This window comes from Streptomyces sp. DSM 15324 (genome assembly GCF_001514285.1).
Taxonomy (GTDB): Bacteria; Actinomycetota; Actinomycetes; order Streptomycetales; family Streptomycetaceae; genus Streptomyces.
In genome coordinates, this window is record NZ_KQ949024.1 from 427,977 (window position 1) to 484,321 (window position 56,345).

Below are 56,345 nucleotides of genomic sequence, written 5' to 3' on the forward strand. Positions count from 1 at the left end.
GTCGTCCCGGCCCGGCCGGATCGCGCGCGAATGGGTGGTCGACATTCCCCAGCCGCGCCGTATCGAGGACGCCCCCGTGGCGGAACTGTCCCTGGAAATCACCGATGTCCTGCGTGGGGAGATCCGCCGTCATGGCCAGCACTGAGACCAAGTCCGCCGACTCCGGGAGCGTCGAGGCCGGTCTCGACGCGCTGGACGGGGTCACCGCCGCCGGCCGGACGCCGTTCGCGCGGACCTTCGTGGACAAGATCCTGCCGCCGATCCTGGCGACCGTGCTGCTGCTGGTCGTCTGGCAGATCGCGTTCAAGGTGGTCGACGATCCGACCAAGCTGGTGGCGCCCGGGGACGTCTGGCAGACGCTCAAGACGGCCTGGCTCGAGGGCAAGCTGCTCGGCTACATCTGGACCAGCGTCTCGCGCGGCCTGCTCGGCTTCCTCTTCGCGCTCGCCATCGGCACCCCGCTCGGGCTGCTGGTGGCGCGGGTGAAGTTCGTCCGGGCGGCGATCGGCCCGATCCTGTCCGGGCTCCAGTCCCTGCCGTCGGTGGCGTGGGTGCCGCCGGCCGTGCTGTGGCTGGGGCTGAACAACTCGATGATGTACGCGGTGATCCTGCTCGGCGCGGTCCCCTCGATCGCCAACGGGCTGGTGTCCGGCGTCGACCAGGTGCCGCCGCTCTTCCTGCGGGCCGGCCGCACCATGGGCGCGACGGGCGTGAAGGGCACGCTGTACATCACGCTGCCGGCCGCGCTGCCGGGCTATGTGGCCGGTCTGAAGCAGGGCTGGGCGTTCTCGTGGCGGTCGCTGATGGCTGCGGAGATCATCGCCTCCTTCCCCGACCTCGGCGTGGGCCTCGGCCAGCTCCTGGAGAACGGCCGCAACGCCAGCGACATGGGGATGGTGTTCGAGGCGATCCTGCTCATCCTGTTCGTCGGCATCGCCATCGACCTGCTGATCTTCAGTCCGCTGGAGCGGTGGGTGCTGCGCAGCCGCGGTCTGCTGGTGAAGGGCTGATCCGCCGGATGCGCACCGAGCCGGTCCTCCTCGTCGTCGCCCACGGCAGCCGCGATCCGCGGCACGCCGCGACCGTGCACGCCCTCGTCCGACGGGTGCGGTCGCTGCGGCCGGGGCTGCGCGTGGAGACCGGCTTCCTGGACTTCACCCTGCCGTCCGTGCACGGGGTGCTGGAGTCCCTGGCGGCCGAGGGCGTCCGGGAGGTCGTCGCCCTCCCGCTGCTGCTCACCCGCGCCTTCCACGCGAAGGCGGACATCCCGGCGGTCCTGCGCGACGCGCCGCCGCAGCTGCGGATCCGGCAGGCCGAGGTGCTCGGCCCGTCGCCCCTGCTGCTGCGGGCGCTGGAGCGACGGCTGTACGAGGCGGGCCTGACGCCCGCCGACAAGCCCTCGACCGGGGTCGTCCTGGCCTCGGCGGGGTCCACGGACCCGGAGGCGATCGCGGTGATCGCAGCAATCGCGCGGGAGTGGCGGCACACCGGTTGGTGCGCCGTGCGGCCCGCGTTCGCCTCCGCGTCCCTGCCGCGCACCGAGGACGCGGTGCGTGACCTGCGGGCGCTCGGCTGCGAGCGGGTCGCCGTCGCCCCCTACGTCCTGGCACCGGGGTTCCTGCCCGACCGCATCGCGCGGGGCGCGGCGCAGGCGGACGTCCTGGCCGAGGTGCTGGGCCCGGCCCCGGAGGTGGCGCGGGTGCTGCTGCAGCGGTACGACGCGGCCCGGACGCCGGCGCTGGCTGCGGTCGGAGCCTGAAAGCCCCGCCCCGCCGCCGGCCGCAGGTCAGCGGTGGGGTGTCTCCGCCTCGTCGGCCAGTCGTGTCAACTCGGCCACCGGCAGTGTTCCCGGCGCCCTTCCCGCCCGGGCGAACTCGTTCGCCAGCCGCTGGAGGAGTTCGTTCAGCGGGGTCGGGACGCCGTGCTGCCGGCCGAGGAGGACGATCTCACCGTCGAGGTAGTCGGCCTCTATGGTGCCGGCGCCGCGGCTCAGGGACTGCCAGGAGGAGCCGCCGCCACGCGGGACGCCGTCCAAGGGGACGAGGGTGACCTTGTCGCCGCGTACGGCGCGCTGTTCGTCGGGGCTCGCGTGGGCGATGCCCGCCGCGTCGAGGACGGCCGCGCCCTCTGCCCGGACCCGGGCGAACAGCGCCTCGGCCCGCGGGTCGCCGACCGGATTGCCGGCCACCGCCTCCAGGGCGTTGCCCAGGTTGGACAGCAGCTTGGCGTACTGCCAGCGGGCCACGTCCTCGACGACCGGGGCCTCGAAGTGCGCCTTCTCCAGGTCGGCGGCGATGTGGCGGGCCGTGTCGTCGGTGCCGTGCGGGTGCCGGCCGAGGTGGAGGATGCCGGTGAGCGGGCTGCCGGCGGCGGAGACGACACCGGGTTCGACATGGGTGGAGGGCAGCCGGACGCAGACGCCGTACACCCGCCGGAAGCGGCGCATGGCCAGGCGCTGGCTCTCGACGCCGTTCTGCGCGCAGACCAGCGCCAGCTTCCCCCACTCTCGGCTACGCTCGAGCGGGAGGTACCCCCATGGCGGCCGTGCCGCCGCCCTCGACGGGGGCCGGGCCCCAAGTGCCGAGGGCCGCCTCGCTGTCCTGGGTCTTCACGGCGAGGACGAGGACGTCGTCGGCGCGCAGCACGCCCAGTTCCCTCGGTCCGCCGACGACGGGCAGCCGCCGGGTCAGCTCGCCCTGCGGCACCCTCAGCCGCAGCCCGCCCTCCCGCAGCGCCGCCGCGTGGGCGCCCCGGGCGACCAGGACGACTTCCTGTCCGGCCTCCGCCAGCCGTCCGCCGACGGTGCCGCCGACCGCCCCTGCCCCGATGATGATGTAGCGCATGGGACGAGCCTACGGCTGCGTCATCTCGACCAGTTTGACGACGGTGTTCCAGTTCCGGCTGGTCGCCACCAGCCCCTTGGTGAAGCGGGGCCGCGACAGCAGCTCGGCGAGCTTGGAGCGGCCGAGGCCGTCGGGGGCGTACAGGTAGAGGGCGCGGTCGCCGAGGCGGAACTCCTCGGGCAGGTGGGCGGCCTGGTCGATCTCGGCGAAGCGCTCGGCGTCGACGGGCGCGGAGAAGTAGGTGATGTGGAGCTGCTTGGGCTGGAGGTCGGCGGCGGGGAACGGGCAGGCCTCGGCGACCGTCTTCAGGTATGCGTGGTCGCGGACGAGGACGTCGACGTCGAAGCCGCACTCCTGCGCGATCGTCGCGGCCAGTTCGGCGGCGAGGCTCTGCTCGTCGCCGTGGGCCGAGGAGAAGACCGCCTGGCCGCTCTGGAGGTAGGTGCGGACGTCGCCGTACCCGAGCCCCTGCATGAGGGTGCGCAGGTCGGCCATCGGGAGCTTTCTGGCTCCGCCCACGTTGATCCCGCGGAGCAGGGCGGCATACGTCGTCTTCATGCCCTCACCCTAGGCGTTCGGGGGCGGAGGCCGCGGAGCCGAACCCTGGTGCCCGTCCCTCAGACCGGAAGATAGATGTAGGGGGCCACCTCCTTCCCAGTGGTGAGCCGGTCCGCTCCGAGGGGAGGACCCCGCGCGCCCGTACTTCACCGGGGAGCACGACGAGAAGGCCTTATCCAGCCCATACCTTCGAATCGGAAGGTGGCGGCAGGGGGCTGTCACCGCTCACGAGGGGGCAGGCCCGTCATGGCACATGGAGATACGCGGGTACGGGGCCTGGCGGCCCGGGCCGGCGGCTGGAGTGCACGCCACCGATGGGCCGCCGTCGGCATCTGGGTGCTGTTCGTCGTCCTGGCGATGGGCATCGGGTCGGCCATGGGCAGGGTCGACGTCCAGGACAGCGACCAGTTGAAGGGCGAGACGCACACCGCGGCGCGGATCGTCGAGGACGCGGGGATCGAGGAGCCGGCCGGCGAGACCGTGCTCGTCCAGGCGAAGGACGGCTCGCTCAAGGCCACCGACCCCGAGTTCCGCTCCGCGGTCGCCGCGATCGTCAGGGCGGTGGAGGGGACCGGCAAGGTCACCGACGTGTCCTCGCCGTACGACACGCACACGATCTCGAAGGACGGGCGCAGCGCGCTCGTGCGGTTCGACATGCGCGGTGACTCCGACACGGCCGGCGAGCGGGTCGAGCCGGTGCTGAAGGCGGTCGCCGGGGTGCAGAAGGAGCACTCCTCGCTGCGGATCGAGGAGATCGGCGGCGCGAGCATGAGGAAGACGTTCGACGACGCGTTCGGCGACGACTTCCAGCAGGCCGAGTACTCGGCGGTGCCGGTGGCGCTGGGCATCCTGCTGATCGCGTTCGGCGCGCTGGTGGCCGCGCTGCTGCCGGTGGCGCTGGCGCTCACCGCGATCATGGCGACGACCGGTCTGATGGCGATCGTCAGCCACGTCCACCCGATGGACGACACCGCCAGCTCGGTGATGCTGCTGGTGGGTCTGGCCGTGGGGGTCGACTACTGCCTGTTCTATCTGCGCCGGGAGCGCGAGGAACGGGCCGCGGGGCGGGACGCGGGGACCGCACTCAGGATCGCCGCGGCGACCAGCGGCCGGGCCGTGATCGTCTCCGGTGTCACGGTGTGTGTGGCGATGGCGGGCATGCTGTTCACGGGTCTCGTCGGGTTCGAGGCGATGGGCCTGGCCTCGCTGATGGTGGTGGCGGTGGCGATGGTCGGTTCGGTGACCGTGCTGCCCGCGCTGCTGTCGCTGCTCGGCGAGCGGGTGGAGAAGGGCCGTCTGCCGTTCCTGAAGCGGCGCCGCGTGAGCGCGGTCAACGAGGGCAGCCGGTTCTGGTCGGCCGTCCTGAAGGGGGTGCTCGCCAAGCCCGTCGTCTCGGTGGTGGTCGCGGCCGGCGCGCTGCTGGCCGTCACGGCTCCGGCGCTCGGCATGAAGACGCAGAACCTCACCCTGGACCAGGAGTTCGGCGACTCGCTGCCGATCGTGCAGACGTACAACCGGGTCAACGAGGCCTTCCCGGGCGGTTCCGAGCCGGCCACGGTCGTCGTCAAGGCGGACGACATCAACTCCGCCGCGGTGAAGGACGCGCTGGCCCGGTTCAAGGAGCAGGCGGTCTCCTCGGGTGCCTCGCGCGGCCCGGTCGAGATCAAGCTGCACGACGCGCAGAACGTCGCGTTCGTCTACGTCCCGCTGGTCGGCGGCTCCGACCAGGACAAGGCGGGGGCGAGCCTGGACATCCTGCGCGACAAGGTACGGCCGGCCACGCTCGGCAAGGTCGACGGGGTCGAGGCACCGATCACCGGTCAGGTCGCGGGCAACCAGGACTTCAACGACCAGCTGATCGGCTCGGTCGTCCCGGTCTTCGCGTTCGTGGTGGTCTTCGCCTTCCTGCTGATGCTGCTGTCGTTCCGCTCGCTGACGGTCGCGATCACCTCGATCGCGCTCAACCTGCTGTCGGTGGGGGCCGCCTACGGCATCCTCGTCGCCGTCTTCCAGCACGGCTGGGGTGCCTCGCTGGTGGGTGCGGAGGGCGTCGGCGCGATCATCACCTGGCTGCCGCTGTTCCTCTTCGTGATCCTGTTCGGTCTGTCGATGGACTACCACGTGTTCGTCGTCTCCCGGATCCGTGAGGCGCGGATGCGGGGCCGCAGCACGAACGAGGCCATCCAGCACGGTGTGGTCACCACGGCGGGGGTCGTGACCAGCGCCGCCGTCATCATGGTCGCCGTGTTCGCGATCTTCGGGACGCTGTCCATGCAGTCCATGAAGCAGATGGGTGTGGGCCTGGCGGCGGCCGTGCTGATCGACGCGACGATCATCCGGGGTGTGCTGCTCCCGGCGGTGATGGCGCTGCTCGGCGAGCGCAACTGGTACCTGCCCGCCTGGCTGGGCTGGCTGCCGGACATGACGCACGACGAGTCGCCGGAGGCCGTCGCGGGCGGCGGCGCGCGCGACGACGAGGGCGAACGGCTGCCCGTCTGATCCCGGCCGCGTGATCCGGGGGCCCGTCGGTCGCAGGGGAACCGACGGGCCCTCGGTGTGGGTCGGCGCGGACCACCGGCGCCGGGCGGCCAGTTCGGCCTCGATGAGGTCGGCCGCCCGCCGGGGGCCGCCCTCCTCGGCCGTCTCCGCCCGGATCCGCCGGAGCCGGCCGGCGACCTCGGGGTCGTCGACGAGGACGAGGGCGGCACTGGGCGAGACGGAACGTCCTGCCTCATCCATTACGGCGGTCCCGCACCTGCCGGTCGATGCGAGACTGGCCGGAATCGACCGAGGCGACGGAGGCGGATGGTGGACGAGGCAAGGGCGCGGGACGTACTGGCCGCGGCGGGGGTGCTGCGCGGTCCGGCGGGGGACGCCCGGCTCCTCGCCCTGGGGGAGAACGCGGTGTTCGCCGCCGGTGACCTGGTGGTCAAGGTGGGCCGGGACGCCGAACTCCTGGGCCGGGCGCGCCGCGAGCTGGACGTCGCCGGCTGGCTGGCGCAGGCCGGTGTCCCGGCCGTACGGGCGGCCGAGGCCGAGCCACTGCTCGTGGCGGGGCATCCGGTGACGGTGTGGCACCGGCTGCCCGACGCCGTACGGCCGGCCGGGCCGCGGGATCTGGCCGCACTGCTGCGGACACTGCACGCTCTGCCCGTCCCCTCCTTCGGGCTGCCGCCCCGGGATCTGCTGTCCGGGGTGGAGCGCTGGCTGCGGCTCGCCGGCGACGCGATCGACCCGGCGGACGCGGCGTATCTGCGCGAGCGCCGCGACGGCTTCGCGGCGGCCGCGGCCGCGCTGGTCCCCCGGCTGCCACCGGGCCCGATCCACGGCGACGCGCTGCCGCGCAATGTGCACGTGGGTCCCGACGGCCCGGTCCTGGTCGACCTGGAGACGGTCTCGTCGGATCTGCGCGAGCACGACCTGGTGGTGATGGCGCTCTCCCGCGACCGCTACGGGCTGCCCGCCGACGCCTATGACTCCTTCACCGCGGCCTACGGCTGGGACGTACGGGAGTGGGAGGGCTGTGCGGTCCTGCGCGGGGCGCGGGAGACGGCGAGCTGTGCCTGGGTCGCCCAGCACGCACCCGCCAACCCCAAGGCGTTGAGGGAGTTCGAGCGGAGGGTGGCGTCACTGCGGGACGGGGACGCGGCCGTGCGCTGGTATCCCTTCTGAACCCGTCCTACATGACGCCGCTGTCCGCCGGTTCGCGGACCGGCCAGGAGCCGTCCACCACCGCGTCCGTCTCGCCCTTGCGGCGCAGGAAGTTCTGGAAGTCCGCCGCCCAGTCCGCGTACCACTCGATCTGGCGGCGGTGCAGCTCCGCCGGGCCGAGGGCGCCGACCTTGGGGTGGCGGACGGCTATCGCGCGGGCCAGCCGGGCGGCGGCGAGGGCGTCGGCGGAGGCGTCGTGGGCGGAGTCGAGGGTGACGCCGTACTCGGCGCAGACCGCTTCGAGGTTGCGCTTGCCGCGGCGGTAGCGGTCGGCCCAGCGGTCGATGGTGTACGGGTCGACGACCGGTGCCGGGTCGAGTCCGCCGAGTCGCTCACGCAGGGACGGCAGACCGTGGCGGCGCAGTTCGGCGGAGAGCAGGGTCAGGTCGAAGGTGGCGTTGTAGGCGACGACCGGGACGCCGGTGCGCCAGTAGCCGGTGAGGACGTCCGCGATCGCGTCCGCCACCCGGTCGGCGGGAGCACCCTCGGCGGCGGCCCGCTCATTGCTGATCCCGTGCACGGCGACCGCGTCGGCCGGGATCTCCACCCCCGGGTCCGCCAGCCACTCCTTGCGCCCGAGGACCTGTCCGTCCCCGACCTCGATCACGGCGCCCGTGACGATGCGCGCCTCGCGCGGATCCGTCCCGGTCGTCTCCAGGTCGAAGCCGACGAGCAGCTCCTGGTACCAGGCCATGGCGGCCCCCCTTCTCGGTGGTGCTTTCCCCCTTGTGGTCCCCACCTTCGCACGGGGCACTGACAATCAGGGGACCGCGTCACCCCCACGACCGCGAGGAGAGGGCCGAGGAGACGGCCGAGGAGGCCTCCGAGGGGACGGACACGGCGGGCGACACCTAGGGATGAATCAGGACACAGGGCGCGAATCCACCCAGGCCAGCTCGAACTCCTCGCGGTAGGCCGCGAACAGACCCCCTTCGTCCACCTCGCCCGGCTTCACCACCCGGTTGCCGCCGCGCAACACCAGCACCGGCGCCTCCATGCCGCGCATGCGCCGCAGATAGGACTGGACGACCGCGACGCCGTCGGTGCCGTCGCCGTCCACGAGGTAGGCGGTGAAGCGGGGCGTCTCGTCGTACACCTGGATCTGGAAGGCGCCCGGGTCGCGCAGCCGGGAGCGGACGCGCCGCATGTGGAGGATGTTCATCTCCACCGAGCGGCTGAGTTCGCCCCGTTTCATCCCGAGTTCGCGCTCACGGCGCTTGACCGCGCTGGAGGCCGGGTTGAGGAAGAGCAGCCGGACCCGGGCGCCCGCCTCGGCGAGGCGGACCAGACGGCGGCCGGAGAAGTTCTGCACCAGCAGGTTGAGGCCGATACCGATGGCGTCGATGCGGCGCGAGCCGTCGAAGATGTCCTCGGCGGGGAACTGGCGCAGCAGCCGGACCCGGTCGGCGTGCACGGCGACCACGTCCGCGTACCGGTCGCCGACGAGGTCCTCGACGGCGTCCACGGGCAGCCGGCGCGCGGACGGCACGTCGCCGCCGGTGCCGAGCATCTCCAGCAGGCGGGCCGAGGCCCGCTCGGCCTGGCCCAGGACGGCCTCGGAGAGCGCCCGGTTGCGGGAGACGACGTTGCGGGTCACCTCCAGCTCGTCCAGCGCGAGTTCGACGTCCCGGCGGTCGTCGAGGTACGGCTCGAAGCACGGCCAGTGCTGCACCATCAGCTCGCGCAGCTGGGGCAACGTCAGGAAGGAGATGACGTTGTCGTCGGCCGGGTCGAGCAAGTAGCCCTTGCGTCGGCTGACTTCGCGGACCGCGACCGCGCGCTGCACCCATTCCTGGCCGGCCGGCCCGGCCGCGGCGACCACCCATTCGTCGCCGTGGACGGGTTCGTAGATGGGCCGCAGCACGGCGGCCACCACGGCGCGCAGCCGCTGTTCGACCAGGTTCAGCCATATGTAGGCCCGGCCGGCCCGCTGGGCGCGGGTGCGCACCTCGCGCCACGCGTCGGCGTCCCAGTCCAGCTCCGGGCCGATGGCGTTGGTCTCCATCGGCCGGGCCAGGGACACCGTTCCGGGCGGGACGTCTGTGGAGTTCCCCTCGTGACCCTCGTCACCAGGGGGCAGCTCCAGCCCTCCCGAGCCCACCCAAGCACCGCCTTCCGCTCCCCCGAGCTCTCCCCGTCTCAACGATCAAGGAAGGGTACTCCGGGACCGGTCGGCGGTGCAGCCGGATGGGCAGGTCGTTTCTCAACCGCCGTTGCGCGGGATGCCGTTCTGGTCCTTGAGCGCGGACGGTGTGAGCGGATTCATGGCCGTGACGTCCCGGGGGGCGATGGAGAAGCCCTGCCAGTGGACCGGCATGGGCTGCTGGTCCTCGTCACGGGCGATGTGGTGGAAGCCCACGTTCACCCAGACCACGGGGTGCTTGAGGGTCTGACCGTTGACCCACCCGTCGACGCTCTTCGGGTGACCCGTACCGCAGTTGAGGGGGTTGTTGCTGGCGTACATCTCGCACTTGTTGTACTCGGTGAAGTAGACGTCGTGCTGGGTGAAGCTGCGTCCGGAGTACTTGGTGGTGGCGCCGGGGACGAGTTCGTAGCTGCGCGCGTGCCCGTCCTTGTTCTTGCCGGTGGCGCTGACCACGCGCCACCAGCGCATGTTCTTGGCGTCGCCGGCGAGTTCCTTGGTGACGGCGGTGCGGGTGGTCTTGTTGGTCGGGCCCTGCTGGCCGCTCGCGGGGGCGCTGACCTTCGAGTCGTACTGCTCGACCCGGCCCGCGGAGGAGCCGTCGAGACCGAAGTCCAGCCGCCAGAAGACGTTGTGGCTGTGGCTGGTGGCCTTGGCCTGGGAGCCGTTGCCTATCGGCCAGCCGCGGCCGTCACCGGCGTCGTAGTCGAAGGGCGAGAGGCTGCCGGTGGCGCCGACGTTCATGTTGACGGTGCCGTCGTCGGAGAAGCGCCACTCGGTCATGTACTCGTACCAGCCGACCTTGTTGACCGTGTAGATCAGCAGGTCCTTGCCCTGGGCCTGGTAGACCTTGTTGTTGTCGGCCTGCATGCGGTAGGCGTGGCCGCGCGACCGGGTCGTGGTGCACATGCCCTTGACGTTCGAGTCGGCCGGGGCGGTCTCGGGGACCTTGATGGTCTTGATCGTGCCGCCGGGACACTCGGCGGGCTTCAGATTGACCAGCCCGGCGCCGAAGTTGTAGTCGGTGACGTCGTTGTATTCGTTCTTGCCGTCGTCGTAGGGCACGTGGATCTGGGCGATCTTGGCGCTGTTGAGGACGCGGATCGGCTTGGGCTCGCCGGGCGGCTGGTAGGAGACCTTCTCCAGGACGAGGCCGGACTTGGCCTCGTAGCGCCAGCACATGCGCCAGGTGGTGCCGGTGGAGAGCTTCTGTTCGATGCGGTAGGCGGCGCTGCAGTCGGCGGCGGCCGCGGCCACGGGCGCGGCCTTCGACTGGGCGACGGCGGGGCCGGCCCCGGCGGTCGCGCCGGCGGCCAGCGCGGCCAGGGACAGGCCGAAGGCCGCCCCCTTCTGGGTACGGCTCATTCTGGTGACGCGCATGAGGACATGACTCCCTGACAGGAGGTGGCGGGTGGGAAGAGTGGAGATGCGGGGCCGTGTCAGCCGTTGAGCTTCGTGACCTTGCCGGCGCTGAGGTCGATCACCAGGGACCGGGAGTCGATCCAGGGACCGTTCTTCACCTTCGGCAGCAGCCGGACACAGCGGTGCGCACCGCAGGTGTCGAGTGCGGCCGGCTGGGCGCCCGGCACCGAGTGGTAGATCATGCTGGACAGCTCCAGCTGGTCCGGGGAGGTGAGCTCCTTGCCGGTGGCGTCCTTGTAGTCGGCCTTCAGGCCCGCGCCGAGCGGGTCGGCGATGAGCACCCGCGCCGCCTCGTTCTGCTCGTCGGCGCTCAGCGGCGGCTGGACGCCGCGCTGGGTGCCGGTGTTCTCCACCTTGCCGGTGTCGAGGTTGACCGTCTTGGTGACGACCGTGTCGGTCTTGTAGTCGTAGAACGTGACGTCGGCGCGCCGGGGCGCGTCCGGGTCGTCGAGTTCGCCGGCGTCGGGCGCGGCGAGCTCCACGCCGAGGCGCTGCGGGCCGCGCTCGCCCTCGACGTTCTGTGCGGCGTTGAACGCCTGCCTGCTGAGCGCGACGCTCTCGGCCCGCTTCATCTCGTCGTCCGTGAGCGGGTCGCTGCCCTTGCCCTTCTCGCCCTCGTCGGGCGCGGCCTGGACGACGCCCGGCGGCACCGCGGCGCTGGCGCCGGCGGCGGCCGCCTGCCCGGCGCTTTGGGCGGTCCCGCCCTGCCCTGTCGTGTCGTCCGCCCCCGCCGTGCCCGGCAGGGTGATCGCGACCATCACGGCTGTCGAAGCCACTGCGATGGCCGTACCCGCCACCACCTTGCCCAGGTGGCGGCGCACTGTCGTGCGCACAATTGCCCCCTACTCCCCCTGCTGCCGGGAGTACGTCTGTCTGCCCCACTGAATGCGGCACGCGCCGGATGCCCGGCGTATGCACTGGTCGACAGGTAAGAGGGCAGTAAGTCGAAGGCGGTTCCATCAGTTTCCGCGAGACTCGGGCGCCAAGGCGCCCCCGGGTCGGCGGCACACCTGAAAGAGTCGGTTCATGCAGGTCTGGCCAGGAGAGGCGTACCCCCTCGGTGCCACGTACGACGGCGCCGGCACGAATTTCGCGGTCTTCACGGAGGCCGCGGACCGAGTAGAGCTGTGTCTGCTGCACGACGACGGCTCGGAGACGGCGGTGGAACTGCGGGAGAGCGACGCGTTCGTCCGGCACGCGTACCTGCCGGGCGTGATGCCCGGCCAGCGCTACGGCTTCCGGGTGCACGGTCCGTACGACCCCGCGCGCGGGCTGCGGTGCAACTCGGCGAAGCTGCTGCTCGACCCGTACGCGAAGGCGGTCGCCGGCGCGGTCCGCTGGGGCGAGGAGGTGTACGGATATCCCTTCGGCTCACCCGAGAGGCGCAACGACCTCGACTCCGCGCCGCACACCATGGCGTCGGTGGTGGTCAACCCGTACTTCGACTGGGGCGACGACCGGCCGCCGCGCACCGAGTACCACCGCACGGTGATCTACGAGGCCCATGTGAAGGGCCTGACGATGCTCCATCCGGGGCTGCCGGAGGAGCTGCGGGGCACCTACGCGGGCCTCGCGCACCCGGCGCTGATCGAGCATCTGACGGGGCTCGGGGTGACGGCGCTGGAGCTGATGCCGGTGCACCAGTTCGTCAACGACCACCGGCTGGTCGACATGGGCCTGAACAACTACTGGGGCTACAACACGATCGGCTTCTTCGCCCCGCACAACGCGTACGCCTCCTGGGGCGACCGGGGCCAGCAGGTGCTGGAGTTCAAGTCGGCGGTGCGGGCGCTGCACGAGGCGGGCATCGAGGTCATCCTCGACGTGGTCTACAACCACACCGCCGAGGGCAACCATCTGGGCCCGACGCTGTCCTTCCGGGGCATCGACAACCAGAAGTACTACCGGCTGGCCGAGGACGCCCGCTACTACACGGACACGACCGGCACGGGGAACTCGCTGCTGATGCGGTCGCCGCACGTCCTCCAGATGATCATGGACTCGCTGCGGTACTGGGTGACCGAGATGCATGTGGACGGCTTCCGCTTCGACCTCGCGGCGACGCTCGCCCGGCAGTTCCACGAGGTGGACCGGCTGTCCTCGTTCTTCGACCTGGTGCAGCAGGACCCGGTGGTCTCCCAGGTGAAGCTGATCGCTGAGCCCTGGGACGTGGGCGAGGGCGGCTACCAGGTGGGCAACTTCCCGCCGCTGTGGACGGAGTGGAACGGCAAGTACCGGGACACCGTGCGCGATCTGTGGCGGGGCGAGCAGCGCACCCTCGCGGAGTTCGCCTCCCGGCTGACCGGCTCCTCCGACCTCTACCAGGACGACGGCCGCCGTCCGCTGGCCTCGATCAACTTCGTGACCTGCCACGACGGGTTCACCCTGCACGACCTGGTGGCGTACAACGACAAGCACAACGAGGCGAACGGGGAGGACAACCGGGACGGCGAGAGCCACAACCGGTCCTGGAACTGCGGGGCGGAGGGCGAGACCGACGACGCGCGGGTCCTTCAGCTGCGGGCGCGGCAGATGCGCAACTTCGTCGCCACGCTGCTGCTGTCCCAGGGAGTGCCGATGATCAGCCACGGGGACGAGTTCGGGCGGACCCAGCGGGGCAACAACAACGCCTACTGCCAGGACAGCGAGCTGGCGTGGGTGCACTGGCCCGCGGAGGGCAGCGGGCTGCTGGACTTCACCCGCGCCCTCACCCGGCTGCGCCGCGAGCACCCCGTCTTCCGGCGGCGGCGCTTCTTCCACGGGCGGCCGGTGGAGGGCACCCACGACGAGCTGTCGGACATCGCCTGGTTCACCCCGGAGGGCGAGGAGATGACCCAGCGGGACTGGGAGCGGGCGCAGGCCTCGGCGCTGTCGGTGTTCCTCAACGGCAACGCGATCTCGGAGCCGGGTTCGCGCGGGGAGCGGATCACCGACGACTCGTTCCTGTTGCTGTTCAACGCCTCCCCCAAGGAGCTGGAGTTCGTGGTGCCGGTCGACCACGGGCGCCAGTGGCAGGTCGTCGTGGACACCGCCGACCCGGAGCCGGTGGCGCCGGGCGCGGGCCGCAAGGTGCAGGCCGGGGACCGGCTGACCCTGACGGACCGGAGCATGACGGTCCTGCAGCGGCCGGCCTGAGCCCACCCGGTGACCGGTGACAGGAAAGCGGGCGGGGCGGGTACGTAGGTCTCCATGACCCCTGCGCGCCCCGCTCCCGTCACGCCCACGGCCACCTACCGGCTCCAGCTCCAGCCCGCGTTCCCGTTCGCCGCCGCGGCGGCCGCCGTGCCGTACCTGGCCTCGCTCGGTGTGTCGCATCTGCACCTCTCGCCGGTCCTGGAGGCCGTCCCGGGCTCCCCGCACGGCTATGACGTGGTGGACCACGCGCGCGTGCGCGAGGAGCTCGGCGGCGAGGAGGGGCTGCGGGCGCTGGCGGCCACCGCGCGCGAGCACGGGCTCGGGCTGGTCGCGGACCTCGTGCCGAACCACATGGCGATGAGCCCGCGCCACAACCGCGCCCTGTGGGAGGTGCTGCGGGAGGGTCCGGGGTCGCCGTACGCGCGCTGGTTCGACATCGACTGGGAGGCGGGCGGCGGACGGCTGCTGCTCCCGGTCCTCGGGCACCCGGTCGGCGCGGAACTGGAGCGGCTGCGGGTCGACGGCGGGGTGCTGCGTTACTACGACCACGTCCTGCCGCTCCGCGAGGGCACCGCGGAGCTTCCGCTGCCGCAGCTGCTGGACGCCCAGTGGTACCGGCCGGTGTGGTGGCGGCTGGCCCGCACCGAGCTGAACTACCGGCGGTTCTTCAGCATCTCCGAGCTGATCGGGGTGCGGGTGGAGGACCCGGAGGTCTTCGAGGCCACCCACGGCACGGTCCTGCGACTGCTGCACGAGGGCGTCCTCGACGGGCTGCGGATCGACCACCCGGACGGCCTCGCCGACCCCGACGGCTATCTGGAGCGGCTGCACGAGGCCACCGGCGGCCGCTGGACGGTGGTGGAGAAGATCCTCGCGGACGGGGAGCGGCTGCCGCGCTCCTGGCCGGTCGCCGGCACCACCGGCTACGACGCCCTGCGCCACGTCGACGGGCTGTTCACGGACCCCGCGGGCGCCCGGGAGCTGCTGGGCCTCTACCGGCGTTCCGCGGCCCCGCAGGCGGACCGCGGCGGCGACTGGGCGGCGACCGCGCGGCGGGCGGCGTACGAGGTCCTGGGGCACGAGCTGGCGGCGGAAAGGGACCGGCTGACGCGGCTCGCCTCGCGGATCTGCGCGGACGCCCCGGAACCGGTCCTGCGCGACCGGGCGCCCTGGGCGCTGCGCACGGCGCTGGAGGAGCTGCTGGTCCGGATGGAGGTCTACCGGCCGTACGCCTCGGGCGACGCCGCCGCCGTGGTCACGGAGGAGGCGGCCGAGGAGGCCCGAGCGGCGTTCAGGGTGGCGGAGGAGGCCGGCGCCGTCGACGCGGTGCGGGCGCTGGTGCTCGGCGGCCGGGGGCCGCTGCGCGCGGAGTTCCGGGCCCGGTTCGCGCAGACGGCGTCCGCGCTGCGCGCCAAGTCCGTGGAGGACACCGCGTTCTACCGGTACGTGCCGCTGCTCGCGGCGAACGAGGTGGGCGGCGAACCGGGCCGCCCCGGGGTGTCCCCGGCGGAGTTCCACGCGTACTGCGCGCGCGTGCAGCGCGACTGGCCGGCGAGCGGCACGGTCGTGTCCACGCACGACACCAAGCGCAGCGCCGACGTACGGGCCGCGCTGGCCGTGCTCACCGAGTGCCCGGAGCGCTGGGCGGAGGTCCTGGAGCAGGTCGCGCGCGCGGAGGCGAAGACGCCGGACGGTCAGCTCGCGTGGGCGGCGTGGCAGACGGTGTTCGGGCTCGGCCCGGCGGACGGGGAGCGCGTCCGGGAGGCGCTGCTGAAGCATGTGCGCGAGGCGGGCCTGTACACGAGCTGGACCGAGCAGGAGCCGCCGTACGAGGAGGCGGTGGCCGCGTTCGTCGCGGCGGGCCCGTGCGGGGCGCCCGGGGAGCGGGTGGCGGCGCTGCGCCGGGTGCTGGAGCCGCACATCGGGGCCAATGTGCTCGGTACGGCGCTGGTGCATCTGACGATGCCGGGGGTGCCGGACGTCTATCAGGGCACCGAGGACGAGTGCCGCGCCCTGGTGGATCCGGACAACCGGCGTCCCGTGCGGTTCCCGCCCGAGGAGAGCGGTCCCAAGGCGGCGGTGACCCGGGCGGCGCTGCGGCTGCGCCGGCGCCGTCCGGCCGCCTTCGGGACGGCGGCGGCGTACGAGCCGCTGGCCGCCGAGGGTCCGGCCGGGGAGCACTGCCTGGCCTTCGCCCGCTCGGGGGAGACGGTCACGGCGGTGACCCGGCTGTCGTTGCGGCTGGCGGCGGCGGGCGGCTGGCGGGAGACCCGGCTGCCGCTGCCGCCGGGACGGTGGGCCGACGTCCTGGTGCCGGGGCGGGTGTTCGAGGGGTACGCGCGCGTGGCGGATCTCTTCGCGGAGCTGCCGGTGGCGCTGCTGGAACGCGCGGACTGAGCGGGACCGCCGAGCCGTCGCCGGGCCCGGCGGCACGTGCTTCCGGGCGCCCCCCGGAGGCTCCCCTTCGTGTTCTTGACAGTTCACCAAGTCCGTGGGGTACTGCGAAGAGCGAAGCCGGTCGGACATGACGGGGGTGAGTCTCCTGCCGGTGCTGCGCTACCCCACGGTGACCGAACTGACGGCCGGCGTCCGGGCCCTGGCGGCGCGGCATCCCGGACTGTGCGCCCTGCGCCAGGTGGGGCTCTCCCGTGCGGGCCGTCCGCTGCATCTGCTGTCCGTCGGGCGCGCCCGGCGGGCGGTGCTGGTCGTCGCGGGTGCCCACGCCAACGAGCCCACCGGTGGCCCGACCCTGCTGTCCCTGGCCGAACGGGTGCTGGACGAGAGGGAGTTGCGCAACGGCACCTCCTGGCACTTCCTGCTGTGCGCGGATCCGGACGGCGCGAGTCTGCATGTCACGCCCGCGCCGCGCAGCCTGCTGGAGTACCACCTGGGGTTCTTCCGGCCGGCGGGGCCCGAGCAGCCGGAGTGGTCGCCCGCCGTGCTGCCGCCGGACCGGCTGCCGCCCGAGACCCGTGCGCTGACCCGGGTCATCGACGAACTGCGGCCCTACCTCCAGGTGACGCTGCACGGCACCGATCTGGGCGGCAGCTGGGTGCAGCTGACGAAGGACATCCCGGGCCTCGCCGAGCCGTTCGCGAAGTCCGCGGCGCAGCTCCACATCCCGGTGGAGACGGGCGCCTCGGACGCGGCGGGCTGGCGGGCCTCCGGACCGGGGGTGCGGGTGATGCCGGACGCCGACGCGGGCCCGGCGTACCCGAGCATGCCGGACGACGCCCGGCACAGCACCTGGTACCACGCCCATCGCTACGGTGGTCTGACGGCGGTGGTGGAGGTGCCGATGTGGGCGAGCGACCTGGTGGACGACTCCGCGCCGCACCCGGAGCCGGCCGCGGCGATCCGGCGGCTGGCGGAGCGGCTGCTGCGGGACGCACGGGAGGTGGAGGAGGTGCTCGCCGAGGCGCTGCCGCGGCTGGAGGGCGTGGACGGGCCGCTGCTGCGGGCGGCGCGGTGGGGGCTGGAGCTGGTGCCGGGCCTGGCCTCGGACTGGACCCACACCCCGCCCGCCGACACGACGATGGCGTACGTCGGCAGTGTGGACGCCTTCGCCCGGAGGCTGCCGCTGAGGGCGGCGGCGATGCTGTGGCGGGTGCTCCAGGAGAGCGACGACCACGCCGCGCCGCGGCTGGAGCAGCTCGTCGGGACGTGGAGCGACGCGTTCGCCGTGCGCTTCGGCGCGCGCTGGGTGCCGCTGGAGCACCAGGTGGAGCACCAGAGCCGTACCGTCGTGGCGGCGGCCCTGCACGCGCGCGAGGGGGCGGCGTAGGGCACGTGGGCCCCGCGCCGCCCCTCCGGCGTGGCGCGGTCAGGCTCCGGGTGCGTCGGCGGCGGTGTCGTCCAGGGCGAACACCGCGCCGGTGCGGGCCGCCATCTCGCAGGCGTTGGAGAAGGTCTGGCTGTACGCGACGGCCCGGCCGTTCCACTGTCCGCTCGCGTGGGCCGTCACCGGCGCGTAGACGAGGGTGCAGACGGTGTCCTGGGCGGCCGGGAGGGCCGCGAGGTCGCCGTTCACCGCGTTGAGCTGGTCGCAGGCCTCGGCGGCGCGCCGGTGGCCCTGGGGCGGGCCGCACAGCAGCAGGGTGGCGCGGGTGCCGTCGGAGGGGGCGGTGTCGCGGGTGACCGAGAGCTGGAGCCAGTTGGCGGGCTGGGGGTCCTGGGCGGCGGCCCGGGCGGGTGCGGCACCGGTGGCGAGGAGGAGGGCGGCCGCGGCCGGCAGCAGGGCGCGCCGCAGGGGCACCGGGGCGAGGGAGTGCGAGTGTCTCATTCCCGGTGCATCGGCACGGCGGCCTGGGTTCCCCAGTCCGGCTCACCCGAACGCGTGGGCCGAGGGGGCCGGCCGGCCAGTTCGAACGCGGCGAGCACCACCCGCGCCTGGTACTCCACCTGGCGGGCGACGGGGATCCAGCGGGCCTGGCAGTCGTCCCGGAAGGCGGCGCACCAGCGGTCGATGAGCGCGTCCAGCTCCGGCAGGGCACCCGCGGGGTCCTGCCCGGCGCCGGTGACGAGCTGGTGCAGCAGGCCCGCCGTGCGGACGGCGATGCGCCGGCCCGCGATGCGCAGGGCCGTCAGATGGGCGGTGGTGAGCGGCGGAAGGGGCCGCCCGGGGTCGGCGGTGTCGGGGTCCCAGGCGTCGGCGAGCCCGGGGCAGACCAGGAGGTAGTCGTCGACGGGCGCGAGCAGCCGGTCGGCCTCGGGGGTGCCGGGCAGCCGGGGCCGCACCCGGGCGAGCAGGTCCTCCAGCAGCCGGGTCTCCTCGCGCAGGGTGCCGCTCACCGCGCGCAGCGCCGCGTCCCGGTCGGCGGGCGGGGAGCCGTCCCCGACGGCGGCCACGCCCCACATGGGCGCCTCGACGACCGCGGTGAGCGTGCCGTGGCGGTGCGGGTGGTACCAGGTCGACTCGACGGCGGCCTCGGTGATGGCGGCGGCGAGGCCGCGCCGGCGCGGGGGCGGGATGCGGTAGACGGCGGGTCCCAGCACGGGCCAGTGGAGGGCGTCGTACGCGCCGAGTTCGCGCGGGATGCCGAGCCGGGCGGCGGCGTAGGCCATGCGGCGGTCGAGGCCGGGCAGGTCGCGGGTGAGTTCGACGAAGCCGCCGCCGACGTCGACGCCGTGCAGCGAGCACTGGAAGAAAGGTTTCAGTTCGTCCTGGAGGCGGAGCAGCGCCCGGGTCTCCGGGAGCGCGGCGGCGGCCGCCCCGTCGGGCAGCCACTCGGGCTGTTCCAGGAAGCCGGGCCGGAAGAAGTGCCGGAAGTGACGGCCGAGGCTGTACGGGCCGGTCAGCCAGCCCTCGTTGCGGCGCAGGCCGTCGGGGTCGAGGCAGAGCAGCAGGTTCCAGGTGGCGTCGGCGCCCTCGGTGAGCCGGGGGTCGGCGAGGGCCCGGTCGGCCAGTCTGAGGGCGGTGGCGCCGCCCACGGGCTCGTTGGCGTGCGGTCCGGCGACGACGAGGACCTGCCGGGTGCCCCGGCCGACGGAGAGCAGCCACAGCGGGGTGCCCGCGCGGGAGAGCCCGACGCGGCGCAGCCGGGCGTCCCGGGGGTGGCGGGCGGCGATGGCGGCGGCGCGGGCCGCGAGTTCGTCCACGGTCGGGTAACGGAGGAGTGGCGGCAGGGCACACCTCCATGACGGCGCCGTCGCTTCACCGGGCGTATCCGGTGTACGCACCCTGAGTCATGGCGCGGGGGTACGTCAACACCGCCGTACCCGCTGTTACCCGGGCAAGCCGGTCGAGCGGGTGCGGGGGGGGGGGAGAGAACTCCGGCGGCGGGCGGGTTCAGTTCACGGAGAGGCGGAACGCGATGTTCCCGAAGGAGACCTGGTCGCCCTCGCGGACGACGGCCGCGCCGATGACCCGGCGGCCGTTGACGGTGGTGCCGTTGGTGGAGCCGAGGTCGCGCAGCACCCACATGCCGCCCTGGCGGGTGAGTTCGGCGTGCACCCGCGAGACGCTCTCGTGGGTCAGCCGCAGCCCGTTGACGGGGTCGCGGCCGATCCGCAGCGCCTGTTCGGTGCCGGGGTGCGGCAGCAGCAGCTTGGGCAGCCGCTCGGCCTGCCAGGCCCGGCGCAGCCGCACGGTGAACCCGGAGACGGCCTCGACGGAACCGAAGACCACGCGGGAGAGCCGGTTCTCCTTGGGCAGGTCGGCGGTGAGCGCGACCAGTTCGTCGGAGCGGCGGGCGGCGAGCGCGAGTTCCATGCGCCGGATGAAGGTGTCGTGCGACAGCCGGCCCATGGCGACGCCGTCACGCAGCACCTTCAGCGCCCTGTCGCGCTCCGCGTCGGACAGCCGCGCGGGGTACGGGTTCACCTCGAAGGACGACGTCACGCTGGTGATTGTCGGTCAGGGAACCCCGGGTGTCCAGAAAACGGGTGAACACCTGCCCGCGCGCGTGGCCGAAGACACCCCCCGCGACGGGGGTGTTGACCTGCTCGACGGATGCCGTATGCCGCACGATGGACCCGGCTACATCACGGTGAGCAGACGTAAGGGGAACCGTCCGTGCAGTTCGAGGTGTGGGCACCACAGGCAGGCCGGGTGACGCTGCGGTGCGACGGCGTCACGCGCGCGCTGCGGCCGGATCCGGAGCGGGCCGGCTGGTGGACGGGTGAGGCGCAGGCCGCGGACGGCTCGCGGTACGGCTTCGCGGTGGACGACGGCCCGGTCCGCCCGGACCCGCGCTCGCGCCGCCAGCCGGACGGCCCGGACGGGCTGAGCGCGGTCGTCGACCACGGCCGCTACGACTGGCGCGTCCCGTGGTCGGGGCGCCCGCTGCCGGGGGCGGTCCTCTACGAGCTGCACGTGGGCACGTTCACCGCCGAGGGGACCCTGGACGCGGCCGCCGGACGCCTGGAACATCTGGCCGAGCTCGGTGTCACCCACGTCGAGTTGATGCCGCTGTGCCCGTTCCCGGGGCGGCACGGCTGGGGCTACGACGGGGTCGCGCCCTGGGCGGTGCACGAGCCGTACGGCGGTCCCGAGGGGCTGAAGCGGTTCGTCGACCGGGCGCACGGACTCGGCCTGGGCGTGGTCCTGGACGTCGTGCACAACCACCTGGGCCCGTCCGGCAACTACCTGCCCGAGTTCGGCCCGTACTTCACCGAGCGCCACCACACGCCCTGGGGGGCCGCCGTCAACCTGGACGCTCCCGGCTCGGACGAGGTGCGGGCGTATCTGCTGGGCAGCGCGCTGGCCTGGCTGCGGGACTACCGGCTGGACGGGCTGCGGCTGGACGCGGTGCACGCGCTCGTCGACACCCGCGCGTACCCCTTCCTGGAGGAGCTGTCGGCGGCCGTGGACGCGCTCGCCGCGGAGACGGGCCGGCCGCTGTTCCTGATCGCCGAGTCCGACCTGAACGACCCGCGTCTGATCACGCCCCGCCACGAGGGCGGACTGGGGCTGCACGCCCAGTGGAACGACGACTTCCACCACGCCCTGCACACCGCGCTCACCGGGGAGTCCCAGGGCTACTACGCCGACTTCGCGCGCGATCCGTTCGCCGCGCTCTCCCGGACCCTCACCGGCGGGTACTTCCACGACGGCGGGTACTCCGGCTTCCGGGAGCGGCACCACGGGCGACCGCTGGACCGCTCCCGCGTCGCCGCGCACCGGCTGCTGGGCTACTCCCAGACCCACGACCAGGTCGGCAACCGGGCGCAGGGCGACCGGCTCGCGGCGGCCCTGTCGCCGGGGCTGCTCGCCTGCGCGGCGGCGCTGACGCTGACCGCGCCGTTCACACCGATGCTGTTCATGGGCGAGGAGTGGGCGGCGGGCACGCCCTGGCAGTACTTCACCGATCACACCGATCCCGGGCTGGCCGAGGCGGTACGGCGGGGCAGGCGCCGGGAGTTCGCGGCGCACGGCTGGGCCGAGGCGGACGTACCGGATCCGCAGGACCCGGCGACCCGGGACCGCTCCTGTCTGGACTGGTCCGAGCCGCGGCGCGAGCCCCACGCGCGCGTGCTGGCCTGGTACCGCGAGCTGATCGCCCTGCGGCACGCCCAGCCGGACCTCACCGATCCCGACCTCGCGGACACCAAGGTGGCCGTGGACGCCGGGGTCCGCTGGCTCGCCTTCCGGCGCGGGGACGTGCGGGTGGCGGTGAACCTGGGCGGGACGCCCGCGGCGATTCCGCTGGGGCCGCGGCCGGCGCGGGTGCTCGCGGCGTGGGAGCCGGTTTCCGTGCCGGGGGCGGACGGGCTGTTGGAGGTGCCCGCGGAGTCGTGCGTGGTGCTGTTGCAGGAGTGAGGGGTGCGGGGTCCGGGGTGGTGCGATCTGTCCGGCTGCCGGGTGCGGGTACGGGTACGTCGTGGCCGGTCGCGCCCCTGGCGGGGCGCCTGCGGGCGCCCTAGTCGTCGTCCTCCCGGAATTCCGTCGTCCGCTCCAGCAGGATCGGCTCCCAGGCGTGGCGGAGTTGGGTGTGCAGGAGGGGGAGCGGGGTGGTGCCGTGGCCGGTGAGGCGGTCGGCGAGGCGGGTGACGGCGTCGCAGCGGGCCAGCCAGAGGCCGCGCAGGCAGGCGCGGGCGCCGTAGCCGGCGAGGGTGGCGGCGCGGACTGCGGCGCCGGAGCCCACGGCGAGGGCGAGTCCGGCGATGTCCTCGGCGGGGTCGCCGATCACCGCGTCCGTCCAGTCGAGGACGCCCCGCACCCGGCCGTCGGCGCTCACCACGAGGTGGTCCCCGCGCAACCGGTGGTGGACGAGCACGGCGGTGGCGGGCTGCGCGGCGAGCTGGGCCGCGCCGGCCTGGGTGAGCTGGTGCAGGCGCCCGGGGTCGAACTCGTCGGCGCGGGCGAGGGTGCCGGCGGCGGCCACGGCCATGCGGCGCAGCGCCTCCAGGGAGCGCGGCGCGGTGCGCGGCACGCCGATCGCCTCGGCCTGCCGGGGCGGCACCTCGCGCAGCCCGCCGAGGAGGCCCGCGAGGTCGGCCTCGCCGACGGCGGACACCTCGTGCTCCTCGGCGGTGCCGCCGGGCACCTTGGTGTCCAGGGTGTAGGTGAGCCCGGGCGACCACTCGCCGTGCGCGACGCCGGTCGGCACGGCGACGGGTACGTGCGGGCGGACGAGGTCGCGCAGCCGCAGTTCGCGGCGCTGACGGACGGTGGCGTCGTGGTCGGGGGCGAGCCTGAGCACATGGCGGGTGCCGACCCACCAGGTCCAGTGCCCGCCCTCCTCGGCGACGGGCCGCACCTGGGGTCCCGGTCCGCCGCGGTCGCCCTCCTTCAGGAGCGCGCGGACCAGTCGGCGGACAGTGTCCGCGGTGGGTGTCGGTGCCTGGGTCATGATCGCGTGGTAGCCGTTCGGGTGGGTGCGGGACTCCTGGGGGGTGCGCGGGGCGGGCTCAGTCGACGACGACCAGCTCGCGGGTGGTGTCGTTGAGCCGGCGGCCGCCGTCCTCGGTGACGGTGACGATGTCCTCGATGCGTACCCCGAACCGGCCGGGCAGGTAGACGCCGGGCTCCACGGAGAAGCACATGCCGGGCACGAGGGGCTGTTCCTCGCCCTCGATCATGTACGGCGGCTCGTGGGTGGTGACGCCGATGCCGTGGCCGGTGCGGTGGATGAAGTACGCGCCGTACCCGGCGTCGGCGATGACCGCGCGGGCGGCCCGGTCGACCTCCTGGCAGGCGACCCCGGGGCGTACGGCCCGGAAACCGGCCTCCTGGGCCTCGCGGACGAGGTCGTGGACCCGGCGTTCCTCGTCGGTGGGTTCCCCGACGTGGACGGTGCGGGAGGTGTCGGAGCCGTAGCCGTCCTTCAGGCCGCCGAAGTCGAGGACGACCATGTCGCCGCGTTCGATGACGCGGTCGCCGACCTCGTGGTGCGGGTTGGCGCCGTTGGGGCCGGAGGCGACGATGGTGAAGTCGACCTGGGAGTGCCCGGAGCGGCGCAGCAGGCCGGCGAGGTCGGCGCCGACCTCGGCCTCGCGGCGCCCGGCGAAGGGCACGGTGCGGATCTCCTCGAACACCTGGTCGGCGGCGGCGCCCGCGGCGGCCATCAGCTCCAGTTCGGCCGGGTCCTTGACGGCCCGCAGCATCGGCAGGATTTCGGTGAGGGCGGCGTAGGAGGTGCCGGGCAGGGCCCGTTGCAGGCCCAGCAGGTGCAGGGCCCAGGTGTTGTCGCTGACACCGAACCGGCCGCGCGCCTCGAGGAGCCCCGCGGTGACGGCGTAGGGGTCCTTGCCGTCGGTCCAGTCCCGCAGGGTGAGCGCCGGGGCCCCGGCCGCCTTCGCCGCGTCCGGGGCCTCCAGGGTGGGGACGACGAGGACGGGGTCGTGGCCGGGGGCGAGGGCGAGCAGGGTGAGCCGCTCGGTGGCGGCGGGCGGCGCGTAGCCGGTGAGCCAGACGAGGTCGGGTCCGGGGGCCACGAGCAGCCCGGCGAGTCCGGCGTCGGCGGCCTCGCGCGCGGCCCGTTCCATACGGGCCCGGTAGTCGTCGGCGGTGAAGGGCGCGGGCGCGGTGCCGGTCATCCGGGTCTCCCTCGGTGGTGACGGTGACTACGGGCAGCATCCTGCCCGGACAGCGGGAGCCGCGCGAGCCGGTTCGCGCGGCTCGGGCGGTGGTTCCGGGTCCGGTCGGCACAGGGCGCCGGACACGCGCTCATGGTGGCCCCGAGGGGGCGGCTGTGACCAGTGGTTCGACGGACCACCTGGACGGACCACCTCACGGTGGCCGGTCCTGCTGGTCACCGGGGACCTCGCGGACCGCGGCACGGAGAACGTGCAGGGGGGACGCGCGCGTCCCGGGCCTGCGCGGCGCCGGGGACCCGCCGTTCCCGGTACTCGCCCGCCCGCCTGGCGACCACGACCGGCGGGCGCCCGAGCGCAAGGCCCTGCTCGGGCACCCGGCCGCGGACGGGCCCGTCGGCGGCGTCCAGGTGTTCGGCGGCGGCGCGGCGCTGATGTGCGACTCCGACGGGAGCCCCGCCCGGGACCGGCCGGCCGGTCCCGGGCGGGGCTCCCGTCGGGCTCGCCCTCCCCGTCCTGGACGAGCGGCACCGGCTCACCGGCCACTTCCGGGCCGTGCGACCTCACACGACCACACCGGGCGTCACCCTCACCTTCCGGTTCGCGCCGTCTTCGTGCCGGACGGTCAGCGCCACCCGGCGACCGGGGCGGGCCTCCTCGACCGCGCGCGCCAGATCGGCCGCCGAGTCGATCCGCGTCCCGTCGAACGCCAGCACGACGTCACCGCGCTCCAGCCCGGCGGTCCACCCCGGGCCGGGCGCGTGGACGGCGACGATCCGGGCACCCGGCCGCCCGGCGTCCACGGCCTCCAGGCCCAGCGTGGCGCGGGCGGCCCGCAGGGTCGGCGTGGCGGGTTCGGCGGCCTCGGGATTCGCGCGGCCGACGAGGCCCCGTACCGTCTCCCGGGGCAGCTCCGCGAGCCCGCCCGTCCCGATCACGGCCGCCCCGGCCGTGCCGAGGCCGACGCCGCAGAGCAGCAGCGCCGCTCCGGCGAGCCGGCCGGGCAGGGCGCCCGTCACCCGGCCCCCGCGGCGGCCGGGGCGCGGGCGGCGGGCCCGGCCGCCCCGCTCGGCGCCGCCCCCGGGTTCCCGGCCGGGCAGGGGCTTGGGGCGCAACGCGGTCTGTTCCCACGCGGTCTGTTCCATGGATCGCCTCCGGCTGGTGCCCTACCCGGCACGCCCGCCGACGACCTGCCACGAACGAGTGAGACTGACGCGGCGCCGACAGCGGTACGGCGGCCCCTACGGCACCGGCGCCTTCCGCGCGGACAGCGCCTCCGCCAGCGCCCCCGCCGCGCCCGACGGCGCGCCCGCGTGGACGAGTTCGGTCCGGTGGACGACCCGGGGCTCGGTGAGCGGCACCGCGACCGCCCCGGGCACCGCGGTGGCCGCCGAGCGGGGCAGCAGCGCGAGGCCGTGGCCGGCGGCGGCCAGCGCGGTCAGCAGTCGGACGTCGGTGCCGTCGTAGCGCAGGGCGGCCCGGAAGCCACGGCCGCCGTGCGCGGCGCGCAGGTGGGACAGCGGCAGGGCCGTGTCGGGGGCGTCCAGCCAGCGGGCGTCGGCGAGGTCGCCGAGGCGCAGGCCGGTGCGCCGGGCCAGCGGGTGGGCGGTGGGCAGCAGGACGCACACGGGTTCCTCGGCCACGCCGTACGTGGTCAGCGGCGCCACGTCGGGCAGCCGGAGCGGGTCGCTGGGCGCGGCCAGGCCGTCCACGAGGCCGAGGTCGGCGGTACCGGCGGCGACGGCGGCCGGCACCTCGTCGCGGGCGAGGACGCGCAGGGTCACCCCGGCGGCCGGGAGCGCGGCGAGGGCGGCCGGGACCAGGGCGGTCGGCGAGGTGGCGAGGGTCAGTCCGTGCGCGGGCGCGGCGGCGATCCGTACGACGTCCGCGCGGGCCGCCTCCAGCCGCAGCAGCAGCGGGCCCGCGTGCTCCAGGAGCCGTTCACCGGCCGCCGTGGGGGTGACGGGACGGCGGGTGAGCAGCGCCGCGCCGAGGTCCTGTTCCAGGGCCGCGATGTGCTGGGAGACGGCCGACTGGGTGTAGCCGAGTTCCCGGGCGGCCTCGGAGAAGGAGGCGCGGCGGGCGACGGTGACGTAGGTGCGCAGGAGGTGCGGGTCCATACGGGCCAGTGTCCCCCCCTCTCATCAGGACTGCTTATGGGGAGACCGGAAATCATCGTTGGACGTGAACGGGGTGCCGCGCCCACGATGAGGGACATGACGGAAACCGCAGCTCGGATCGCCAAGGTCGCCCTGGTCGGCGACCGCTCCCCCCATGTCGTCTCGCACACCCGCGTCCCTCTTCTGCTGGACGCCCTCGCCGCCCGGGACCGGCTGGTCCTGGACGCCTACTGGATCTCGTCCGAGGACGCGGAGGCGCCCGACGCGGTACGCGGCTTCGACGCGGTGTGGGTGCTGCCGGGCAGCCCGTACCGCAGCGAGGCGGGCGTGCTGGCCGCGATCCGCACCGCGCGCGAGACGGGCATCCCCTTCCTCGGCACCTGCGGCGGGTTCCAGCACGCCCTGCTGGAGTTCGCGCGGAACGTGTGTGGACTGGCCCACGTGGCACACGCCGAGAACGACCCCGACGCCAAGGACTTCCTCATCACGCCGCTGGCCTGTTCGCTCGTCGGCCACGAGGGTGTCGTCACGATCGAGCCGGGCTCCCTCGCCGAGTCCGTGATCGGCTCGGAGCGCACGGTCGAGCGCTACTTCTGCGCCTACGGCCCCTCCCGCCACCTCGACGCCCTGCGCGCCCACGGGCTGCGCTTCTCGGGCCACGACGAGGACGGGCACGTCAGGATCGCCGAACTCCCGGGCCATCCCTTCTTCCTGGCCTCCCTGTTCCAGCCGGAGCTGTCCGGCGACGGCTCGCGCCCGCACCCGGTCGTGCGGGCGCTGGCGCGAGCCGCGATCGGGCACGCCGCCCGGGCGGAGCGTCAGCCCGTCTGACCCGTCAGGTGGGCGACGGGGGCCGCGGGCACGCGGTCGGGGACGAAGCCGTGCGAGCGCCGGGCCAGGAAGTCCGGCTTGTAGCGGTCGACCTCTCGGTGCCAGTGCAGGACGCCCGCCATCCAGTTCCGCAGGTCGGCCACATAGCCCTCCAGCGCGGCGCGGGCCTCGGCGGACAGCTGGAAGTCGTCGTACAGGACGGGCAGTTCGTGGGCGGCGAGGTGCTGGAACTGCCGCATCCGCTGGGTCATCAGGTCATGGACGATGCCGAGCGCGGCCGGGTAGTCGCAGCCGAAGAAGTTCTGCACGACGAGGATCGCGTTGTGCATCTCGCCCTCGTACTCGATCTCCTTCTGGTACGAGAACACGTCGTTGGTGAGGCAGCCGTAGTCGATGGCGGCGTTCTCCAGGGCCCGCACGGGGCCGGTGCGGTAGATCTCCGGCGGGACGGCGGGGCCCCGGCCCCTGCGGCACATGCTCAGGGTGAGGTCGGAGCCGAAGGTGGCGCGGCGCATCTCCAGGTAGTCGACCGGGTCGGGGACGCGGTTCTGGAGCTGGTTGGACAGCTCCCACAGCCAGCTCTCGGTCATCGTGTCGACGGCGGCGCGCAGCGGACGCCGCTCGTCGGGGGTGAGGCCCGCGGTGGTGCGGGCCCAGAGGTCGATCAGGCCGCGCTCCATGCCGTTGACGGGCACGACGGGCACCTGCCCGTCCTCGACGGGCATACAGGCCGAGAGGCGGGCGGTGGTGAGGCGGGCGGCGGCCAGGTCGTGGCGGCGGCCGAAGACCAGGGGGTAGTAGTCGTCGCCGTAGGTGCCCCAGGCGAGCCATCCGGCGCTGAGGTCGAGGGCCTCGGGGGTGGCGTCCGGATCGAGACCGGCCGAGCACAGCGGGAGGTCGTAGGCGTCGAGCTTGTCCTCGTCCCAGACGCCCTCGGACAGCATGCCCGTCCCGCGCATCCACGCCTTCAGACGGGGCCGGGCCGCGGCCAGGTGGGGGCTGAGCTCGACCTGGTAGGGCATGAGGAAGTCGGGCAGCAGCGAAGGCCCGACCTTCTGGAACGGCACGTGCGCGTAGGCCCGCAAACGCTCCGCGGCGGCCGAGGCGAGGAGCGCCACGACGTCGGCGGCGGCGGTGCCCGGGCCCGTCAGCCGCTGCCAGGGGGCCGTGGAGACGGCGCCCTGGTTCATGTACCGGCTGGAGCGCAGATGCCACTCGTGGCCGCCGGACTGCCAGTCCTGGAGGCCCTTGGTGTACGCGGCGACGGCGGCGACCTCGTCGGGGCGCAGGCCCTTCTCCAGGGCGAGCGCGGGCACTTCGGTGAACGCGGTGTGCTCGAACTGGTGGAGGCGGGAGGTGAGGATGTCGTTGACGGTGTCGGCGGCCTCCTGGGTGGTGCAGCCGAAGAAGGTCTCCAGGACCAGCACGCCGTTGCTGTTCTCCCCCTCGTCCTCGACCTCGCGCTGGTAGGAGAACAGGTCGTTGCGCAGGTGCACGGCGTCGGAGAACGTCTCCATCAGCACCCGCAGCGGCCGCGTTCCGGCGACGGAGGCGGGCACCTCGGCGGTGGCGTACTCCACGAGTCCCGCCGACCACGGGGCGCCGCCCACCTTGCGGCGCATCTCGATGTACTCGACGGGGTTGGCGATCCGCCCCCCGTCGATGTTGGACAGCTCCCACATCGACTCGTTGAGGAGGTGTTCCGTGGCCACGGCGAAACGGCGCCGCCAGTCCTGCGACATGGCCGGCACGGTGCGCGCCCACAGGTCCTTCAGACCCGCCTCGACCGGGTTGCGCGGCTCGGGCACGTCCGCCGCCGGGTCCAGCGGCATGAACAGCGGGAGCCGGTCCAGATGGGCCTTGCCGGCGGCGCGGTCGGGGGTGCGCTTGAACATGTCGAGGAAGTGGTCGTCGAAGAAGAACACCCACACGTACCAGTCCGTGATCAACGACAGCGCCGGGCCGTCGCAGTCGGGGTGGGTGTAGGCGCAGAGCAGGCCGTAGTCGTGCGCCTCCAGGTCGGCCTGCTCCCAGACCCCGGACCCCTCCAGCATGCCCATGTCGCGCGCCCAGCGGGTCGAGTGGGCACGCGCCTCCTCGACGTGCGGGTTCAGCCGCGCGGGGTGCGGCAGGTAGAAGTGCGGGAGTTCGAACGGCTGCTTCATGGCCGGGGCCCTACCCGGGGCCCCCGACACCCATCCGTGCGGCGGCACATGATCACACCATCGCGTGAACGGGGCGGCCGGGCTTGCGAATCGGGAAGGTCCGCCCCGCTCCCCGGTCAGCCCCTGACCTGGATCAGGGCGTGGGTTCCCGCGGTGCGCCAGCTCCCGCCCTCCGCCGCGTCCAGAGCGGACTCCGTCGCCCCGGTCAGCCCGGTGATCACCTCGGACTTGAGGGTGCGCAGGGCGGCGACCGGGCCGGGGAAGTACGCGACGGTGCCGGCGAAGGGGGTGGTGGCGGGCCAGCGGCGGTCACCCACCAGGCGGCGGTAGTTGAGGTCGCCCTTGACGATCGTCAGGTCGGCCGCGGCGAACTCCGCACGCAGATCGGGCGGCAGTTCGGCGTACGGCAGCGGGGCCGCGGCGAAGGGGTGGGCGCGGACGGCGAGGGTGCCGTCCGCCGCCGCGGCCCACAGCCGGCGGCCGTAGGCGGCGGCCTCGCCCGGGGCGGTCGTGAGCGTGCGGAGCGCGTCGACGACATCGGCGGGCGTGGCGTCGGAGACGTAGTACGGGTACGGCTTGACGTGCAGCACGACCCGGCCCGCCCGGCCCTGTTCGAGGAGGTGGGCGGCGAGGAGCAGATCGGGGACCAGTTCGCGGCCCGCGTTGTCGGCGATCAGACAGACCGTGCCGGGGTTCCTCCGGCCGGCCGGGAGGAGCGCCCACAGGGCCTCGCCGTCGTCGGCGACGAGTCCCGGTGCGGCGTCCCGTGTCTCGGCGTCGGCGTCGGAGAGGCGGAAGCCGAGGTCGGCGCGGTTGCCCCAGAGGGAGCCGTGGAGCAGGGCGCGGGCGCGTTCGGCGGCCGGGCGGGTCCGCAGGGCGTCGAGCGCGGCCAGTTCCTCACCCGTCTCCGGTGCGTCGAGTTCGGCGCGCTTGAAGGGCTGGAACGGGTCGATGCCCCGCCAGACGCCGCGGCCGAAGTAGCCGACCGCGTCGAGGAGCCGTCGGTAGAAGTAGCTCTCCGACCACAGCCACGGCACCTCGAACCAGGACCGGCCCGTGTACGTGTCGAGGCCCCACTCCCGCCAGCGGCCGGCGTCGTGCGCGTCGGCGGGGAGCGGCTCGACGACGCCCTTCAGACAGCTCTCCAGCAGGGCGTCCAGGGCCCGGTGCACGGCGGGGTCGTAGGGAAAGGCGTCCCGCACCTGCCGGATGATCGCCGGGTGCCGCTCGGCGAGGACGGCGTGGGGGAAGGAACCGGACTCGTCACCGAGGATCACGGGCGGTGGGACCGGGGTGCCGGACGGCGGGGTGGAGGTGCCGGGGGGCGGGGTGGGGGTGTCGGGCATACGGCTCACCGTAGCGGCCGGGCCGGCGCACCCGGTCGTCGTCCCACCCGGCGCGGTGGGTCACCGCCGGGCCGCTCACCCGTCGCGCGCCGCGGCTTCCTCAGCCGAGGCCGCACACCGCACACCGCACGCCCCACGCACCTCAGCCCTCGACCTGGGCCCCTCAGCCGGCCATGATCTCCCGCTCCAGTCGCGCCGCGAGGCTGAGGTAGCGCGGGCGGCGGGGAACCGGCACCAGGCCGCGGATGAGGACATACCACATCTCGGCCATCCGGCGCGGCAGCCGGGCCGCCGGTTCGCGGGAGCGGCCCACCACCCGGGTGCCCACGAAGAAGCAGACCAGGGAGTGGGCCACGGCGTCGATGTCGACGTCCGGATGGATGTCGGACTCCTTCACCGCGCCCACGAGCCGACGGCTCATCAGCTCCAGCCACTCCACGAACGGATGCCGCAGGGGCGGCTTGACCGGCACTCCTCCGGTGGCGAGCCGGAGCCCCGCGCGGGCGATCGGGCCCTCGACCGAAAGCCGCGCGAGGCCGAACGTGAGGCGCATCAGCGCTTCGAGTGCCGGATAGCCCCGGTCGTCGATCTCGCCGGCCACCCGGCGAGAGGCCTGGGACTGCAACTCCATGATGGCGTGGGCGAGATCCTCCTTGGCCGCGAAATGGAAGTAGAGCGCTCCCTTGGTGACACGTGCGTGCTCGACGATCTCACTGAGGCTCGTCGATTCGTAGCCGTGCCGGTCGAACAGATCGGCAGCGGCCGTGATGATCGTCGCGCGGGTCTGTTCGGCGCGTAACTGCCTCGCCATCGACTGGACTCTCCTGGGCCGGTAAAGAACGGGTCATGCCGTTTGTTTCTTACCCCCCGTACACAATAGCTCACCGTACGGCGGTACCCACCATGCACGTGAAGATCGCCGACTCCCCTTGTGTTCCGAGGACTTGGACATCGGTTCCACGACCTCCCTTTGCCTCGATCCACACGGGTTCGTCCAGTTCGGCGTAGCGATGGAAGGACGCGTGATAGAGAATGGGTGACTGTCCGTCGATTCCCAGCAGCCGGGCGACCTGACGGGCGGCCTCCAGGAGGAGCATGCCGGGAACGTGGTCGAGCGGATGGTCGAAGAAAACGGGGTGTGCGGTATTTACTCTCAACTGCCAGCGATCGGGCCCGTCGGCCGGGGCGAGGACCACGTCGGCGGGCAACGCGCGGTCCACGGCGACCGGGTCGAGACCGGCCGGCGGCGGGGCCGCGGTCACCGACTCGGGGGTGCGCCCGCCGCGCAGCCGGCGGTAGACGGACCCCGCGACGACGGTGAAGGCGACGTCCGCCGCGGCGACCGGCTCGCCCTCGCGCAGCACCCGCGCGGTGTACCGGGCTCCGGCCAGCCGCCGCCCGCGGTACTGGACGTCGGCGAAGAGCAGCTCCAGCTCCGGTTCGGCCGGCAGCAGGTCCACCGTCAACTTCTCGGTCGCCGCGTCGACATGGAACTCCTGCATGACGAACTGGTGATCCAGGGGAACGCCGTACTCGGTGTGCGCGATGAGCGTGCCGGCCTGCCGGACCGTTTCGACGACGAGCAGGGGGTCATAAGCGGACCAGTCGGGCGACACGTGTAACCCATGGGACCGTGGCCACTGGGCGGAGACCGAGAACCGGTCCTCGCCGGTGCGCCGCCAACCGGTGAGCAGAGTCTCGGACAGGGCCGCGCGGTGCACGAGCTGGCGCGGCACAGTGGTGGTCAGGGACGGAGCGTCGGCAAGCCGCCGCGGTCGAGTCATGTCTCTCCCTACGGTCCCCCGAAGGCCATGGCAGACGGCGAACCGTCCGCTCCGGTAAGCGCTAGAGTACGAGGCGACCGGTTTGTTTTCAATGAGATCAGTCGACGGCATCCTATGATCGGGGCGGACCGCGGGCGATCGCGCGTTCTTGCCCAACTCGCTGCCGTGAAGGGGCTCTTATGGCGAAACAGGAGCGCGCCATCCGGACGCGCAGGGCGATCGTGGAGGCGGCCGGAGCGGTCTTCGACGAGCACGGCTACATGTCCACCACCATCTCCATGGTCCTGGAGCGCGCCGAAGTCACCAAGGGTGCCCTGTACTTCCACTTCCCGTCGAAGGAGTCACTCGCCCACGCGGTCCTCAACGAGCAGGTGCCGTTCGGCGCGGTGCCGCAGCAGGCCTGCAAGCTCCAGGAGATCGTCGACATGACCTTCGTGGTGGGTCAACGGCTGCTGACCAACGCGCTGTTGCGGGGCAGTGTGCGGCTGGCGGTCGACATGGAGACGCCGTCGGGGATCGATCACGGCGAGCCGTTCCGGCAGTGGGCCGAGCGATTGACCGACCTGTTCGAACTGGCCCGTGAGCGCGGTGAGTTGCTGCCGACGGTGAAGCCCCGGGAGACCGTGGAGCTGCTGGTGGGCTCCTTCACCGGCATCCAGCTGATGTCGCGGGCGCTGACCGGCCGCGCGGACCTCGCCGACCGGCTGTCGGTGATGTGGGCGCACCTCCTGCCGAGCATCGCGGTCTCGGGGGTGCTGCCGCGCCTGGACACCCGGGCCGACCGCGGGGAGCGGGTGCTGGCCTCGCTGGAGGAGCGGGCGGCCTCCTGAGGGCGGGTACAACAGTGCGGCGGGCCGGCCGGTGTCCATCCACACCGGTCGGCCCGCCCGTCTCAGGTCACGCGGGGTCCGCCCCGCGGTCGACTCAGAAGGTCAGCTTCCAGCCATTGAGGGTGCCTGTGTCCTGCGCGGCCACGTCCTGGACCTTCAGCTTCCAGGTGCCGTTCGCGGCCTCACTGGAGGCGTCGACCGTGTAGGTGGTGTTCACGTCGTGGGCGGAGTCCGAGGAACTGGAGGCCTTCAGGCGGTACGTCGAACCGTCCGGGGCCACCAGGTCGACGACCAGGTCGCCGCGGTACGTGTGGGTGATGTCGACGCCGACCTTCAGGGTCGAGGGCGCGTTGCCGCTCAGTCCGCTGACCGCGATGGAGGAGGTGATCGCCGCACCGTTGTCCGGGATGGCGACCGCGGTGCTGCTGGAGAACGTGGTGCCGCCGGTCGAGCCGCCGCCGGTGCCGCTCACCGCGGCCACCGTCTTCGCCGCGTCGGCCAGACCCGCGCCGCAGCCGCCGGAGCAGGCGCCGGGCAGCGCACGGGCGTTGTTCTTGATCGCGGTCTCGATCTGCGCCGGGGTCAGCGCGGGGTTCGCCGACTTCACCAGCGCGACCAGGCCCGCGATGTGCGGGGTGGCCATGCTGGTGCCCTGGTAGTAGGCGTACGACTCGGTCGACGGCGTCTTGCTGCCGGAGTTCAGCGTGGACAGGATGCCGTTGGCGGTGCCCGTGCTGGTCTGGCCGCCGGGGGCGGAGATGTCCACCAGGGAGCCGTAGTTGGAGTAGGACGCCTTGGCGCCGGCCCGGTTGGTGGCGGCGACCGAGATGACGTTGGCGCAGTTGCCCGGCGAGTGGTTCGCGACGTTGTCGTTGTCGTTGCCGGCCGCCACGACGACCGTGGTGCCGCGGTTCACGGCCGCGGTGATCGCGCTCTGGGTGGCGGAGGTGCAGGCGCCGTCGCCGCCCAGGCTCATGTTGATGACCTTGGCGACGTTGGTGTTGGCGGGCACGCCGGAGACGGTGCCGCCGGACGCCCAGGTGATGGCGTCGATGATGTCGGAGTCGTAGCCGCCGCACTTGCCGAGGACGCGGACCGGGGAGATCTTCGCGCCGTAGGCGATGCCCGCGACACCCTTGTTGTTGTTCGTGACGGCGGCGATGGTGCCGGCCACATGGGTGCCGTGCCAGGAGGAGGTGGAGGCCGGGACGCCGGAGCCGCACTCGTTCGCGTTGTACCAGTCCCCCGGGTCGGCCGGGTTGCTGTCGCGGCCGTCGCCGTCCACCGAGACGGCGGTGTCGGCGATGAAGTCGTAGCCGCCGACGATGTTCGCGGCGAGGTCGCTGTGGGCCACGTAACCGGTGTCGATGACGGCGACGGTGACCCCGCTGCCGGTCGACGTGGCCCAGGCACCGGGGACGTTCATACCGGCGGTGGTCTCGTAGAGGTCCCACTGCTTGGCGTACTCGGTGTCGTTCGGCTCGGCCTGCGGGGTGTTGAGACGGTCCGGGACGACATAGGCGACCTGGGGGTCCGCCTGGTAGCGCGCGACGACGTCGGCGACGTCCGCCCGGGTGACGTCCTCGCCCAGGTCGACCAGGGCCGCGCCGGTGCCCAGCCGGCGCCGGAAGTCGACGTCCTCGCCCGCCTGCTCGCCCTTGGCGGCGGCGTCGGCCTCCGCGGCCGCGTTCGACGTGGCCTCGCCGGCACCGGACTTGTAACCGACGATGAGACGCTCGGCGACCGTGCCGGGGGCGGCCTCGGTCTGCGCGACGGGTACGGCGGAGGCCGCGGCGGCCGTGGCGGCGGAGTCCTGGGCGGCGACCGCGGAGGCGGTGGAGGCGGCGGTGAGCAGGGCCGCGGAGAGGGCTGCGGCGGATATCAGCTTCCGCCGCAGAGCGGGTGTGGTGCGCAAGGGCGTGCCTTTCGTGGCCGGCTCCGGGCGAGGCAGCGCGGAGCAACGGTCGATCGCTTCGGCGTCGAAGCGGAGGGGGGTGGAACGCGATGGCCGGCCAGGCGCGGGAAGCTGCTGCCGTCAGGGGTTACCTGTGGTTCAGCTGTGCTGGAACGATAGGCAAAGGAATGGTCATCCGGATACGGGGGAAACCCTCGATCCGGCTGGAAACCCACCCTTGACGACGGGGTCCGGACGGCGAATGCCCCGATTCGCACGGGTCGCACGGGCGCGGGCTGAACGCACGGGACCGGCCCGCCGTACTGGGAACAGACCGTTCCCGCGCCGGCCGAGGAGACGTCCCCGATGCCCCGGATGACCGCACACCGCAGCGCCGCCCTGACGGCGGCCGCCCTGAGTCCCCTGCTGCTGAACCTGTGGGCCGCCGGCCCGGCCCTGGCCCACGGCGCGCCCACCCAGCCGTCCAGCCGGGTCTACGGCTGCTCCCCGGAGGGCACGCAGACGTCCAGCGCGGCCTGCAAGGCGGCGATCGCCGCCAACGGGACGTCGTTCGCCGCCTGGGACAACCTGCGGGTGGCGAACGTCAACGGCCGTGACCGGCAGACGATTCCGGACGGCAGGCTGTGCAGCGGCGGGCTGTCCGCCTACAAGGGGCTGGACCTCGCACGCGCCGACTGGCCGACGACGCGGCTGACGCCGGGCGGGACGCTGAGGATGACGTACGCCTCGACGATCCCGCACACCGGGACCTTCCGGCTCTATCTGACGAAGCAGGGCTACGACCCCGCGAAACCGCTCACCTGGGACGATCTCCCCGAGCGCCCGTTCGCCGAGATCAAGGACCCGACGCTGAGCCAGGGGGCCTACCGGTTCAGCGCGAAGCTGCCCGCCGACCGGACGGGGCGTCAGGTGCTGTACACGATCTGGCAGAACAGCAGCACACCCGACACGTACTACTCGTGCTCCGACGTGGTGTTCTCGGCGTCCGGCACCGCGGGCGGCTCCGGTTCTTCCGCCGGGGACGGGACGAAGCAGGAGACGAAGGCCTCGGCGACACCTTCGGCGGCCGCACCGGCCGGCTCCGCGTCGACCGCGGCCGCCGGCTCCTCCGGTCCGGCCGCCGCCGCGCCCGCACAGGCGGGCGCGGACGCACCCGTGAGCACGCCGGTGGCGTCCGCCACCGGGGCAGGTTCGGGTCCGTCCGCGCCGCTGCTGGCGGGCGGCGCCACCGCCGTGCTGGTGCTCACCGGTGGCGTCGCCCTGGCGCTGCGTCTACGCAGGCGCTGAAGTCCTCGGTTACGAGGGTCAGTTGACGGTGACCGCGTCGGTCCCGTCGGTCACCGGGGCGTACTTGGCGGTGAAGTAGCCGGCGGAGGGGCACAGCGTCGAGCCGGAGGTCCGGGTGAACGCCTGGTTGCTGAAGTTGATGCTGTTGTCGGTGTTGCTCGCGGTGCCGTTCAGGCCGGGCGCCTGGTAGACGCAGGAGACGGTGCCCAGCAGGGTGCGCAGGACGACCGTGGTCTGGACGGTCGAGCCGCTCGGCGGGGTGACCGTGACGACACCGGCCGAGGAGACGGTGGTGGTGTAGGGCAGGTTGTTCACGGTGATGCTGGTGACGCCGAGGACACCGAGGACGTTCGAGGTGCAGCCGCCGAACGTCTGGCCGGTGAGCGACTCGGTGGCGGTGCCCGGGGCGGCCGGGTTGTCGGTGACCTTGGCGGTGAAGGTGGACGTGGCACAGGAGATGCCGCTGGTGCCGGTCGCGCTGTTGTACAGCGTGGCGGCGGTGCCGCTGGCCAGGGACGCGTTGAGGACGTCGCCGACCGCGACATCGCCGTTGGCGGTGGTCAGGACCGCGCCGGCCGCGGAGGCCGGGGTGACGGCCGGGAGGGTGAGCGCGACGGCGGTACCGGCGACGGCGAGAAGGGAGCGGATGCGCATTGGCGGGTGCCTCTCTCTGAACTGGGGTGGTGCTAGGGGGAGTCGGTTGGTTCGTGGGTGCCGTTCGCAACGTGGGGGGACGCGACTCGGCGTCCGCCGTTGCCGGCCCGTGACGCCTTCTCCGTACGCGACGGACCGGCAACGGCAGCCGGCCGGTGACCGGTCGGAGCCACTGGAGGGTGGTTCCGGCCGGGCCGGGCGGGAGGGGCGACCGGACGCGGCCCGCGGGGGGAAGCGGCCGTACACCGGTGCCGGGTGAGGGATCGGACTCGGGTGGATCCGCCCACGGGGAACGGAAGGTCCGGGAACGCGGTGGTCGCCGCGCGACGGATCCGGCGCCACGGATCCGGGCCGAGCCACGGATACGGGCTGAGCCAGGGAGAGTTGTAGACCTGCCGTTCCGTCAACGTCAATACGTTGTAAGCAAGTTGATGGCCCGGCAGATATATGCAAGGACCATGTGTCGAACTTGATCCACAGGTGGCACATGATGAACACTCTTTTTCCACATCTCCCTTGACCCCTTGCTGTAACCATCGGTAACTTCCTCGTTGGCTACTGCTGCGTAACGTGAAAGCCCATACGACTTCCGGGAGTTGCGAGGAGGCGTGCGCGGCAGCCGCTGTCCGCGCCAGGACAACGCGCCACTGAAGCCCAACCCGCACCACTTCAAGCGCATGGGAGCAGACATGGCCTCGTCCCCGGACGTCACGTCGTCCGACGACATCACCCCCGGGAACCCGGAAAACGGTTCCTCCGGAAGACGCGGCCGGGTCCGGCCGCGCCGGGCCGCAGTGATGGCGGTGCCGGCCGCCGCGGTCGCCGCCGGTCTCGCGATCCTGACCGCCGAGGGCGCCCTCGGAGTGCAGTTCGCCATCTCCGGCATGCCGTTCGTGGTCACCGCCGACAAGCTCGACGGAAAGGGATTCGAGCAGTTCGGCGCACTGGACAGCATGATCGAGAACAGCCCCAACCAGGGCGACACCGGCGGCCAGGTCCTGGTCGTCACCTCGGTCGTCAAGGACGGCGACCTCACCAAGATGTGCCAGAGCGTCGACCTCGGCGGCATCCAGCTGATCCTCACCGCCGGCGGCGGACGCACGCCGGTGCACGTGGAGAACCTGGCCATCGACTCCGACGTCATCAAGGGTGACGCCGAGTTCCACGGGATCGAGATCGGCGGCGACGCCAGCACCTTCAACAAGGGTGGCGTGAAGGGCCCCGAGGGCGTCTACGGCCAGCAGGCCGACACCGTCCTCATCAACAACCTGTACCAGCACAACTACGCGGCCACCGCCGGCGTCTTCAAGCTGCCCGACCTGCACATGCGGTTCGGAACCGGGGGTTGCCCGAAGTGAGCGGCGAGAGCCAGTGGCGCAGCACCTTCCGTGCCTGGCGGGGGCGTCGGCCCTTCCTGGGCGGGACGCTGCTCACGCTCGGCGGAGCCGAGATCCTGGTGACCATGAAGGCGCCACTTCCGGTCATCCTGCACATCGGTATGCAGGGCCTGGCGGGTTACCTCCTGCCGACCCTCATGCTCGTCTGCGGCCTGCTGATCGTCTTCAACCCGACGCAGCGGCTGTTCTACTCCGTGATCGCGGTCCTGCTCTCGCTGGCCACCTGGGTCACGTCCAACCTGGGCGGCTTCTTCGTCGGCCTGCTGCTGGGCGTCGCGGGCAGTTGCATGACGTTCGGCTGGCTGCCCGACCAGGAGCCGCGGGTCAGCCGCCGCAAGCGGCGCAGGGCGGCCCGGGCGGCCGCCGAGGCGCTCCAGCCGTCCGCACTGCCGGGCGAGCCCGCCTGAGGCAGTCGTTCGACCACACCGGCGGGGCCGGGACCCGACCTGCGACAGCAGGACGGTCCCGGCCCCGCCGGTTGTCTTCTTCGTCTTCTCTCAGTGCACGGTGATCAGTGCACGATGGCGGACGGGTCGGCCGGAGCGGGCGTGACCGGGGCCTGTGCCTCGGAGACGGTGCCGCCCTGGACGCCGTCCTCCTTCATCGCCCTGGCCTCGCTCTTGAGGATGCGCATCGACTTGCCGAGCGCGCGCGCCGTGTCCGGGAGCTTCTTCGAGCCGAACACCAGGACGACGACGACCGCCACGACCAGCAGGTGCCAGGGCTCCAGTCCATTGCGCAGCATGCTCGAGACCTCTCCGTCAGCAATGGTTGCTATGTTGCGCAACTGTACAACCCGAAGGCCGCTCTCACCGAGCCCCCCGTGCGCCCCGGCGCAGGGCCGGTGCGTACAGGCCGAGGACGACGGTGAGCAGCAGGTAGTACGCGGGCGGCAGCGCGGTCATACCGAGCCGGGCGCCCAGCGGGCTCGGCGGCAGCAGCAGTCCGACGGCGCCGAGCAGGGCGGCGGCCCGGCCGACGGGGCCCGTCCCCGCGCCGCCGCGTCCGGTGCGCAGCAGCACCATCACCAGGGCCTGGGTGAGCAGGTTCTCGGTGAACCAGGCGGAGTGGAAGACGGCCTCGTCGTCGACGGCGTCGGGGCCGTGCAGGGCGAGGGCGAGCACCCCGAAGGTGGCGAGGTCGGCGATCGCGTTGAGCGCGCCGAACCCGGTGAGGAAGCGCAGGAAGGAGCGGGGCCGCAGCCCGGCGGGGCGGCGCAGCGCGGCGGCGCCGGGACGGTCGTACGCGAAGGCGAGCTGGGCGGCGTCGAAGCACAGGTTCTGCACGAGGACCTGCGCCGGGAGCATCGGCAGGAACGGCAGCAGCAGGCCCGCCGTGAGCATCGCGAGGACGTTGCCGAGGTTGGAGGAGAGGGTGACGCGCAGATACGAGGCGATGTTCCCGCTGCTGTGCCGGCCCGCGGTGACGGCGTGGCCGACGGCCGCGAGGTCCTTCTCGCCGAGGACGACGTCGGCGCACTCCCGGGCGACGGCACAGGCCGAGCGCGGCGCGATGCCGACGTCGGCGGCGTGCAGGGCGGGGGCGTCGTTGACCCCGTCCCCGAGGAACCCCACGGTGTGCCCGGCCGCCCGTAGTTCCTCGACCACGCTTGCCTTGTCGGCGGGGGTGCACCGGGCGTGCACGACGCGGCTGGCGGCGGCCGGTTCCGCGCCGGGTCCGGGGTCCGCCCCGGTGACCACGCGCTCCGGCTCCCACCCCAGCTCGCGGCAGACGCGGGCGGCCGTGCCCGGGTGGTCGCCGGTCAGGACGCGGACCGTGACGCCCAGGTCGAGCAGGCCGCGCAGGGTCTCGGCGGCCTCCGGGGCGAGGGTGTCGCGGAAGGCGACCAGGCCGCGGAAGGTGAGGCCGCGTTCGTCGGCGGGGGTGTAGGGACGGGTGCGCGCGGGGCGCCGCGCGGTGGCGACGGCGAGGAGCCTGAGACCGCCGTCCGCCTCGCGGCGGGCGAGCGCGGTCAGCCGGTCCCGCTCCCCCTCCGCAAGGGAGCACCGGTCCAGGACGTCCTCCACCGCGCCCTTGACGACCAGCGTGTGGGTGCCGGGGCACGGGCCGCGCAGCACGACGGTGGCCAGGCGCCGGACGGGGTCGTGGGGGACGGCGTCCACTCCGTCGTACGCCTCGGGGCCGTCCGCCCCGGCCCGCTCGGCCGCCTCCAGGAGCGCCTCGTCGAGGGTGTCCGGCTCGGGGAGTTCGGCGAGCTGGAGGGTCCACCAGGCGTTGACGGCGGCCCAGTGCAGGGCGCCGGGGTCGTCCTGGCCGTCCGGGCCGAGGGAGCGGTCGACGACGGGGCGGTCCTGGGTGAGGGTGCCCGTCTTGTCGACGCAGAGGACGTCGATCGCGCCGAGGTCGTGCAGGGCGGGCAGCCGTTTGACGATCACGCCGTGGGTACGGGCGAGCAGGGCCGCGCCCCGGGCCAGACAGGTGGTGACGATCACCGGGAGCATCTCGGGCGTGAGGCCGACGGCCACGGCGACCGCGAAGGGCAGGGTCTGAAGGCCACGGCCGCGCAGGGCGGCGTTCGCCATCAGCACCAGCGGCGGGGTGAGCAGCATGAAGCGGATCAGCACCCAGGAGATGCCGTGCACGGAGCGGTCGAAGGCGCTCGGCTCCCGCGGACCGGGCCGGTCGAGCGCGGCGGCGATCCGGGTGCGCGCCCCGGTGGCGAGGACCACGGCGGTGGCGCTGCCGGAGGCGATGCCGGCGCCCTGGAAGCAGAGGTGGGACTCGGCGGCGGGATCCGGGTTCTGCGCGGCCGACTTCGCGACCGGCGCGGACTCGCCGGTCAGCGCGGACTGGTGCACGGTGAGGCCGCGGGCGCGCAGCAGTCGTACGTCCGCCGGGACGAGGTCGCCGGGACCGAGCCGGATCACATCGCCCGGCACGAGGTCGGCGACCGGCACCTCACGCGCGCGGGGCGGCTCCCCGTCGGCCGGCCGGCGCAGCACGGTGGCCGTGCCGGCGACCAGGGCGCGCAGCCCGGCCAGGGACCGGTCGGCGCGGCGCTCACCGCTCGCGCGGAGCGCCACGCTGACCGCGACGAGCGCGAGGATCACGGCGGCGGTGCCCCAGGACGCGACGAGCGCGGAGACCAGACCGAGGACGAGGAGGACGGCGGTGAAGGGGTCCCGGGTGCCGCGCAGCAGCAGCCGGGGCCAGGACGCGGGGCGGGCGGCGGGCGGCGTGTTGTCGCCGCCGGCGGCGAGCCGGGCGGCGGCCTCGGCCTCGGTCAGCCCGCGCGGCCCGCTCTCCAGGCGGCGCAGCACCTGGAGGTGGGTGCCGTCGGCGGGTGCCTCAGAGGCCATGGAGGCGGGTGGCCGGGCGCGCGGCCCCGGCGGCGTGGTCGGACCGGTGGGAGGCGTCCCTCCGGTCGGTGAGGCGGTCCATGGCCAGGCGGACGACGTCCACGACGTCCGGGTCGTCGACGAAGTAGACCTGGCGGCGGCCCTCGCGCCGGGAGCGGACGAGGCCGGCCAGCTTGAGCTTGGTCAGGTGCTGGCTGACGGCCGGCAGCGCGCCGCCGACCCGTTCGGCGAGCCCGGTCACGTCGCTGTCGCCGTGGGCCAGCGCCCACACGAGGTGCAGCCGGGCCGGGGAGGCGAGCAGCCCGAAGGTCTCGGCCGCGTGCGCGAGCACCTCGGCCGCCGGATCCTCGAACGCCACGGTGGTCGACCTCCTCGGCTGGGCGTGAACCGGTTCAGTGTAGGGGGGCGGCCCCACGCGGGGCCCGGCCGTCACGGCGGCACGGTGCCGGCACCGGTATCGTCCGGGACGTCGCGCGGTGCGGGGCGGTGGCGGGCGAGCCCTGACCCGCGGTGACGCGGAGCGCTCCGCAATTTGGACGATCATTCAATCCACCTGCGGCTATGCTCCCTTTCGCCCCCACCGGTCCCGTCCCACATCACGATGCGGCAGCAGCACCTCACCCCAAGTGGTTGTTTACTTGACTACCAGCGGTCACACACGGTTGGCTCCGAGCCAGCGATAGCGTCTCGGCGGCGCACGCCCCGTCCCCATGCTCTGCCGCACAGCGAGGTGCAGCCCCCCATGAACAGTCCCCTCCCCGCCTCACCGCCCCCAAGACCCACCGGCCCCACCGGTTCGGTCCGCCTGACCGTCCTCGCGGTCAGCTGCGCGCTGTTCCTCGCCGGCTGCTCCGGCGACGGCTCCTCCGGCCCGGACGGGTCGAGCGGCTCCGGCGCCCGGATGCAGGTCGCGCTGGTCACCCACGGCGCCGAGGGCGACGCCTTCTGGCAGCTCGTGCGCAAGGGCGCGCAGGCCGCGGCCGCCAAGGACAACGTCGAGCTGAGCTACGCGAGCGACGCCGACGCGGCCGGTCAGGTCCAACTGGTGCGGGACGCGGTCCGCGACAAGGTGGACGGCATCGCGGTGACGCTGGCCAAGCCGCAGGCGATGAAGAGCCCGGTGGCCGAGGCGAAGGCGGCCGGGATACCCGTCGTCGGCCTCAACTCCGGTATCGACGCGTGGCAGTCGACGGGACTGCTGGAGTACTTCGGCCAGGACGAGTCCGTCGCGGGCCGCGCGGTCGGCGACAAGCTCGACGGCCTCGGTGCCAAGCACGCCCTGTGCGTCATCCACGAGCGCGGCAACATCTCCCTGGAGGCCCGCTGCGCCGGTGTGAAGAAGACGTTCGCCGGCGAGACCGAGATGCTCTACGTCGACGGGACCGACATGGACGCGGTGTCGGCGGCGGTGACGGCACGGCTCCGGCAGGATCCCGGCATCGACGAAGTGATCGCCAACGGCGCCCAGTTCGCGCTCGCCTCGGTCGACGCGGCGAAGAAGGCGGGCAGCAAGGCGAAGGTCGCCACCTTCGACCTCAACAAGGACCTGGTCGGGGCGGTCCGCGACGGCGGCGTGCAGTTCGCCGTGGACCAACAGCCGTATCTCCAGGGCTATCTGGCCGTGGACGCGCTGTGGCTGTACCGGACGAACGGCAACATCAGCGGAGGCGGCGTGTCCCCCGTCCTGACGGGGCCGGCCTTCGTCACCAAGGCCAATGTCTCCGACGTGGCGCGGTTCGCCGCCGACGGTACGCGCTGAGCCGGCGGTCGACGCCGGTCCCCCGACCCTCCCCCGCATCCGCTCCCCGCTGATCACCCTAGGACGACCATGTCTCCACGGACAGGTGCCCGGCGCCGGCGTCTCGGCTCCATACGTCTCTCCCTGATACTCCTGGCGCTGGTGCCCAGTGTCACGCTCGCCGCCATGTGGGGTGTGACGACGATCCAGATGTTCTCGGAGGGGATGCGGCTGCGCGCGCAGACCCAACTGAGCCGCTCCACCGGCGCGATGGGCACCGAGGCGGCGATCGCCCTCCAGCAGGAGCGCAGTCTGTCGGCCGTGTGGCTGGCCTCGGGCGGCGATGCCGCCCGCACCGCCCTGGACGCCCAGCGCAGGAGGACGGACACGGCGGTCGCGAAGCTGGTCTCCCGCGCCGACGACATCCAGCAGGCACCGGAACGGGTCAAGGACCAGCTGTACTCGGTCGTCGCCTCGGTGAGCAGCCTGGAGTACTACCGGGGCCAGGTGGACCATCCCACCGGCATCACCGCCGCACAGGCCCTGGACCAGTACACCTCGATCATCGACGTCCAGATCCACGCCTTCCAGGCACTCTCGCAGGTCGACGACGGCGACCTGACCTCGCAGGCCGGCCCGCTCGTCGCCCTGGAGCACGCGGCGGAGCTGGTGTCGGAGGAGGATCTCCGGCTGACCCTGGCCGGTCCCGAGGGACGGATGGACCAGAAGACCTGGGCGCAGTTCGTGCAGTTGGTGAACACCCGGCGCTGGCTGGTGGAGGACCAGATCGTCCCCTCCCTCACCGGGGCCGCGAAGACCGAGACCGAGAAGATCCTCACGAGCTACCAGTGGCAGATCCTGCAGTCCATCGAGGACAAGGTGCTCGCGGCCGGGGCCGAGCGGGACAAGAAGGGCCTGGTCGTCCTGCCGGACGTGCAGAAGCAGTGGCGGGCGGCGCTCATCGAGGTCTCCGACCAGTACGCGATGCTCATCCAGCGGCAGACCGTCTCGCTGCTCCAGAACAGCGCGGACGACGCGCGCGCACTGCTCATCAAGGCCGCCTCGCTGAGCGCCGGCGGTCTCGTCGCCCTGCTGCTGTGCGTCGGGATGTCCTGGCGGATCACCCGGTCGCTGTCCCGCCGGCTGCGCGGTCTGCGGATGGCGACACTCAGTCTGGCGCAGGAACGGCTCCCCGACGTGGTGGCGCGGCTGGACCGGGGGGAGACTGTGGACGTGGAATCGGCGACCCCGCCGCTGGACTACGGCGGCGACGAACTCGGCCAGGTGGCAACGGCGTTCAACGCGGCGCAGCGCACCGCCGTGCACACCGCGGTCGAACTCGCCGACACCCGGCGGGGTTTCCAGAAGGTCATCCTCGGTATCGCCCGGCAGAGCCAGAACCTGGTCAACCTCCAGCTCAGCAAGCTCGACGCGCTGGAGCGCACCCACCAGGACCCGGAGGTACTGAAGGGGCTGTACGAACTCGACTCCACGGCAAGCCAGTTGCGGCGGTACGAGGAGAACCTCGTCATCATCAGCGGGGGCCGGCCCGGGCGCAGCTGGTCGGAGCCGGTGGCGCTGATCGACATCCTGCGCAGCGCGGTCGGTGAGGTGGCCCAGTACCAGCGGGTGGAGGTGCATGCCGAGGAGGACCTCTACATCGCGCCGCCCGCGGTGGCCGACGTGATCCATCTGCTGGCCGAGCTGATCGACAACGCGACCTCGTACTCGCCGCCACCGAGTCCGGTGGCGGTGCGGGCCTCGACGGTGGCCAAGGGGCTGGCGATCGAGGTCGAGGACCGCGGTCTCGGTCTGTCCGAGGAGGACTACGAGTCCTTCAACGCGCAGTTGGCGGTTCCCCCGCAGTTCGACGTGGTGGCGCTCGCCGACGACCTGCGGCTCGGCATGTTCGTGATCGCCCGGCTGGCCACCCGGCACGGTATCGCGGTGACCCTGCGCCCCTCGCCGTACGGCGGTGTCACGGCGATCGTCCTGGTCCCGCACGACATCGTGGTCCGCGAGACCACCGCCCCGCTCCCCCCGGCCGCCGCCGAGCCGACCGGCCCCGAGCCGACCCGCTCGGAGCCGACCGCCGCCGACCCGGCCGCCGCCGAGCCGGTCGACACGATCCGCAGACTGTCCGAGGCCCTGCGGAGGTTCCCGGACGAGCAGGCGCCGGTCCCGGCCGACGGGACGGACGAGGTACCTGCCGAATCCGGTACGGCCGTGCGGCGTGCCGGTGCCGACGAGCCGCCGCCCCCGCCCACGCCCACGCCCACGCCCACGCCCGGGCCGGACCCCGAGCACGCCCGTCCCCACGGCGAGCGCCCCGCACCGCTGCCGCGACGCGACAAGGCCGCCGCCATCCAGGAGGCCTCCGCACCGGCGGGCGGCCCGAGGAACACGACCCGCACCCCGGCGTACCCGGCCGCACCCGCGGCCGCACCCGGGCTCGCGACCGCCGGTGCCGGGGCGCGGCCGGCCGGGCTCAGGCCGTTGCCGCAGCGCGTTCCGCAGACCAGCCTCGCCGCCGAGTTGCGGGAGGAGGCGCCGACCTGCGAGGAGGACGGCTTCCCCGACGACTTCACCGCCGAGCGCGCGGCCTCCTCCCTCGCCGGTTTCCAGCGCGGCACGCTCCAGGCCCGTGACCACGAGGACGCCGATGCCGACAGCGCCGTACCCCCGCCCGGTCCGGCGGTCACCGCCGCAGGCGCCACCCAGACCCCGACCCCGCCCGCCGACCGCTCATGAAGGACACCGCGATGACACACTCCATCCCCGCCACGAACACCCAGCTCGACCAGTTGCTGACCGGCCTCGTGGACCGGGTGGCCGATGTGAACCAGGCCGTCGTGCTCTCCGAGGACGGGCTGGTCGTCAGCAAGTCGACCGGGTTCCTTCGGGAGGACGCCGAGCGGCTCGCGGCGACCGCCTCGGGTCTGATGAGCCTGAGCAAGGGCGTCAGCATGGACTTCCGCGGCGGCCCGGTGCGCCAGGCGCTCATCGAGATGGCCAACAGCTACCTGATCCTCACCTCGGCGGGCCCGGGCGCCCATCTGGTGGTGCTGGCCGGCTCGCACGCGGACGTCGGTGTGGTCGCGTACCAGATGAACATGCTGGTGAAGAAGATCGGCGAGCACCTGAGCGCGGCACCGCGGACCGGTATCGGTCCCGCCGTCCACGGCAACGGCGGGTGAGGTGAGCCAAGGCGACGAAGCGGGCCGGCTCGTCAGGCCGTTCACCCTCACCGGTGGGCGGACCCGGCCGAGCCGAGCCGACTTCACGCTCATCACGACGGTGACGGCGGTGGACCCGCCGCCCGAGCGGGCCGCGCGGCCGCAGCCGGAACACGCCCGGATCCTGCGGCTGAGCGCGCGTCCGGTGGCCGTGGCGGAGCTCGCGGCCCATCTCGACCTGCCGGTGAGCGTGGTCGTCATCATGCTCTGCGATCTGCTGGAGGCGGGCCTGATCACGGCCCGGCCGCCCCGTTCCGTCTCCGGCGCCGCGGATCTGGACCTGCTGCAGAAAGTGAGGGACGGCCTTGGCCGGATCTGAGCTCACCGCGGGCGCGGTCGCGGCGCCCGACGCGGTGAAGATCCTCATCGCCGGCGGCTTCGGCGTCGGCAAGACCACCATGGTCGGGTCGGTCAGCGAGATCGCCCCGCTGCGCACGGAGGAGCCCCTGACCGTCGCCGGTCTGGAAGTCGACGACCTGAAGGGCATCGAGCAGAAACGGTCCACCACCGTGGCCCTCGACTTCGGACGCATCACCATGGGCGACGACCTGGTGCTGTATCTGTTCGGCACCCCGGGTCAGCAGCGGTTCTGGTTCATGTGGAACGACCTGGCCGTCGGGGCGCTCGGGGCGGTGGTCCTGATCGACGTGCGCCGGCCGGAGTCGAGTTTCGCGGCGATCGACTTCTTCGAGCGCCGGCGCATCCCCTTCGTGGTCGCGGTGAACGGCTTCCACGGGGAGCACCCCTATCCGGCGGAGGAGATCAGGGCGTCCCTGGCGCTGCCGGAGGGCGTCCCGGTGCTGCTGTGCGACGCGCGGGAGCGGGAGTCGTGCCGGGACGTGCTGATCGCCCTGATCGACCGGGTGATCGCCGATGTCACCCTGGGGTCGGGCCCGGCTCGCTGAGCAGTCCGCCGACGGCGGCCCGCAGGAGGTCGGCCGTCTCCGGGTGCGGGCCCCTCAGTGCCCAGCGCAACGGCGTCCAGCCGGTGCCGTGGTCCTCGCGGAGCGTGGGGTCGGCGCCATGAGCCAGTAGCACACGGACCGTGTCGGTGTGGCCCCAACAGGCCGCCGCGCACAGGGGAGTCCCCTCCGCGCCGGGGCCGGCACTCTCGGCGTCGGGCGGCGCGCCGGCCGCCAGCAGGCTGCGGGCGATACCGGCCGAGCCATCGACACAGGCCGCGTACAAGGGAGTCGTACCGTCGGCGTCGGGTGCCGCGGGGTCGGCACCGGCCTTCAGCAGGCGGTCGACACGCGCGCCCTCGCCGCAAAGGACCGCTGCCGCGAGGGACTTGGTGAGTTTCTTGCGCCGTCTTCTGTTCACGGCCGCCGAGGGTAGCCGGGACGCGACCTTCCACCGCACGGCGGACTCGCGGACTCGACGTGGTCGTCGTTCCGCTCGTACGACGACCCCAGGTGGGCTGCTGAGCAACGGGCGGTGGTCGTGCCCCGTCACAACTGCGCCGGCCCAGGCAGCAGTTCGGCTGCCGCGGCCAGGTCCGCGGTCAGCGGGCGGTCCTCCGTGCCGAGGGGCAGGGCGGCTGTCGCCAGGGTGAAGGCGGGGACCGGCGGCGGCACCGGCCGCATCCGCAACGCGCGTACGTCGGTGACGAGCCACGCGGGCAGCACCGCCCCGCCGCCGCCCGCGTGGCTGCGCAGCAGCCTGAGGCCGTGGCCCTCGTCGCCCTCCTCGACGCTCACCGAGCGGTGCGCGCCGACGCCGGTGCCGCGGCCGTAGAGCCGTCCCTGGGCGGCGAGGCGCTGGGCGGCCCGCCAGGAACGCACGGCCCGTTCGCGGGCCTCCGGGGCCACCGCGGGCACGGCCTCACCGTCGGCGAGCGCGACGAGCTCGCCGACGGTGAGGCCGGTGCCGGTCAGGACGACCGGCACGGGGTCGGACGGCGTTGCCAAGGACGGAAGGCGGCGAGGAACGTCAGTCGAGGCCCACGGACTTCAGCCAGGCCTTCGCGACGTCGAGCGGGTCCTTGCTCTCCAGCTGCACCTGCGAGTCCAGGTCCAGCAGGGTCTTGGTGTCCAGCTTGGCGGAGACGGCGTTGAGCGCGTCCACGCCCTCGTCCGACAGCCCGCTCTTGTAGACCAGGGGCGTCACGTTCGCGAAGCCGAAGAGGTTCTCCGGGTCCTGGAGGACGACGAAGCCTTCCTTGGTGATGGTCGGGTCGGTGGTGAAGATGTCCGCGGCCTGCACGGTGTTCTTCTTCAGCGCGGCCTGGGTGAGCGGGCCGCCGGCGTCGAGCGCCTTGAAGGACTTGAACTTCAGGCCGTACACCGACTCCAGGCCCAGCATGCCCTGCTGACGGGTCTGGAACTCGGGCGAACCGCCGAGCACCAGGTCGGGCGCGATGGCCTTGAGGTCGGCGAGGGTGGACTCGGAGGTGAGCTTGTACTGGTCCGCGGTGGCCTTGTTGACCGTGACGGAGTCCTTGTCCTCGGCCGGGGAGGACTCCAGCAGCGTCAGCTTGGGGTCGAGCTTGGCCTTGACCGCGGCGTTCACAGTCGCGAGGGACTTCTGCTCGGCCTTCGCGTCGAGGTAGGCCAGCAGCGAGCCGTTGTACTCCGGCAGGACGGTGATGGAGCCGTTCTTGAGGAGGCCGTACGTGGTCTCGCGGCTGCCGATGTTGGGCTTGTAGGACACCTTGATGTCCTTGGCCTTGAGGGCCTCGCCGTAGATGTCGGCGATCAGGATGCTCTCGGCGAAGTTGTTGGAGCCGACGACGACGGTCCCGTTGTCCGCCTTGTCCCCCGCGAGCGGGTCGGACTTGCCGTCGGAGGAGCCGCATCCTGCGAGCAGGGCCGTCGCCGCGGCGAGCGCGACGACAGCCGCGCCGGTGTTCCTGAGGGACCTGGACCTACTGCTGTGGGCGTTGGAAGTCACGGTTCCGTTCCGAGCTCTGGGGGGCGATGAGGAACTGACGAGGCAGGAGCCTGGCCTGATCCAATCCATCCCGTTCTTCATCAGTCAAGAGCACTTCTGTTACCGATTCGCTTCGTTTCATGGTCAGTTGCGTAGTCTTTGAAAGCCCTTCCTGGAGGTTTAGGGGGCCCTTCGTAATGGATTCTTGACGTAGGGCGACGTGCTCGATCGATCAGAGAAGCGATATCGTCGCCGGGGTCGGCAGCGGCCACGGCTGTGTGCGGGGACCACTCGGATACCGCTTGCTCACATTCGGCCACGCGCGTGGCCCGGCACGCCCGCACCACCCCTTCGAAGGAGGCCCGGTGTCCACGAAAGAGGTGGACGCGCCCGCCCGGTCAGCGACTTCGGCACCGTCGTCCGTGCGCCGGGGCCTGCGGAACTTCGCCGACCGGTGGCCCTTCCAGCGCAAGCTGAACCTGCTCGTCGGCATCCCGCTCGGGGTCATCGCCCTGATGCTGGCGTACTTCTTCACCGAACTGGTACAGGAGTCCAACCAGGCCGAGGACGCCGCCCAGCTGGTGCGCGACAGCACCCAGGTGGCCAGGCTGGTCTCGGACCTGCAGAACGAGCACCAGCAGGCGATCCTGCTCTCGGTGCGGCACCAGGCGACCTTCGACGGCGGCACGCCCTCCACGAACGCCTACCGCAAGGCCCAGCTCGCCGTGGACGACCAGGTACGCAAGGTGGTCGACGCCTTCGGCGACCGGCTGCCGGACAGCGAGGCACAGGCGCTGCGCGGGATCGAGGGCCTGGCGGGTCTGCGGACCACGATCGAGCAGGGCTATCTGCCCGCCGACAACATCGACCCGGCCTACTCCGGTGCCTCGGACGCCGTCATCGACGGACTGGGCCTGGACCGCGACACCAACCTGGCCAGCACCTTCACCGGAAACCTGCTCGACTCGCTGCTGCGCGCCGACGCCGCCCACGGCGCCTACGAGACCGGTGTGTTCTCCGCGCGCACCGGCGACAGCAACGCGCTCATCGAGTACACCGGCGCGGTCGGCTCGTACGAGCTGTACACCTACCAGGCCGACCGCTTCGGCCGGTTCGCCACCGCGGCCCAGGCCGACGAGCTCGGCGGCGTCGAGCACAACTCCGCGCAGGCCTCCATCAGCCAGCACTTCGCCGAACTGGCCGTCGACCCGAGCGCGTTGCAGGCAGAGTCCCAGGCGGACATCCGCAAGGCGTTCCGGGCGGCCCTCGCCTCGTACCCGGACTACAGCGCGCAGGCCCAGGCCCGGCTGAGGATCACCACCTCGCTGATCGACCAGATCGCCGACCGCGCCGACGACGCCTCCGTCAGCGCCCAGTGGCGGGCCGGTCTGCTGCTCAACCTCGCGCTGGTCTGCTTCGCCCTGTGGATCGCGTTCTCCGTCCTCGTACGGCGCTCCGTGGTGCGCCCGGTGCTGGCCCTGACGGGTGCCGCGCAGGAGGTCGCCGACGTCGCCGGGCGCGAGCTCGCCCGGGTCGCCGACGACGACGCCGAGGAGACCGGCTCGCCGCGGCTGCGCGAGCTGCCGGTCACGGCGGACGACGAGATCGGTGAACTGGCCGAGGCCTTCAACAACGTACAGACGACCGCGGCGGCGCTGCTGGAGCGCCAGGTGCTCAGCCGGCGCAACGTCGCCGAGATGTTCGGCAACGTCGGCCGCCGCGTCTCCAACCTGACGACCCGCCAGCTCGCCCTGATCGACTGGGTGGAGCGCGGGGAGACCGACCCGGCGCTGCTGGAGCGGCTCTACTCCATCGACCACATCGCCGTCCGCCTGCGCCGCAACGCCGACAGCCTGATGCTGCTGGCCGGCATCCGCGAGACCGCCCTCGCCTCCGGTCCGACCGAGCTGACCAACGTGGTCCGGGCCGCGCTCGGCCAGATCGAGGGCTACCGGCGGGTGCAGCTCCACGCCCGCGGTGAGGCCGTCGTCGAGCCCGACATGGTCGGCGACCTCACGCTGATGATCGCCGAACTCCTGGAGAACGCCGTGTCGTTCTCGCCGGAGGGCAGCCCTGTCGAGGTGCGGGTCGGCTCCGACCAGGGCGGTGCCTCGATCACCGTCTCCGACCACGGCCTCGGCATGAGCGCCGAGCGGCTCGCGGAGGAGAACGCGCGGCTGGTGCGCCGTGAGCGGCTCGACCTGGTGCCGACGAAGGTGCTCGGTCTGTTCGTGGTCGGCGCGCTGGCCCGCCGCTGGGACGTCGACGTCACCCTCACCCGTACCCCGGGCGGCGGCGTGACCGCCGAGGTCCGCATCCCGGCGACGCTGCTGCTGACGCTCAGCGAGGTCGGTGCGCCCACCGCCGCGGCCCAGTCCCTCCCGGCCCCGTCGGCGCCCGCCGCCGGTCCCTCCCCCGCCGCCGCGGCCTCCCCCACGGCTCAGGACGCGACCTCGCTCCCCCGCCGGGTGCCGCGCCGCGAGCAGCCCTCCTGGGCCGAGCGGGACCCCGAGCCGGCAACGGCGACAGCGACAGCGACGGCGTCCGAGGGCGCGGACCAGGAGGCGGCGGCGAGGGCCCTCCCCCGCCGGTCGGCCAAGGCGTCCGCCCCGGCACCGGCCACCGACACGGCCACGTCGAACGGCACCCCGGCCTCCGGCGGACGGACGACGACCTGGGCCTCCGCGTCCGCGGACGGAGGCACGGCTTCCCGGGAGCCCGCGTCGGCGCACGACGGCCGTACGACGGACCCGGCCACCGCGTCGACACCCGACAGCCGTACGACGGACCCGGCCACCGCGTCGGCGCACGACGGCCGTACGACGGACCCGGCCACCTCGCCGCCGCACGACGGCCGTACGACGGACCGGACCACGGCGTCGACACCCGACAGCCGTACGACGGACCCGACAGCCCCGACGGCCGCGTCGGCGCACGACGGCCGGGCGGCCGCGGCAGCGGCCGCGGCGACCGGCGGACCGGGCCCGGCAGACGCCTCCGGCGCCGGATCCGGTGGCGGGCCGGGTGGCGCCCGGGTGCCCGTCGAGGACCACGCCCGTACCCCCGACCCCGCCGGTCCGGCCGTCCCCGCGGCCGCCCTCGGCGAGGTACGTCCGGCCGCCGCCGAGGGGGCCCGCCCGCTGCGGCGGCGGGTGCGCGGGGCCACCCTGCGGACCACTGTGGACGCCTCCGCCGCAATGGCGCGGCAGGCGGCGCGGCCCGCGGACGCGGATGCCGTGCGCAGCGCGCTGGAGGAGTTCGAGGCGGCCGTGGAACGCGCCCACCGCGACACCGACGGCTCGCACGACCGACGGGTCCCGGACGACCACCGGAACCCCCCGCACCACCAGAACCACCTTCCGGAAGGAGCCGAGCAGTGAGCACGTCGACAGGTGGAACCACCGGAGACACCACGCCGACCGATCTGCGGGCTGCCGCAGCCGACTTCACGTGGCTGCTCAACCGTTTCGCCACCGAGACCGCGGGGGTCGTGGACGCCATCGCGGTGTCCTCCGACGGCCTGCTGATCGCGGTCTCGGAGCTGCGCGAGCACGCCGACTCCGAGCGCCTCGCGGCGATCGTCTCCGGCATCACCAGCCTGGCCGCGGGCGCCTCCGGCAACTACGGCCTGGGCGGTCTGAACAAGGTCATCATCGATCTGGAGGGCGGTCACGTCCTGGTCTCCGCGATCGGCAGCGGCGCCGTCCTCGGCGTGGTCACCGACAAGGAGGCCAAGCTCGGCAACATCGCCTACGAGATGACCGTGTTCGCCAACCGCGCCGGTGCCGCGCTGAGCCCGCAGCTCGTCCTGGAGCTGAAGAACAGCGTCGGCGCCACCCGGACCCGCTGACCGCGGCCACCGGCAGAGGAAGCGGACACCGATGGCGGACGGCCAGAGCCCGCACGGCCTCGGCGAGGAACCCCTCGCCCCGGCCGGCCCGGTCGGCCCCGCGCCCGCGGTACGGCCCTTCCTGGTCACCGCCGGCCGGGTCGCGGGCGCGGGCGAGGCCGCGTCCGGACGGGCGATGCCCGTGGAGACCCAACTGGTGGCGACCGCCGAGGGGATCGACGCGCTCGACCGGCTCTCCTTCGAACAGCACGACATCGTGGCCGCCTGCCGGGTGCCGCAGTCCATCGCGGAGATCGCGGCGCGGCTGCGGCTGCACCTGAACGTGGTGCGGGTGCTCGCCGAGGACCTGCGCTCGGTGGGACAGCTCTCGGTGCACGTGCCCGACTCCGGCGTCACCCATGACGCGTCCGTCCTGCGCAGGGTTATCGATGGCCTGCGGGCCATCCCCGACTCCCGGGGGGTACTCCGTGACTCCGACTGAACCGCTCGCCCGTCCGGCCGCCGGCCAGGCCGCCGTACGGCCGCCGCTGCCGGTGAAGCTGGTGATCGCGGGCGGCTTCGGCGTGGGCAAGACCACCGCCGTCGGCTCCATCTCCGAGATCGAGCCGCTCACCACCGAGGCGGCCATCACCGAGGTCGCGGCGGGGGTGGACGACCTCAGCCACACCCCGCGCAAGACCACGACCACCGTGGCGATGGACTTCGGCTGCATCACCATCGACCCGACGCTGAAGCTGTACCTGTTCGGCACGCCCGGTCAGGAGCGCTTCGGCTTCATGTGGGACGACATCGTGGAGGGCGCGGTCGGCGGCCTGGTCATCGTCGACACCCGCCGGCTCGACGACTGCTACGCCGCCGTGGACTACTTCGAGCACCGGCAGATCCCGTTCGCGGTGGCCGTGAACGCCTTCGACGGCAAGGTCGACCACTCGCTCGAGGAGGTCCGCTGGGCCCTCGACGTCTCCGACGGCGTGCCGGTGCTCGTCTTCGACGCCCGGGAGCGCGGCTCGGTGCGGGACGCCCTGCTGGTGGTGCTGGAGCAGGCGCTCGCCCGCAGCGGCGGGTGATGCTCCGCGTACCTGCGGTGGTGGGGAACTGCGGGCCGGTTGTGGCCGGTCGCGCAGTTCCCCGCGCCCCTGACTGAGGTCAGCTGCTTCGACGTACGCCGGGAGAGACCGCGGCCCGGGCCACCGCCCAGAACAGCCCCAGGGTCGCCAGGGCCATGGCCGCGACCAGGGCGGCGCCGCCCACGACCTTCTCGTAGTCGTGCTGGTAGAGCCCGTCGACGATGTAGCGGCCGAGGCCGCCGAGACCGACGTACGCGGCGATGGTGGCCGTGGAGACGATCTGGATGGCCGCCGAGCGCAGGCCGCCGAGGATCAGCGGGAGCGCGACCGGGAGTTCCACCTGGAGCAGGATCCGGGTCTCCGACATGCCGATGCCGCGCGCGGCGTCCACCGGGGAGCGGTCGACGGAGCGCACCGCCTCGTACGTGGTGACGAGGATCGGCGGGACGGCGAGGACGACCAGGGGGATCATCACCGGCAGCATGCCGAAGCCGGCGATGATGACGATGAGCACCAGCAGGCCGAAGGTGGGCAGGGCCCGCGCGGCGGTGGCGATCAGGGTGAGGGTGTTGCCGCCCTTGCCGTAGTGCCCGGTGACCAGGCCGACGGGCAGTCCGATCAGCGCGGAAAGACCGAGCGCCTCCAGGGAGTACTGGAGGTGCTCCACCAGTCGGGTGGGGATGCCGTCGTAGCCCGACCAGTGGGCGCCGTCGGTGAAGAAGGAGGTGATGAAGTGCAGGACGTTCACCGGGCTGTGGCCTCCTTCCGGGTGCGGGTCGCGCCCGATCCGCTCGGCATCCAGGGGGTGAGCAGGACCCGTAGGCCGACCAGCAGGGCGTCCACCAGGACGGCGAGGGACGCCGTGGTGAGCACGGAGTTCCAGGCCAGTTCGGGCCGGTTGTAGATCTGCGCGTCGTGCAGCAGGTTGCCGAGCGCGCCCTGGTTGCCGATCAGCATGCCGACGCTGACCAGGCTGATGCTGGAGACCGTCGCCACCCGCAGTCCGGCGACGATCGCGGGCGTGGCGATCGGCAACTGGACCTGGAGGTAGCGGCGTACGGGCCCGAAGCCCATCGCGGTCGCCGCGGCGAGGGTCTCCTGCGGCACCGAGCGGACGCCGTCGACGATCGCCGGGACCAGCACGACGAGGGTGTAGACGGTGAGCGGGATCATCACCGTCAGTTCGGTCTGGCCGGTGTAGTCGATGAGGACGACGAAGAACGCGAGCGAGGGGATGGCGTAGAGCACGGTCGTCACCCACAGCACGGGCGGGTACAGCCAGCGCAGCCGCACGCAGAGCTGGGCGATGGGCAGGGCCAGCAGCAGGCCGCCGAGGACCGGCAGCAGGGCCTCGCGCAGATGGAGTCCGACGAGACCGATCCAGTCGTGCTGGAGGTCGCTGGGGAGGTCGAAGAAGCGGTTCATCGCACGGCCTTCGGCAGGCCGGAGCCGGTGGTGCCGCCGACGCCCGGGGCGGCCTCGTGCGCGCCGCGGATCGCCTCGGCGATGGCGGTCTGGGAGACGACACCGGTGGCGCGGCCCTCGCCGTCCACTGCGACGGCCCAGCCGGCGGGCGAGAGCACGGCGCAGTCGAGGGCGGAGCGCAGCGAGTCCTCGCCGGCGACGAACGGCCGTCCGTGGCCGAG

The 56,345-nt window shown here is 73.1% G+C and carries 50 protein-coding genes and 2 pseudogenes (2 of these 52 cut by a window edge); 23 read left to right on the forward strand and 29 right to left on the reverse strand.

What is annotated here, in order from left to right:
- The 3 genes in view from AQJ58_RS08100 to AQJ58_RS08110 are tightly spaced (at most 8 nt apart) and all read left to right on the forward strand, a layout consistent with a single transcriptional unit that may run on beyond the window.
- Positions 1–145: the end of an ABC transporter ATP-binding protein gene (locus AQJ58_RS08100; protein WP_067246662.1), read on the forward strand. The gene continues 635 nt to the left of window position 1, outside the view; only the last 145 of its 780 coding nucleotides appear in the window; its start codon lies beyond the left edge, outside the window; the stop codon is at positions 143–145.
- Complete coding sequence (locus tag AQJ58_RS08105; RefSeq protein WP_067246664.1) at positions 132–1,010, forward strand: ABC transporter permease; 879 nt, start codon at positions 132–134, stop codon at positions 1,008–1,010. Before AQJ58_RS08100 ends, AQJ58_RS08105 begins: the two co-directional genes overlap by 14 nt.
- A gap of 8 nt (positions 1,011–1,018) precedes the next feature.
- A complete protein-coding gene (locus AQJ58_RS08110) occupies positions 1,019–1,759 on the forward strand; it encodes a sirohydrochlorin chelatase (RefSeq protein WP_067246667.1) in 741 nt (246 codons plus the stop codon).
- A gap of 27 nt (positions 1,760–1,786) precedes the next feature.
- Here AQJ58_RS08110 and AQJ58_RS08115 read toward each other — a convergent pair.
- A pseudogene (locus AQJ58_RS08115) lies at positions 1,787–2,843 on the reverse strand (ketopantoate reductase family protein).
- 9 nt (positions 2,844–2,852) lie between these two features.
- Positions 2,853–3,401, reverse strand: coding sequence for a DUF1697 domain-containing protein (locus AQJ58_RS08120; protein ID WP_067246670.1), 549 nt, complete (start codon positions 3,399–3,401; stop codon positions 2,853–2,855).
- 246 nt (positions 3,402–3,647) lie between these two features.
- On the opposite strand from AQJ58_RS08120, the gene AQJ58_RS08125 reads away from it, so the two are divergent.
- Positions 3,648–5,900, forward strand: coding sequence for an MMPL family transporter (locus AQJ58_RS08125; RefSeq protein ID WP_067246673.1), 2,253 nt, complete (start codon positions 3,648–3,650; stop codon positions 5,898–5,900).
- A 78-nt stretch (positions 5,901–5,978) separates the two neighbouring features.
- Here AQJ58_RS08125 and AQJ58_RS42365 read toward each other — a convergent pair.
- Positions 5,979–6,110: pseudogene (locus AQJ58_RS42365) on the reverse strand (macrolide-inactivating glycosyltransferase); the annotation flags it as partial.
- Positions 6,111–6,209: 99 nt separating this feature from the next.
- Between AQJ58_RS42365 and AQJ58_RS08130 the strand changes: the two are divergent.
- The gene (locus tag AQJ58_RS08130; protein WP_067247715.1) at positions 6,210–7,073 is read left to right on the forward strand and encodes a phosphotransferase enzyme family protein; all 864 of its coding nucleotides are present in this window, start codon (positions 6,210–6,212) and stop codon (positions 7,071–7,073) included.
- A gap of 7 nt (positions 7,074–7,080) precedes the next feature.
- Here the strand turns inward: AQJ58_RS08130 and AQJ58_RS08135 are convergent, their stop codons facing one another.
- The 4 genes from AQJ58_RS08135 to AQJ58_RS08150 form a co-directional block, all read right to left on the reverse strand.
- A complete protein-coding gene (locus tag AQJ58_RS08135; RefSeq protein WP_067246675.1) occupies positions 7,081–7,806 on the reverse strand; it encodes a 3'-5' exonuclease in 726 nt (241 codons plus the stop codon).
- A gap of 168 nt (positions 7,807–7,974) precedes the next feature.
- Positions 7,975–9,213 (reverse strand): SAV2148 family HEPN domain-containing protein, encoded by a 1,239-nt coding sequence (locus tag AQJ58_RS08140; RefSeq protein WP_067246677.1) that lies wholly within the window; start codon positions 9,211–9,213, stop codon positions 7,975–7,977.
- Between the two features lie 102 nt (positions 9,214–9,315).
- Positions 9,316–10,635 (reverse strand): copper amine oxidase, encoded by a 1,320-nt coding sequence (locus tag AQJ58_RS08145; RefSeq protein ID WP_067246679.1) that lies wholly within the window; start codon positions 10,633–10,635, stop codon positions 9,316–9,318.
- Positions 10,636–10,694: 59 nt separating this feature from the next.
- Positions 10,695–11,510 carry a Tat pathway signal sequence domain protein gene (locus tag AQJ58_RS08150; RefSeq protein WP_067246681.1) on the reverse strand — a complete coding sequence of 272 codons (816 nt, stop codon included), beginning with the start codon at positions 11,508–11,510 and terminating at the stop codon, positions 10,695–10,697.
- 193 nt (positions 11,511–11,703) lie between these two features.
- Between AQJ58_RS08150 and glgX the strand changes: the two genes are divergently transcribed.
- The 3 genes from glgX (at position 11,704) to AQJ58_RS08165 (ending at position 17,596) form a co-directional block, all read left to right on the forward strand.
- Positions 11,704–13,812, forward strand: coding sequence for a glycogen debranching protein GlgX (glgX, locus tag AQJ58_RS08155; protein WP_067246684.1), 2,109 nt, complete (start codon positions 11,704–11,706; stop codon positions 13,810–13,812).
- Between the two features lie 54 nt (positions 13,813–13,866).
- Positions 13,867–16,209, forward strand: coding sequence for a malto-oligosyltrehalose synthase (gene treY / locus AQJ58_RS08160; RefSeq protein WP_067246687.1), 2,343 nt, complete (start codon positions 13,867–13,869; stop codon positions 16,207–16,209).
- A 136-nt stretch (positions 16,210–16,345) separates the two neighbouring features.
- Positions 16,346–17,596 carry a M14 family zinc carboxypeptidase gene (locus AQJ58_RS08165; RefSeq protein ID WP_067246690.1) on the forward strand — a complete coding sequence of 417 codons (1,251 nt, stop codon included), beginning with the start codon at positions 16,346–16,348 and terminating at the stop codon, positions 17,594–17,596.
- Between the two features lie 39 nt (positions 17,597–17,635).
- Here the strand turns inward: AQJ58_RS08165 and AQJ58_RS08170 are convergent, their stop codons facing one another.
- From AQJ58_RS08170 to AQJ58_RS08180, 3 genes are all read right to left on the reverse strand, one after another.
- Positions 17,636–18,094 carry an SSI family serine proteinase inhibitor gene (locus tag AQJ58_RS08170; RefSeq protein ID WP_067246693.1) on the reverse strand — a complete coding sequence of 153 codons (459 nt, stop codon included), beginning with the start codon at positions 18,092–18,094 and terminating at the stop codon, positions 17,636–17,638.
- Positions 18,091–19,410, reverse strand: a complete 1,320-nt coding sequence (locus AQJ58_RS08175) for a M14 family zinc carboxypeptidase (RefSeq protein WP_067246696.1) — start codon at positions 19,408–19,410, stop codon at positions 18,091–18,093. The genes AQJ58_RS08170 and AQJ58_RS08175 overlap by 4 nt, the downstream gene beginning before the upstream one ends.
- 190 nt (positions 19,411–19,600) lie before the next feature.
- Positions 19,601–20,152, reverse strand: a complete 552-nt coding sequence (locus AQJ58_RS08180; protein ID WP_067246699.1) for an FHA domain-containing protein — start codon at positions 20,150–20,152, stop codon at positions 19,601–19,603.
- A 174-nt stretch (positions 20,153–20,326) separates the two neighbouring features.
- Here AQJ58_RS08180 and treZ point away from each other — a divergent pair, with 174 nt between their 5' ends.
- Positions 20,327–22,072, forward strand: a complete 1,746-nt coding sequence (gene treZ, locus AQJ58_RS08185) for a malto-oligosyltrehalose trehalohydrolase (RefSeq protein ID WP_067246700.1) — start codon at positions 20,327–20,329, stop codon at positions 22,070–22,072.
- Between the two features lie 100 nt (positions 22,073–22,172).
- On the opposite strand, the gene AQJ58_RS08190 is transcribed toward treZ, so the two are convergent.
- The 4 genes from AQJ58_RS08190 to AQJ58_RS08205 form a co-directional block, all read right to left on the reverse strand.
- A complete protein-coding gene (locus tag AQJ58_RS08190) occupies positions 22,173–23,105 on the reverse strand; it encodes an aminoglycoside phosphotransferase family protein (RefSeq protein ID WP_067246703.1) in 933 nt (310 codons plus the stop codon).
- 58 nt (positions 23,106–23,163) lie between these two features.
- A complete protein-coding gene (locus AQJ58_RS08195) occupies positions 23,164–24,291 on the reverse strand; it encodes an aminopeptidase P family protein (RefSeq protein ID WP_067246705.1) in 1,128 nt (375 codons plus the stop codon).
- 560 nt (positions 24,292–24,851) lie between these two features.
- Entirely contained in the window at positions 24,852–25,433 is a 582-nt protein-coding gene (locus AQJ58_RS08200; RefSeq protein ID WP_067246707.1) for a PDZ domain-containing protein, read from the reverse strand.
- Positions 25,434–25,529: 96 nt separating this feature from the next.
- Entirely contained in the window at positions 25,530–26,408 is an 879-nt protein-coding gene (locus AQJ58_RS08205; RefSeq protein ID WP_067246711.1) for a LysR family transcriptional regulator, read from the reverse strand.
- A gap of 96 nt (positions 26,409–26,504) precedes the next feature.
- Here AQJ58_RS08205 and AQJ58_RS08210 point away from each other — a divergent pair, with 96 nt between their 5' ends.
- Positions 26,505–27,239, forward strand: a complete 735-nt coding sequence (locus AQJ58_RS08210) for a CTP synthase C-terminal region-related (seleno)protein (protein ID WP_067246713.1) — start codon at positions 26,505–26,507, stop codon at positions 27,237–27,239.
- On the opposite strand, the gene cyc2 is transcribed toward AQJ58_RS08210, so the two are convergent.
- From cyc2 to AQJ58_RS08230, 4 genes are all read right to left on the reverse strand, one after another.
- Positions 27,227–29,404, reverse strand: coding sequence for a germacradienol/geosmin synthase Cyc2 (cyc2, locus tag AQJ58_RS08215; RefSeq protein WP_067246715.1), 2,178 nt, complete (start codon positions 29,402–29,404; stop codon positions 27,227–27,229). The two genes, AQJ58_RS08210 and cyc2, sit on opposite strands and share 13 nt — an antisense overlap.
- A 116-nt stretch (positions 29,405–29,520) precedes the next feature.
- Complete coding sequence (locus AQJ58_RS08220; protein WP_079078766.1) at positions 29,521–30,750, reverse strand: damage-control phosphatase ARMT1 family protein; 1,230 nt, start codon at positions 30,748–30,750, stop codon at positions 29,521–29,523.
- 163 nt (positions 30,751–30,913) lie between these two features.
- Positions 30,914–31,561 carry a ScbR family autoregulator-binding transcription factor gene (locus tag AQJ58_RS08225; protein ID WP_067246717.1) on the reverse strand — a complete coding sequence of 216 codons (648 nt, stop codon included), beginning with the start codon at positions 31,559–31,561 and terminating at the stop codon, positions 30,914–30,916.
- 70 nt (positions 31,562–31,631) lie between these two features.
- Positions 31,632–32,534, reverse strand: coding sequence for a ScbA/BarX family gamma-butyrolactone biosynthesis protein (locus AQJ58_RS08230; RefSeq protein ID WP_067246720.1), 903 nt, complete (start codon positions 32,532–32,534; stop codon positions 31,632–31,634).
- Positions 32,535–32,713: 179 nt separating this feature from the next.
- Between AQJ58_RS08230 and AQJ58_RS08235 the strand changes: the two genes are divergently transcribed.
- The gene (locus AQJ58_RS08235; protein WP_067246723.1) at positions 32,714–33,364 is read left to right on the forward strand and encodes a ScbR family autoregulator-binding transcription factor; all 651 of its coding nucleotides are present in this window, start codon (positions 32,714–32,716) and stop codon (positions 33,362–33,364) included.
- Between the two features lie 94 nt (positions 33,365–33,458).
- Here AQJ58_RS08235 and AQJ58_RS08240 read toward each other — a convergent pair whose 3' ends face one another.
- Entirely contained in the window at positions 33,459–35,279 is a 1,821-nt protein-coding gene (locus tag AQJ58_RS08240) for a S8 family peptidase (protein ID WP_067246726.1), read from the reverse strand.
- 345 nt (positions 35,280–35,624) lie between these two features.
- On the opposite strand from AQJ58_RS08240, the gene AQJ58_RS08245 reads away from it, so the two are divergent.
- Positions 35,625–36,566 (forward strand): lytic polysaccharide monooxygenase, encoded by a 942-nt coding sequence (locus AQJ58_RS08245; RefSeq protein ID WP_067246728.1) that lies wholly within the window; start codon positions 35,625–35,627, stop codon positions 36,564–36,566.
- A gap of 18 nt (positions 36,567–36,584) precedes the next feature.
- On the opposite strand, the gene AQJ58_RS08250 is transcribed toward AQJ58_RS08245, so the two are convergent.
- Positions 36,585–37,220, reverse strand: coding sequence for a Tat pathway signal sequence domain protein (locus AQJ58_RS08250; RefSeq protein ID WP_067246730.1), 636 nt, complete (start codon positions 37,218–37,220; stop codon positions 36,585–36,587).
- A gap of 689 nt (positions 37,221–37,909) precedes the next feature.
- Here AQJ58_RS08250 and AQJ58_RS08255 point away from each other — a divergent pair.
- Positions 37,910–38,578 carry a DUF6230 family protein gene (locus AQJ58_RS08255; RefSeq protein ID WP_067247721.1) on the forward strand — a complete coding sequence of 223 codons (669 nt, stop codon included), beginning with the start codon at positions 37,910–37,912 and terminating at the stop codon, positions 38,576–38,578.
- A complete protein-coding gene (locus tag AQJ58_RS08260) occupies positions 38,575–39,024 on the forward strand; it encodes a DUF6114 domain-containing protein (RefSeq protein ID WP_199844545.1) in 450 nt (149 codons plus the stop codon). The genes AQJ58_RS08255 and AQJ58_RS08260 overlap by 4 nt, the downstream gene beginning before the upstream one ends.
- A gap of 104 nt (positions 39,025–39,128) precedes the next feature.
- On the opposite strand, the gene tatA is transcribed toward AQJ58_RS08260, so the two are convergent.
- The 3 genes from tatA to AQJ58_RS08275 all read right to left on the reverse strand — a co-directional run bounded on the left by tatA (position 39,129) and on the right by AQJ58_RS08275 (position 42,295).
- The gene (gene tatA / locus AQJ58_RS08265) at positions 39,129–39,362 is read right to left on the reverse strand and encodes a Sec-independent protein translocase subunit TatA (RefSeq protein WP_067246735.1); all 234 of its coding nucleotides are present in this window, start codon (positions 39,360–39,362) and stop codon (positions 39,129–39,131) included.
- A gap of 64 nt (positions 39,363–39,426) precedes the next feature.
- Positions 39,427–41,937 (reverse strand): magnesium-translocating P-type ATPase, encoded by a 2,511-nt coding sequence (gene mgtA / locus AQJ58_RS08270; protein WP_067246738.1) that lies wholly within the window; start codon positions 41,935–41,937, stop codon positions 39,427–39,429.
- A complete protein-coding gene (locus AQJ58_RS08275; RefSeq protein ID WP_067246741.1) occupies positions 41,927–42,295 on the reverse strand; it encodes an ArsR/SmtB family transcription factor in 369 nt (122 codons plus the stop codon). Before AQJ58_RS08275 ends, mgtA begins: the two co-directional genes overlap by 11 nt.
- Positions 42,296–42,679: 384 nt before the next feature.
- Here AQJ58_RS08275 and AQJ58_RS08280 point away from each other — a divergent pair, with 384 nt between their 5' ends.
- From AQJ58_RS08280 to AQJ58_RS08300, 5 genes are all read left to right on the forward strand, one after another.
- Entirely contained in the window at positions 42,680–43,696 is a 1,017-nt protein-coding gene (locus tag AQJ58_RS08280) for a substrate-binding domain-containing protein (RefSeq protein WP_067246744.1), read from the forward strand.
- A 69-nt stretch (positions 43,697–43,765) separates the two neighbouring features.
- Positions 43,766–46,426: a sensor histidine kinase gene (locus tag AQJ58_RS08285; protein WP_067246746.1), complete on the forward strand. Its 2,661-nt coding sequence runs from the start codon at positions 43,766–43,768 to the stop codon at positions 46,424–46,426.
- Positions 46,427–46,437: 11 nt separating this feature from the next.
- Positions 46,438–46,872, forward strand: a complete 435-nt coding sequence (locus tag AQJ58_RS08290; RefSeq protein ID WP_067247724.1) for a roadblock/LC7 domain-containing protein — start codon at positions 46,438–46,440, stop codon at positions 46,870–46,872.
- Position 46,873: 1 nt separating this feature from the next.
- Positions 46,874–47,230: a DUF742 domain-containing protein gene (locus AQJ58_RS08295; RefSeq protein ID WP_055638740.1), complete on the forward strand. Its 357-nt coding sequence runs from the start codon at positions 46,874–46,876 to the stop codon at positions 47,228–47,230.
- Positions 47,217–47,816 carry a GTP-binding protein gene (locus AQJ58_RS08300; protein ID WP_067246749.1) on the forward strand — a complete coding sequence of 200 codons (600 nt, stop codon included), beginning with the start codon at positions 47,217–47,219 and terminating at the stop codon, positions 47,814–47,816. Before AQJ58_RS08295 ends, AQJ58_RS08300 begins: the two co-directional genes overlap by 14 nt.
- Here the strand turns inward: AQJ58_RS08300 and AQJ58_RS08305 are convergent.
- The 3 genes from AQJ58_RS08305 to AQJ58_RS08315 form a co-directional block, all read right to left on the reverse strand.
- On the reverse strand, positions 47,788–48,234 hold the full coding sequence (locus tag AQJ58_RS08305) for an ankyrin repeat domain-containing protein (RefSeq protein WP_067246752.1): 447 nt from the start codon (positions 48,232–48,234) through the stop codon (positions 47,788–47,790). The genes AQJ58_RS08300 and AQJ58_RS08305 overlap by 29 nt on opposite strands.
- Before the next feature lie 128 nt (positions 48,235–48,362).
- Positions 48,363–48,821 (reverse strand): aromatic amino acid lyase, encoded by a 459-nt coding sequence (locus tag AQJ58_RS08310; protein ID WP_079078767.1) that lies wholly within the window; start codon positions 48,819–48,821, stop codon positions 48,363–48,365.
- A 22-nt stretch (positions 48,822–48,843) separates the two neighbouring features.
- On the reverse strand, positions 48,844–49,803 hold the full coding sequence (locus AQJ58_RS08315; RefSeq protein WP_067246756.1) for an ABC transporter substrate-binding protein: 960 nt from the start codon (positions 49,801–49,803) through the stop codon (positions 48,844–48,846).
- A gap of 344 nt (positions 49,804–50,147) precedes the next feature.
- On the opposite strand from AQJ58_RS08315, the gene AQJ58_RS08320 reads away from it, so the two are divergent.
- The 4 genes from AQJ58_RS08320 to AQJ58_RS08335 are packed head-to-tail and all read left to right on the forward strand — an operon-like array spanning position 50,148 to position 54,699.
- On the forward strand, positions 50,148–53,162 hold the full coding sequence (locus AQJ58_RS08320) for a sensor histidine kinase (RefSeq protein WP_067246759.1): 3,015 nt from the start codon (positions 50,148–50,150) through the stop codon (positions 53,160–53,162).
- On the forward strand, positions 53,159–53,632 hold the full coding sequence (locus AQJ58_RS08325) for a roadblock/LC7 domain-containing protein (protein WP_067246762.1): 474 nt from the start codon (positions 53,159–53,161) through the stop codon (positions 53,630–53,632). Before AQJ58_RS08320 ends, AQJ58_RS08325 begins: the two co-directional genes overlap by 4 nt.
- 31 nt (positions 53,633–53,663) lie before the next feature.
- Positions 53,664–54,113: a DUF742 domain-containing protein gene (locus AQJ58_RS08330; RefSeq protein ID WP_067246765.1), complete on the forward strand. Its 450-nt coding sequence runs from the start codon at positions 53,664–53,666 to the stop codon at positions 54,111–54,113.
- Positions 54,100–54,699, forward strand: a complete 600-nt coding sequence (locus tag AQJ58_RS08335) for a GTP-binding protein (protein ID WP_067246768.1) — start codon at positions 54,100–54,102, stop codon at positions 54,697–54,699. Before AQJ58_RS08330 ends, AQJ58_RS08335 begins: the two co-directional genes overlap by 14 nt.
- Positions 54,700–54,778: 79 nt before the next feature.
- Here the strand turns inward: AQJ58_RS08335 and AQJ58_RS08340 are convergent, their stop codons facing one another.
- The 3 genes in view from AQJ58_RS08340 to AQJ58_RS08350 are tightly spaced (each overlapping or abutting the next) and all read right to left on the reverse strand, a layout consistent with a single transcriptional unit that may run on beyond the window.
- Positions 54,779–55,447 carry an ABC transporter permease gene (locus AQJ58_RS08340; protein ID WP_067246770.1) on the reverse strand — a complete coding sequence of 223 codons (669 nt, stop codon included), beginning with the start codon at positions 55,445–55,447 and terminating at the stop codon, positions 54,779–54,781.
- On the reverse strand, positions 55,444–56,124 hold the full coding sequence (locus tag AQJ58_RS08345) for an ABC transporter permease (RefSeq protein WP_067246772.1): 681 nt from the start codon (positions 56,122–56,124) through the stop codon (positions 55,444–55,446). Before AQJ58_RS08345 ends, AQJ58_RS08340 begins: the two co-directional genes overlap by 4 nt.
- Positions 56,121–56,345: the 3' portion of an ABC transporter ATP-binding protein gene (locus tag AQJ58_RS08350; protein WP_067246781.1), read on the reverse strand. 927 nt of this gene lie beyond the right edge of the window; only the last 225 of its 1,152 coding nucleotides appear in the window; the start codon falls outside the window, past its right edge; the stop codon is at positions 56,121–56,123. Before AQJ58_RS08350 ends, AQJ58_RS08345 begins: the two co-directional genes overlap by 4 nt.

Excerpts from the sequence above, each read along its gene's own strand:
- AQJ58_RS08105 (WP_067246664.1), top strand. The coding sequence starts at position 132 with ATGGCCAGCACTGAGACCAAGTCCGCCGACTCCGGGAGCGTCGAGGCC.
- AQJ58_RS08110 (WP_067246667.1), top strand. The coding sequence starts at position 1,019 with ATGCGCACCGAGCCGGTCCTCCTCGTCGTCGCCCACGGCAGCCGCGAT.
- AQJ58_RS08120 (WP_067246670.1), bottom strand. The coding sequence starts at position 3,401 with ATGAAGACGACGTATGCCGCCCTGCTCCGCGGGATCAACGTGGGCGGA.
- AQJ58_RS08125 (WP_067246673.1), top strand. The coding sequence starts at position 3,648 with ATGGCACATGGAGATACGCGGGTACGGGGCCTGGCGGCCCGGGCCGGC.
- AQJ58_RS08135 (WP_067246675.1), bottom strand. The coding sequence starts at position 7,806 with ATGGCCTGGTACCAGGAGCTGCTCGTCGGCTTCGACCTGGAGACGACC.
- AQJ58_RS08145 (WP_067246679.1), bottom strand. The coding sequence starts at position 10,635 with ATGCGCGTCACCAGAATGAGCCGTACCCAGAAGGGGGCGGCCTTCGGC.
- glgX (WP_067246684.1), top strand. The coding sequence starts at position 11,704 with ATGCAGGTCTGGCCAGGAGAGGCGTACCCCCTCGGTGCCACGTACGAC.
- treY (WP_067246687.1), top strand. The coding sequence starts at position 13,867 with ATGACCCCTGCGCGCCCCGCTCCCGTCACGCCCACGGCCACCTACCGG.
- AQJ58_RS08170 (WP_067246693.1), bottom strand. The coding sequence starts at position 18,094 with ATGAGACACTCGCACTCCCTCGCCCCGGTGCCCCTGCGGCGCGCCCTG.
- AQJ58_RS08190 (WP_067246703.1), bottom strand. The coding sequence starts at position 23,105 with ATGACCCAGGCACCGACACCCACCGCGGACACTGTCCGCCGACTGGTC.
- AQJ58_RS08195 (WP_067246705.1), bottom strand. The coding sequence starts at position 24,291 with ATGACCGGCACCGCGCCCGCGCCCTTCACCGCCGACGACTACCGGGCC.
- AQJ58_RS08200 (WP_067246707.1), bottom strand. The coding sequence starts at position 25,433 with ATGGAACAGACCGCGTGGGAACAGACCGCGTTGCGCCCCAAGCCCCTG.
- AQJ58_RS08205 (WP_067246711.1), bottom strand. The coding sequence starts at position 26,408 with ATGGACCCGCACCTCCTGCGCACCTACGTCACCGTCGCCCGCCGCGCC.
- AQJ58_RS08210 (WP_067246713.1), top strand. The coding sequence starts at position 26,505 with ATGACGGAAACCGCAGCTCGGATCGCCAAGGTCGCCCTGGTCGGCGAC.
- cyc2 (WP_067246715.1), bottom strand. The coding sequence starts at position 29,404 with ATGAAGCAGCCGTTCGAACTCCCGCACTTCTACCTGCCGCACCCCGCG.
- AQJ58_RS08220 (WP_079078766.1), bottom strand. The coding sequence starts at position 30,750 with ATGCCCGACACCCCCACCCCGCCCCCCGGCACCTCCACCCCGCCGTCC.
- AQJ58_RS08225 (WP_067246717.1), bottom strand. The coding sequence starts at position 31,561 with ATGGCGAGGCAGTTACGCGCCGAACAGACCCGCGCGACGATCATCACG.
- AQJ58_RS08230 (WP_067246720.1), bottom strand. The coding sequence starts at position 32,534 with ATGACTCGACCGCGGCGGCTTGCCGACGCTCCGTCCCTGACCACCACT.
- AQJ58_RS08235 (WP_067246723.1), top strand. The coding sequence starts at position 32,714 with ATGGCGAAACAGGAGCGCGCCATCCGGACGCGCAGGGCGATCGTGGAG.
- AQJ58_RS08245 (WP_067246728.1), top strand. The coding sequence starts at position 35,625 with ATGCCCCGGATGACCGCACACCGCAGCGCCGCCCTGACGGCGGCCGCC.
- AQJ58_RS08250 (WP_067246730.1), bottom strand. The coding sequence starts at position 37,220 with ATGCGCATCCGCTCCCTTCTCGCCGTCGCCGGTACCGCCGTCGCGCTC.
- AQJ58_RS08255 (WP_067247721.1), top strand. The coding sequence starts at position 37,910 with ATGGCCTCGTCCCCGGACGTCACGTCGTCCGACGACATCACCCCCGGG.
- tatA (WP_067246735.1), bottom strand. The coding sequence starts at position 39,362 with ATGCTGCGCAATGGACTGGAGCCCTGGCACCTGCTGGTCGTGGCGGTC.
- mgtA (WP_067246738.1), bottom strand. The coding sequence starts at position 41,937 with ATGGCCTCTGAGGCACCCGCCGACGGCACCCACCTCCAGGTGCTGCGC.
- AQJ58_RS08280 (WP_067246744.1), top strand. The coding sequence starts at position 42,680 with ATGAACAGTCCCCTCCCCGCCTCACCGCCCCCAAGACCCACCGGCCCC.
- AQJ58_RS08285 (WP_067246746.1), top strand. The coding sequence starts at position 43,766 with ATGTCTCCACGGACAGGTGCCCGGCGCCGGCGTCTCGGCTCCATACGT.
- AQJ58_RS08290 (WP_067247724.1), top strand. The coding sequence starts at position 46,438 with ATGACACACTCCATCCCCGCCACGAACACCCAGCTCGACCAGTTGCTG.
- AQJ58_RS08330 (WP_067246765.1), top strand. The coding sequence starts at position 53,664 with ATGGCGGACGGCCAGAGCCCGCACGGCCTCGGCGAGGAACCCCTCGCC.
- AQJ58_RS08345 (WP_067246772.1), bottom strand. The coding sequence starts at position 56,124 with ATGAACCGCTTCTTCGACCTCCCCAGCGACCTCCAGCACGACTGGATC.